Raw genomic sequence first — 55,547 nt, forward strand, 5'->3', positions numbered from 1 at the left:
GAGCCGCCGCACCCCCCAGCGTCCGCCGGGGCAGCGGGTCGATGGTCGGGAACGCCACGGTCGGGCTGCCGAGCGCGGGCGGGCCGCCGGGTGCGAGCGTCGGCTGCGCCGGGGCGAACATCGGCTGCGCCGGGGCGGGCGGGGGCCCGACGGGCGTCGGCGCGGCGGCCGGAACAGCCGGCTGGGCCACGGTCGGCGGGCCGAAGGGCGCGACATCCCGGTTCTCCCCGGGCACCTGCCAGCGGGCCGGCGTCGGGGCGGAGTTGCGCCACTGGTCGGTCAGCGTGGCCGTGCGGCCGGTGCCGACCGGCTCGCCGAGGCCCATCGGGGTGAGCGGCGTCTGCTCCGCCGGGGCGGACTGACGCGGCGGGGTCAGCGGGGCCGGAGCCGGCTCGCGACCACGCAGCGACGGCAGCACCACGGTCGAGCTGGGCAGCGTCACCTGGGCGACGGTGCCACCCTCCACGTTGCGCCGCAGCTCCACCCGGATTCCGTACCGGGCGGCGAGGCGGCTCACCACGGCCAGACCCATCAGCCGGAACGCGGCCACGTCCACCGTCGAAGGGGCGGCGAGGCGCCGGTTGAGCGAGTCGAGCTGCTCGTCGGTCAGGCCGAGACCCCGGTCCTCGACCTGGATCAGCACGTAGTCGCGGATCCGCCGGCCGTCCGCGACCACCACCGTGTTCGGCGGTGAGAAGCGGGTGGCGTTGTCGAGCAGCTCGGCGACCAGGCGGACGACATCGTTGACGGCGTGCGCGGCGACCGAGATGTCGGTGTCGACGGTGCCGAACTCGATGCGGTTGTACTGCTCGACCTCGGACTGCGAGGCCCGCAGGATGTCGATCAACAGGGCGTCGTCGCGACGCGGCACGGCCGAGTCGGCACCGGCGAGCACCAGCAGGTTCTCGTCGTTGCGGCGCATCCGGGTGGCCAGGTGGTCGAGCTCGAAGAGCTGGGCGAGGCGCTTGGGGTCCTCCTCGCCGCGTTCGATCGCGTCCAGCTCGCCGATCATCCGGTCGACCAGGGTCTGACTGCGGCGGGCCAGGTTGAGGAACATCGCCGAGACGCTGGTCCGCAGCGCGGCCTGCTCGGCGGCGACCCGGACCGCCTCCCGGTGGACGACGTTGAACGCCAGGGCGACCTGGCCCACCTCGTCGCGGTTGGTGAGCTTGATCGGGTCCCGGACCTGCCGGACGATCTCCTCCACGCCGCCGTCGCCGACGCTGCCGATGTTCTGGAGCCGGGCGACGGCGTCCGGCAGGTCGTGGTTGGCCACCGAGAGTGCGCCCTCACGCAGCCGGCGCAGCGAGTGGTTGAGCGACCGGGCCAGCACCACGGCCAGCGTGATGGCGACGATCAGGGTCAGCAGCACCAGCACGACCTCGATGATCGCCTGCTGGATGACGTTCGAGCGGGCCTCGTCGGTCTGGGTGAACAGGCGGTCCTGGAGCCGGATCTCGGCCCACCGCATCAGGTCGTTGACCGCGCCGATGGCGGCGGTGGCGTCGGCTGCGGAGACCAGCGGGGCCTGCCCGACCGACCGGGTCAGGTCGGCCGCCACCCGGTCGGCGAGCGTCACCGCGTCGCCGGAGACCGTGCTGTCGACCAAGGCCTGCTGGGTCGGGTCGGCGGCCAGCGAGAAGGAGAGCAGCGCCTCCTGCTGGCTGGTCAGAGTGGCCACGAACGAGGAGAACTGCTCCTCGTCGAGCCTGCCGGCGGAGAGCGCGGTGAAGGCCACCGCCTCCTCCTCGGCGACCGCCGCCTTGGCGTGGGCGAACGCGGCCACGGCCCGACGGGTGTCCGCCAGGCTTTCCTGGCCGGGGAGCTGGGCCAGCGTGTCGCCGTAGGAAACCAGGTCGGTGAGGATGACCCCGTAGCGCAGTGCGGCCTCGGCCACCGGCATCTGCTGGCGGTCCAGGACCTCCTGCCGGGTGCTGCTCAGCGTCGCCAGGTGGTCGTCAATGACCTTGAGGCGGTCCCGCACCGCGGTCGGGACGTCGCCGGCCCGGTCGCGCTCGGCGTTGTACTCCTCGATCCGGGCGTCCGTGCTGCGCACCCGCAGGTTGTACGAGTCGGCCCGTTGCCCCGGCGAGGCCAGGTAGCCGGCCGCGGCCATCCGTTCCTTGTGCAGGTCCTGCGTCAGCGCGGAGACGTCGATCGACAGCGCGGTCAGCGACCGAAGCTGGGTCGCATCGAGCGCGCCCGCGCCGGTCGAGATCAGCCGGACGGTGGCGAGCGCGATCACCGCCGCCACCGGCACCACCAGGATCAGCGCCAACTTCGAGCGGATCCGGGCGTCGCGCAGGCGGGGCAGCCAGCGACGCCGACTCCGCTCGTCCGACTCGCCACTATCGGGCAGGGTCGTAGGTCCGGTGCTCACGACATCGCCTCCGTCGTTTCTTCCACGCCTGAACCGCCGACCCGTTGCCGGTGCAGCGGACAGCGCCGCGCGCGGCACGGCCGCGATTTCATCAGAGATGATCGTGTTTGGGAAGCCGCGGTGAGGTAGGAAACGGTCGCACGGCACTCATCGCGTGATCCGGTCAACTAATACCTTCATTTTCTCAAGCCCCTGAACAGGGCATGTAACTCCAAGGTGGTCACGCGCTTATGCAAAGTAAGCGTTTACAAACATCAGGTAACTCCAGCATGTGGGACACCGATCCCGAAAGCTTCGGAGCATCCGCGCTTGACCACAGGGCCCGACATTGGCAAGGTTTTGCAGGCTTCGCGCACACCGTACGGCAGACCAATCCCGTTTCTCCACTGAGGACGGAACAAGCGGCGGTGACCGGGCAGCGCCCACGCCGCACCTGGAGGACTGAGTTGATCCCCATCCGCTCCGTGACCATCACGGCGCTCGCCTCGGCCGTCCTGGCCACCACGCTCACCGGTTGCCAGTTCGGCGCAGAGGAGCAGGACACGAGCCCCATCGTGATCGCGGTGGACCTGGAACTGTCCGGCCCGGCGGCGCCAGTCGGCAAGGCATACCAGCGCGCGCTGGATCTGAAAGTCGACCAACTGAACGCCTCGGGCGCCCTGGGCGCCCGGAAAGTCAAACTCAAAGTTAAGGACAATCGCTCGGATGCGAACGAGTCGCTACGCAACGTAAGCGACTTCGGCAATGATTCGCAGGTTAGCGCCATCATCATGGGCGGCTGCGACGCCTGCGCCGTCGGCGCCGTCGGCGCCATCAACGAGAAGAAGGTCCCCACCATCGCGCTCGCCCCGTCCGGCGCCGTCACCACCCCGGTGGCGGACCGACGGTACGTGTTCAAGCTGGCACCGAACGCGGCCGACAGCGCCGCCGCCCTCACCAGCGAGTTGGGCCGCCGCGGCATCCGCAAGGCCGCGGTGCTCAACAGCGAGGACAGCTACGGCCGCGAAGGGCTCGCCGCATTGAAGAGCGAGTTCAAGAAGGCCGGCATCCGGCTGGCCGGCGACCAGGCGATCAAGGCCACCGCCACCGACCTCAACGAGCCGGTCCGCGCCCTGGCCACGCGCGAGACGGACGCGCTGATCGTGTGGACCCCGCCGGAGCAGGCGATGCTGGCCGCCGCCAGCGCCCAGCAGGCCAAGTTCAAGGGTGCGCTCTTCTTCGACGCGACGGCGGCCAACGAGCTCTTCCTCGGCGCGTCCTCCCGGTCGGCCGAGCGGGCCACCCTGATCTTCACCCAGACCATGGTGATCGACGACGTCATCGCCACCACCCCGGCCAAGGCGGCCCGCCGCCAGTGGTTCCAGGACTACACGGCCCGGTTCGGCGGCTATAACGGCTTCTCGTCCTTCGCGGCGGACGCCGTCCAGCTCATCGTCGACGCCGAGCTGCGGGCCGGTGGGAAGACCGCCACGGTGGACCGGGACGGCCTCCGGGACGTCCTGGAGACGTCCCAGCTGGACGGGCTCTCCGGCCCGATCCGGATGACCCCGGACAACCACTCCGGACTGATGCCGCAGGCCCTGACGACCCTGGTCGCCCGGGGCGGTCGCTGGCGGCTCGCCAGCTGACGGATGAGGGGTGTCCGCCGTTGCCGGCTCTGTCAGGCCCGAACCCGGGCCGGCGACGGCGGCCACTCCGGCCGACCGGACGAACCCGGTCGGCCGGAGTGATCACCTGGTCGAGGTGGTCTCCCGGACCCACGGCAGGGCCAGGCGCTCCACGAAGACCAGCGCCGAGTAGAGCAGAATGCTGATCAGCGCCACCAGCATGATGGCTGCCCAGGCGGTGGCGGTGTCGCCGATGCCGGCGTACTGGGTGATCACGTAGCCGAGCCCGCTCTCCCCGGCCTGGAACTCGCCGATCACCGCGCCGATCGCGGCCAGCGGCATGGCGACCTTCAGGCCCACGAAGATCTGCGGCAGCGCTGCCGGGAACCGCACCTTGCGGAACGCCTGCCACCAGGACGCGTTCCACGACCGGACCAACTCGGCGAGATCCGCCGGGGTGGTGGTCAGGCCGGTCGCGGTGGAGAGCACGATCGGGAAGAAGCACAGCAGGAAGACCATGGTCAGGATGGGCTTCTGACCCCAGCCGAGGGCCACCACCAGCAGCGGCCCGAGAGTGATCTTCGGGACCGCGTTGACGGCGACGAGCAGCGGGGTGAACATCCGCTCCACGGTCCGCGAGGCGGCCAGCGAGAGCCCGAGCAGGACCCCTGCCGCGGCGGAGAGCACGAACCCGATCAGGATCTCCAGCAGGGTGGCGCCGGCGTGTTCAAGCATCTTGTCCGGCTTGTCGGTGAACGCCGACAGCACCGAACCGGGGGTGGGCAGCGCGGCGGGATGCACCAGCTCCAGCCGGGCGGTGATCCACCACACCGCGAACGCGACCAGCAGGCCCGCGAGGGGCAGCAGGGCCGTGCTCAGCCCGGCCCGCACGCCGGCGCCGAGGCCGGGACGCCCGGACCTGGGGGCGGGATCGACGGGCCGGGGCGTGACCGCCGACTCCGGTGACCGGAGGTCGGTCATCTTCTCCTCCTCTCCAACCGGCGCGATGGCCGGGGACGGAACGGGGGTACGCCCCGCCGGAAGGCCGGCGGGGCGTACCCCCGAGGACGGTCGAACCTTCTCAGGCCTTCGGCACCAGGCTGAAGTCGATGATCTGGTCGGGGGTGATGTTCAGCTTGAGCGAGCCGGCACCCTGGAGGATCGCAATGCTCTTGGCGACCCGGCCGCTGTCCAGCGTGCCGAGCTGGGTGCCCGAGTTGCTGGACCGGACGTACCCGGCCATGAGCTGGAGCTCGGCGGCGGCAGCAGCGGGGTTGCTGGCGTCAACGTTCTTCTTCAGGATGTCGGCCGACTCCTGCGGGTTGGTCAGGGCGTACTCCAGGCCCTTCATCAGGGCGCCGGAGAACCGCTTGACCATCTCGGGCTTCTCCTTGGCAATCTTGCTGGAGGTGATCAGCACGTTGCCGTAGAGGTCCTGCATCACGTTGCTGTACGGCAGCATGACGGCCTTCTTCTTGGTCACCGACTCGATGGTCGGCTGACCGACGACGAACTGGCCGATGCCGTCGACCTTGCCGCCGGCGAGCGTGCCCATCAGCTCCTGCGCCTGGCCGTTGACCCAGGTCACCTTGCTGGCGTCCACGCCGGCCAGCCGGGCGTACGTCGGGAAGAGGTTGCGGACCACGGAGCCGGGGGTGTCGGCGAGCGTCTTACCCTCCAGGTCCTTCGGGGAGGCGATGTTCTTGCCCTCGACGGTGGCGATGCCCGCCATCGTGCGCTGCTGGATGGCCGCCACGGCGACGAAGTCCTTGGCCTGGCCGTTGCCGAGCTGGAGCAGACCACCGGTGAGGTCGATCGGACCGAAGTCGGCCTGGCCGCCGACGATGGTCTGAATCACCGCGCCGGTGCCCTGGCCGGGCTTGATCTCGACGTCGAAGCCGGCGTCCTTGAAGAACCCCTTCTCCTTCGCCACCCAGGCGTAGGAGTCACGGCCGAAGTTGCCGAAAGAAGTGAGGTACGTCACTTTATCCAGCGCCTTGCCGTCACCGGCCTTGGCGTCGGACGAATCCGAGCCGCTGCAAGCGGACACCAGGGTGAGGGCGGTGGCCAGAGCAGCCGCGGCGACCGTGCGGGTCAGCCTGTTCATGTGCATCATGTCCTTTCCGACCAGGGACGATGTGCCACTGGGCGGGTCGTCGAGAGCGACGGCGTCGACAGAGGGGGGAGCCGACGCCACCGTCGTGGGGGGACTTCTCGCGGGCACAGCATAGGCAAGGGACCTGCCGGTGTAGCCAGGAGTGTCTGTTGCGGAACGGAAACGAACCAAACTCCACCCCGGAGCCCCACCCTCCGAGAACGGCCGGCTACCCTAGCTGCGGTCCTGATGGTCCACTCAGGGAGGGGCGGCGATGATTCGACTGTCCGAGGTGTCCCGTACCTTCGACGGCCGGTCCGGCCGGGTCGAGGCGCTGCGGGGCATCGACCTCGACGTCGCCCAGGGCGAGTTCGTCGCCGTGCTCGGCCGCTCGGGTTGCGGCAAGTCCACCCTGCTGCGGATGATCGCCGGCCTGCTGCCGGTCACCGCCGGGGAGATCACCGTAGCCGGCACGCCGATCACCCGCCCCCGCCGGGACATCGCCATGCTCTTCCAGCGCCCCGCCCTGCTGCCCTGGCGGTCGGTGCTGGACAACGTCCTGCTGCCGGTGGAGATCTTCGGCTGGAAGCGGGCGAAACACCGCGACCGGGCCCGGGAGCTGCTCGAACTGTCCGGGCTGGCCGGTTTCGAGAAGCGGCTGCCGCACGAGCTCTCCGGCGGCATGCAGCAGCGGGTGTCGCTGTGCCGGTCGCTCATCGGCGACCCCCGGGTGATGCTCATGGACGAGCCGTTCTCCGCCCTCGACGCGCTCACCCGTGAGGAACTCTCCGGCGAGCTCCAGCGGGTGCACCTCACCAGCGGAGCCACCATCGTCTTCGTCACCCACTCGATCGACGAGGCGGTGCTGCTCGCCGACCGGGTGGTCGTGCTCAGCCCCCGCCCCGGCCGGATCCGTGCGGTGGTCGAGGTGGACATCCCCCGTCCCCGCACCCTCGGCCGCAACGCCCACCTCGCCGACGTGGCCCGGGTCAGCGCCGAGCTGCACGAGCTGCTGATGGAGCGCGACGCCCCGATCGGATCCGCGCCGTCTCCGGTCGGCCCCGGGTTCCGTCCACAGCAGCCGACACGGGCCGGCGCGGAGGGACGATGACCATTCGGGTGGCCGTCTTCAGCGAGCCGCACCGCGGCGCCAGCTACGACGAGCAGCTGCGCTTCGCCCGGGCGATCGAGGCGGGCGGCTTCGACGGCTTCCTCCGGGCCGACCACTACCAGTCCATGGATGCCGGCCCGGGTCTACCGGGCCCCACCGACGCCTGGCTCACCCTCGCCGCGCTGGCCCGGGAGACCTCCCGGATCCGGCTCGGCACCCTGGTCACCTCGGCCACCTTCCGGCTGCCCGGCCCACTCGCGGTAATGGTCGCCCAGGTCGACCAGATGAGCGGCGGCCGGGTCGATCTGGGCATCGGCGCCGGCTGGTACGAGCGGGAGCACAGCTCGTACGGCATCCCCTTCCCTGCCGTCGGGGAACGCTTCGACCGCCTCGCCGAGCAGCTCGAAGTGATCACCGGGCTGTGGCGCACCCCGGTCGGCGAGACCTACAGCTTCACCGGCGACCACTACCGACTGTCGGACGCGCCCGCCCTGCCCAAGCCGGTGCAACAGCCCGGCCCCCCGGTGATCATCGGCGGACGCGGCCCCAAACGCACCCCCGAGCTGGCCGCCCGGTACGCCGACGAGTTCAACATGCCGTTCAAGAGCGTCGCCGAGACCGCCGCCGCGTACGAGCGGGTGGTCGACGCCTGCGACCGGCACGGCCGTACGCATTCGGGGCGGGCTCCGCTGGTGCTCTCCGCCGGAATCGTGGTGGCGATCGGGCGGACCGACGCCGAGGCGCACCGACGGGCCGCGCCGCTGCATGTCACGAGCGCGCTCCCGCCGGAGGACCCGGTGGTCGGCTCCCCCGCCCAACTCGTCGACCGGATCGGCGAATTCGCCGCGGTCGGAACCACCCGGATACACCTGCGCCTGATCGACCTCACCGACCTGGACCACCTGGACCTCATCGCCGCCGAGGTGCTTCCGCAGCTTCAGGACGACGACCGCTGACGGACGTCACGGAGCCGACCGGTGAGATCCGCTCACCGCGCCCAGGGCGCCGTCCCCACACGCTCACCGGTGTCGGGGATACGACGTACCCGGTCCGACTGGTCGAGCTGACGTAGCCGCAGGCCGGGCGCGTCGCCGCGCCGCGCCAAGGTGGCGATCGGGCGCACCGGGCCGTAACGTGCCCGACATGGCCTTTCGGACGTGGGGCAAACCGCTGCTCACCGCGCTCGGGGTGAGCGTGCTGGCCGGGGCCGGTCAGCTCGGCGTCGCATACGGATTCGGCATCGTCCGGCTCACCGGCGACTTCACCGACGCCACCGTCAACCGGTGGCCGGCCCAACTGGTGTGGGTGGGCTGGTTCGCGGCGTCCGCCGCCGTGGCCGGGGCCGTGGTGACCGATCATCTCGCCCGCGCCGGGGCCGCGGTGACCGATCGTCGCATCCACGCCCACGAGGTGGTGTCCACCACGACGGGGCGGCTCCGGGTGGCCGGCGCGGCGGCGCTGGGCGCGACCGTGGTCGCCCCGTTGTGCATGCAGCCGGCCCGGGCCACCGAGCTCAACGGCGTCGACCCGGTCTGGGCGGTCGGCATCTGCGCGATCCTCGGCGCGGTGGTCGGCGCCGGGGCGGCACTCGCCGTGCTGCTCCGTCCGCCGTTCGGCTGGAACATGGCGATGATGGCCAGCACGATCTGGCTGCTCGCCCTGGTCTCGTCCCTGCCGGCCCTGGTCGGCACCGGCACGCTGCCGACCGTACGGCTGGGGGTTTTCGAACCCGACTGGCTCGGCGTGGACACGGCGCAGCGGCTGGCCACACTGGTGTTGCCGCTGGTGGCCCTGCTCATCGGCGCGGCCTCGGGCGCGCTGGCTCGCCGACGCGGCCACCCGCCGCTGATCGGCGGCGCCTGTGGCGCTGCGGGGCCCGTACTGGTCGCCTTCGCCTACCTGACCGCGGGCCCCGGCAGCTCCGTCGACCGGTACCAGCTCGCACCGTATTACGCCGCCCTGATCGCGGTCGCCACCGGCACGCTCGGATCCACCGCCGCAGCGCTGCTCCGCTGGCCGCTCGTCGCTCGCGGCGGTGCCGCCGACCAGCGGGACGACCCGCCCGGGGTGCCCGGCGAGGACACGGGCGCTGAGACGGTCACGTCGGCGATCGAGCCCACCGACATCCTCCGGCCGTTGGCGACCGCTCCGACCACGACGGTGGCCGGCGCGGCGGGTGGCGACGACCCCGCCGGCCCGAGCGCCGCCACGGCCCGCCGGGTCCCCTCGACCGTCGGCGACCCGCTGCCGCACGACCCCACGGGCATCATTCGCGACCGCGCCGCGGCGGCCACTCCGGCCGAAAGCACCCCGACCGGGAGTACGCCGACCGGGGGCACCCCGGCGCACTGGGAGTGGCCGATCGCGGCCGGTACCGTCGGCAAGGCGGTCCCGCCTTCGCAGGCCACCGCGCCCCGGCCCGCCGACACGGCCGCCCCCGCCACCGCGCCGGCACCGCCGCCGGCCCTGCACGTAGTCAACGACGAGCCTTCCCCGACACACACCACCGTTCACGGCCCGGAGCTGGGGGAAACCGCCTTCCCGACCCCCGACGCCGACCCCGCTACCGAAGGCTCATCCCCGTCCGGGGACGCCTTCGGCCCGGGTGACGGGGGCGCGGCGGGCCTGGTCACGCCGGCGCCCCGGCCCAAGCGGACTCGGAAACCGAAGGGGTCCACCACCCCGGCGACACTGCCAGCGACCGCACCCACCGATGCCGCCGACATCGGTGACCCCGCCCGCGCGACGGGTCCGGATGCCACGGATGCCCGCGTCCCCGGCAGAGGCGCGAGCTTCACCACCGATGCGGGGGGCCCAGACACCGCCGCCGACGCGGCGAGGAGCGCGGAACCGGAAGTCACCGTGAGCCCGGCGGCCACCGGCCCGGGTGCGGCGGAGGCCGCCGCCAGCGGCACGAAAGCCAGCGCCGGCGTGGGGGGTGCGCCGGCAACCGGCGGCACGGCCGGCGGGCCGGCGGATGCGGAAACCCCGGGGAACGGGGGCCGACCCGACGCCCCGGCCGATGCCGAAAGCGCCGCCGCAGCGACCTCCACACCCCACCACCGGCCCCGACCGGCATTCTTCGAGGCACCCTCCATCGACGACGTCACACCGCCCAACCCACCGGCGCCGAGCTGGACGACCAACGCCACCCTCGACTGGTCACCCCCGCCCGTGGCGGACGGCGGGACGGCCCCCGTCGACCCGGCCCCACGCCCCCGGTCCCGGCGGCCCCTTCCCGACCTGGGCGGGGCGGCGAGCTGGGACGCATTCGCCAACTCCACCCGACGTGCCGGCCCCTCGACGACCGACCAGAATCCGGCCGCCCTGCCCGGATCGCCGCCGCCGTCCCTTCCCGCCCTGCCCGGATCTCTGCCGGCCCTCGGCCACCAGCCGGATGGGTCGGAACCCCGGGACCAGGGGGCGAGCAAGTATGCCCCGGCCGACGGCGGGCAGAGCGAGCACCGACAGGTCGACGACGGCCCGAGCGGGTACGGGCCGGGCGACGGCGACCCGAGCGGGTCCGGCCCGAACGACAGCGTGACGGCCACCGACACCCCGGAAACGCCCGGTGACGAGGCGGAAGACCCGGCCGCCAGCCGGTCCCGGCTCCGGCGTGCCCTGTTCCGGCGCAACCGGGCGCGGGCGGCCGACGACACGGACCCGACGTCCGAGCGGGACGACCGCCGGGAGCAGGAGCCGCTGCCGGCCCAGGATGAGGAGTACGTCGACTGGGTCACCGGGCTCGCCCGGCCCGTGCCCGACCAACACGGCGGATCGGATGACACCGGGGATCGCCCGCTGCCCACCTCCGGCCGCCACCACCGGGACTGACACCGGCCGGACCAGGGTCGACCCGGCGTCGCCGACGTAATGGGGTCACCCCCACCCGGATCCCGCCCCGATCCACCGACCGGCCTGCCCCGCCGGGCGCGGCGCCACTGCGCTGCTCGTCGCGGCGCCACTGCCGGCCGTCCGGCGCACGCCGGTGGGCCTCCCTACCCCCTGCGGGCCTCAGAGAAGGGCGTCGAGGGCGGCGAGGTCGGCGTCGGTGGGCTGCCACGTGCCGGCCTCGGCGTTGGCCCGCACCTGCTCCGGCGTGGTGGCACCGGCGATCACCGAGGTCACCGCCGGCCGGGCGGCCAGCCCGCCGATGGCCACCTGGAGCAGGGAGATTCCCCGCTCGGCCGCGTACGCCTCCAGCGCCTCGATGGTGTCCCACCGCGCGGCGGCCAGACGCTCGGTGTACCGGCCACCGCCGGCGAGCCGGCTACCGGCCGGCGGTGCCTCGTCGCGCTTGTACTTACCGGTGAGCAGCCCGTTGGCCAGCGGGAAGAACGGCAGCAGGCCCAGGCCGAACCGCTCGCAGGCGGGGATCACCTCCGCCTCGACGCCCCGCTCCAGCAGCGAGTGATGGTTCTGCGCGCTGATGAACCGGGCCCGACCGTTGAACGAGGCGACCCAGTCGGCGTCGGCGATCTGCCAGCCGGCGAAGTTGGAGTTGCCGAGGTAGCGGACCTTGCCGGCACGGACCAGATCGTCCAGGGCGGCGAGGGTCTCATCGATCGGGGTGCCCGGGTCGGGCTCGTGCATCTGGTACAGGTCGATGTGGTCGGTGCCGAGCCGGCGCAGCGACGCCTCCACAGCCCGGGCGATGTAGCGCCGGGAGCCTCGGGCACCGAGGTCAGGGCCGTTGAGCCCGTTCATGTCCATGCCGAACTTGGTGGCCACGACCACGTCGTCCCGGCGGCCCTTCAGCGTCTGGCCGAGCAGCTCCTCGGAGGCACCCTGCGGCTCGCCGTAGATGTCGGCGGTGTCGAAGAAGTTGATGCCCGCGTCGAGGGCGGCGTCGACCACCGCCCGGGTGCCGTCGATGTCGAGCTTGCGGCCGAAGTTGTTGCAGCCGACGCCGACCACGGACACCACGAGCCCGGAGTCGCCCAACCGGCGGTAGGTCATCTCAGTCACGGATCAACCCTATGCCCACCCCCGCACCTGGGCGGCCATGGGCCGCGGACCGGCACATGCAACCACCGGCCCGGCACTGCACAGGCCAGGCAGGTCACCACCGCAGGCCAGGCAAGGTCAGGCGCCGACACGAGCCGGCCGCGCCGGGGGTTCAGTCGAGCACCTCCGCGACCACCCCGTCCACCGCGCGGATCCGGTCGACCAGTTCGTCGGTGATCATTTGACGTCCCAGACCGGCTCCGGGGTCTCCACGACCTCGCCGTCGCCCCGGAACAGCAGGAACCGGTCGAAGGACCGGGTGAACCAGCGGTCGTGGGTCACCGCGACCACCGTCCCGGAGAATGCGGTGAGCCCCGCCTCAAGCGCCTCCGCGCTGGCCAGGTCCAGGTTGTCAGTGGGCTCGTCGAGCAGCAGCAGCGTCGCCCCGGAGAGTTCCAGCAGCAGCACCAGGAAGCGCGCCTGTTGGCCGCCGGAGAGGGTGCCGAAGCGCTGGTCGCCCTGCCCGGCCAGCTCGTACCGGCTGAGCACCCCCATCGCGGTGTGCCGGTCCATCCCAGCCCGGTGCTCGTCGCCCCGCCACAGGACGTCGACCAGCGTCCTGTCCGTCAGCTCCGGCCGGTCGTGGGTCTGGGAGAAGTGGCCGGGGCGGACCCGCGCGCCGAGCCGGATCATTCCGTCGTGCGCCACCGGGGTCAGCGCGGCGGCGTCGTCGACCGGCCCGTTGGCCGGGTCCGGGTCGGTGCCGCCCCGGGCCAGTAGCCGTAGGAAGTGGGACTTGCCGGTGCCGTTCGCGCCGAGCACCGCGAGCCGGTCGCCGTACCAGATCTCCAGGTCGAAGGGGTAGGTCAGGCCGTCGAGCTCAAGCTGCTCGGCGACCACCGCGCGTTTGGCGGTCCGCCCGCCGGCCAGCCGCATCCGAATGTCCTGGTCCTTCGGGGGTACGGGCGGCGGCCCGGCCTCTTCGAACTTGCGCAGCCGGGTCTGCGCGGCCTGGTACCGCGAGGCCAGCCCGTCGTTGTACGCGGCCTTCTGCTTGTACATCAGCATCAGCTCGCGCAGCTTCTGGTGCTCCTCGTCCCAGCGGCGGCGCAGCTCGTCGAGGCGGGCGTGCCGGGCCTGGCGGGCGGAGTGCCAGCTCTCGAAGCCGCCCGGGTGCACCCAGGCGCCGCCGCCCTCGACGGCGACCACCCGGTCGGCAGTCCGGGCCAGCAGCTCCCGGTCGTGCGAGACGTAGAGCACCGACTTGGGCGACTCCCGCAGCCGGGCCTCCAGCCAGCGCTTGCCGGGCACGTCGAGGAAGTTGTCCGGCTCGTCGAGCAGCAGCACCTCGTCGGCGCCGCGCAGCAGCAGCTCCAGGGCGAAGCGCTTCTGCTGGCCGCCGGAGAGGGTCCGCACCGGACGCTCCCGGGCGGCGTCCCAGGGCAGGTCGAGCACGATGGTCGAGACCGTGTCAAAGAGCACCTCGGCGTCGTACCCGCCGGTCTCGCCCCAGGCGCCGAGCGCGTCCGCGTACGCGAGCTGAGCCTTGCCCGCGGCGGTGCTGTACTTGCCGCGCGTCTCGGCCGCCCGCATGGCCGCCTCGGTGTCGACGAGCCGCCGCCCGGCGTCGCGCAGCCCGGGCGGGGCGAGCGACAGGGCCAGGTCGGCGAGGGTGGAGTCGTCGCCGATCATGCCGATGAACTGGCGCATCACCCCGAGGCCCCCGGAGCGGGAGACCGCGCCGGTACGCACCGGCAGGTCGCCGGCGACCTGCCGCAGCAGCGTCGTCTTGCCCGCGCCGTTCGGCCCGACCAGGGCGACCTTGGCACCCTCACCGACCCGGAACGACACCTCGGTGAAGAGTTCCCGACCGTCGGGCAGGATGTGCCCGACCCCCGCCACGTCCACGTATCCCACGCAGGCATCCTGCCGGAACGGGCGGGCCGGGCGACAGCCGATTTACCGGGTGACCCTCAGCACCCGGAAGCCCTTCTGGCTGGCGTGCCGCCGCACCTGCCACCCCTGCTCGCCCAGCCAGCGGTGCAGCGAGTCGCCCCCGAGGTGCCGGGCGACCACCAGCCAGGCCACCCCGTCCGGGGCGAGTCGGGGCAGCCAGCGCAGCAGCAGCTCGTGCAGGCCCTCCTTGCCTATCCGGATGGGCGGGTTGGACCAGAGCTGGGCGAAGGCCACCTCTGCCGGGACGTCGTCGGGGGCGACGACCCGGACCCGGTCGGCGGCACCGACGCGCTCCGCGTTGGCGGCGGTGAGCGCGCGGGCCCGCTCGTTGACGTCAACCGCCCAGACGGTGGCTGTCGGTGCGCTGCCGGCCAGCACGCAGGTGATCGGGCCGAAGCCGCAGCCGAGGTCGAGCAGGGGGCCGGCGATGTCGGGGGTGGGCAGGTCCGCTTTGCGCAGCAGCACCGCCGTTCCCTGGTCCAGGCGGTCGGCGGAGAAGACCCCACCGGCCGAGGTGAGGGTGTAGTCGCGCCCGGCGACGGTGAACTCGACCTCGCGGGGGCGGGCCTCGGTTCCGGGCGCGGCGGTGAAGTAGTGGTCGCCGGTCACGCCCGGCATTCTCGCACCGACGGGCGGGCGGCCGGTGGCCCGGTGGCGGATGCGACACCCGCGCCGCGTTTTACCGTTATTACCCCCTAAAAGGGGAATAGGCCCTAACCTGGGCTTCATGGCGTATGGGGACGAGTCCGATGAGGACACATTTGAGGGACACCAGCGGCCCGGATCGGCGCTGTCGCCGCTCGGCGCGGCCCTGCCCGCCCGCAGCCCCTCCCCGTCCCGCTTCCCCACGCCGTCCCTGCCCCGGCCCGCCCGGGCAGCGCTGCCCGCCCCCGCCCCGCCCCCGCCGAGGGTGGCCCCGCCCGCGGCCCCGCCCCGGTTCTCCCCGCCGCAGGCCCGGGCGCACGCGACCACCCAGCCGCTGAACCTGCCCCGATCCCGGCGCGCCCGAGGCAGCGGCGGGAGCCGCGGTCGGAGCCGCGGCCGGCTCTGGCAGGTGCTGTTGGGCGGCGCCGCGGTCCTGGTGCTGCTCACCCTCGTCGGGCTGGGCGGCGCCGCCCTGCTGGCCGACCGGAGCTCACAGCCGCAGGCGGCCCCCAGTCCGCCGGCCGCCGCCCCGTCGCCGTCACGAACCGAACGGCAGGACATCGACACCCGGGACACCGACCCGGCACCGCTGACGGCCAGGGAGGTCTTCCCCGGCAAAACGCTGAAGATCGGCGACGGTGACGATGAGCGGTACCCGGTGCTCAAGACCCAGTCGAGCGTGAGCTGCGCGGTCGCCGCCACCGGCAAGGTGGCCGACCTGCTCGCCAGCCTCGGCTGCAACCAGGTGGTCCGGGCCACCCTGCGCTCCCCCGACGAGGACCACCTGCTCACCGCCGGACTGTTCAACCTGACCGACCTGGCCACCGCGCAGCGCGTCCGGGACCGCCTCCGGGAACTGCTCGACCAGCGGCAGGGTCGGTTCCGGGGCATGCCGGCCGGGGACGACACCGAGGCACTCACCGACGCGCCGTCGCGGGTCGGCTGGCAGGTACGCGGCCACTACCTCGTGTACTGCCTGGTGGTCCGGGCCGACGGCGAGCCGATCAAGGCCGGCGACCCGAAGGTCCGCGATGTTCTCCTCGATGTGATCGAGCTGCACCTGGACAAGAAGGTGCTGGAGCGCCGAGCGACCGGCGGCTCGGCCGACCAGCCGACGTCCGAGCCCAGCCCCACCAGGACCGGCTGACCGCCCCCGACAGTCAGTCCCCGGTGGGAACGCGCAACCGGCGGGTCAGGTCGGCACGGCGGGCGTACTCGGCGGGGTCCACCGGGTAGCCGACGGCGATCAGGGTGAGCCCGTGCGCCGGGGCCACCGTCACCTCGCTGGACCGTTCCCGCCGGGTCAGCAGGCCACCCGGCCAGTCCACCGGGCGCCGGCCGTCCCCGGTCACCAGCATCGCGCCCACGAGGCTGCGCACCATCGCCTGGCAGAACGCATCGGCCTGGACGGTGGCGACCAGGACCCCGTCGGGGTCGCGCCGCCAGTCCAGCCGGGTCACCTCCCGCAGCGTGGTGGCGTTCTCCTTGCGCCGGCAGTACGCGGCGAAGTCACGCTCCCCCACCAGCCCCTTCGCGGCGGCGTTGAGCAGGTCCAGGTCCAGCCGCTTCGGCCAGGCCAGGACCTCGTGCCGGCGCAGCGGCTCGGCGCCGAACGGGGCATCGGTCACCCGGTACTCGTAGCGGCGGAAGGTCGCCGAGAACCGGGCGTCGAAGCCGGTTGGCACCTCGGTCATCGCCCGTACCCGCACGTCGGTGGGGAGCAGCCGGGCCAACCGACGCAGCAGCGTGCCCTCCCGGTCACGCCAGACGACGGTGGGCAGGTCGAGGTGGCAGACCTGGCCGGTGGCGTGCACCCCGGCATCGGTCCGCCCGGCCACGGTCAGCCCAGTCGCCACACCGGCCCCCAGGACCAGGTCCAGGTTCTGCACGAGCACGCCGGCCACGGTCCGCCGGGTCGGCTGGGCCGCCCAGCCCGAGAATCCGGTGCCGTCGTACGAGACGTCCAGCCGCAGCCGAATCCGCTCGTCCACCTCGTACCTCCTCCTGACGGGGTCGGGCCCGGCACCCCCGAAGGGATGCCGGGCCCGGCGATGCCTGAGATCAGGCCTTGGGCTCGGAAGCCTCGTCGCTGTCCTCGCGGGCGGTGTCGGTGTCACCGGACGCCGACACCGGCGGCTCGGCGTCCTGGTCGCCGGACTTCGCCTGCGGGGTCTCCTCCGCGGGGGCGAGCGCCTCGACCTTGTCCTGCTGCGCGGCCTTGCGACCGGCGGTCTTCCGGTTCGCCTTCGGCTCCGCGACCTGGAGCTCCTCGACCAGCTCGATGATCGCCATCGGAGCGTTGTCGCCCTTGCGCGGGCCGGTCTTCACGATCCGGGTATAGCCACCTGGGCGGTTGGCGTACCGGGGCGCGATCTGGTCGAACAGGGAGTAGACCACGTCCTTGTCCTTGACGACGCCCAGCACCCGCCGCCGCGCGGCGAGGTCGCCCCGCTTGGCCTTGGTGATGAGCTGCTCGGCCAGCGGACGCAACCGCCGGGCCTTCGTCTCGGTGGTCTTGATCTTGCCGTGCTGGAACAGCGCGGTGGCCAGATTGGCCAGCATCAGCCGCTCGTGCGCGGGGCTGCCGCCGAGGCGGGGGCCCTTGGTGGGCGTGGGCATGCTTGGTGCTCCTCAGGTGTGGCGGCAGCGCGGACTAGAGCTGCTCGGTCTCGCGGTAGTCGTCGGTGTCGTAGTCGGCCTCGCCGAAGGCGTCCACAACGTTCGCCGGGTCGAAGTTCGGAGCCGAGTCCTTCAGCCCGAGACCCATCCCGGCGAGCTTCATCTTGACCTCGTCGATCGACTTCTGACCGAAATTCCGGATGTCGAGGAGGTCGGCCTCGGTGCGCCCGATGAGCTCACCAACGGAGTTGATGCCCTCGCGCTTGAGGCAGTTGTAGGAGCGGACGGTGAGGTCCAGCTCCTCGATCGGCAGAGCCAGGTCCGCCGCCAGCTGAGCGTCCTGCGGGGACGGCCCGATGTCGATGCCCTCGGCGGTCTCGTCCAGCTCCCGGGCCAGCCCGAAGAGCTCCACCAGCGTCGAACCGGCGGAGGCCAGCGCGGTGCGCGGGCCCATCGACGGCTTGGTCTCGACGTCGATGATCAGCCGGTCGAAGTCGGTCCGCTGCTCGACCCGGGTCGCCTCGACGCGGTACGTCACCTTCAGCACCGGCGAGTAGATCGAGTCGACCGGGATCCGGCCGATCTCGGCGCCGGCCTGCTTGTTCTGCGCCGCGGTCACGTAGCCGCGACCCCGCTCGACGGTCAGCTCCATGTCGAGCCGGCCCTTGCCGTTGAGGGTGGCGAGCTTCAGGTCCGGGTTGTGCACCGAGACGCCGGCCGGGGGCTGGATATCACCCGCAGTCACGTCGCCCGGGCCCTGCTTGCGCAGGTACATGCTGACCGGCTCGTCGTGCTCGGAGCTGACGCACAGCTCCTTGATGTTCATGACGAGCTCGACCACGTCCTCCTTGACACCGGGGATCGTGGTGAACTCGTGCAACACGCCGTCGATCTTGATGGAGGTGATCGCCGCGCCCGGGATCGACGACAGCAGCGTGCGCCGAAGCGAGTTGCCCAGGGTGTAGCCGAAGCCCGGCTCCAGCGGCTCGATGGTGAACCGGGAACGGGTATCGTTGATCGACTCTTCGGACAGAGACGGTCGCTGGCTGATGAGCATGTCTTCTCTTCTCTTCCGGGACGCCCGCTATTTGACGTCCGCGACACAAACTGTTCCGGTGGCCCGCCCCGTAGGGCGGACCACCGCAACGAGCCCGACTACTTGGAGTAGAGCTCGACGATCAGCTGTTCCTGGACCTGGGTGTCGATCACCTGACGGGCCGGGAGCGAGTGCACGAGAACCTTCATCTGGCTCGGGATCGCCTCCAGCCATGCCGGGACCGACTTCGAGCCGGCCTGAGCCTGCGCCACGATGAACGGGGTGAGCTCCTTGCTCTTGCCCCGCACCTCGATGATGTCGTGCTCCTTGACCCGGTACGACGGGATGTCGACCTTCTTGCCGTTCACCGTGAAGTGACCGTGCTTGACCAGCTGACGGGCCATGTCCCGGGAGTGGGCGAAGCCCGCCCGGTAGACCACGTTGTCCAGCCGCGACTCGAGGATCTGCAGGAGGACCTCACCGGTCTTGGCCTGCTTGCCAACGGCTTCCTCGTAGTAACCGCGGAACTGCTTCTCCAGCACGCCGTACACGCGGCGGGCCTTCTGCTTCTCACGGAGCTGGAGCAGGTACTCCGTCTCCTTCGTGCGACCGCGGCCGTGCTGCCCGGGCGGGAACGGCCGGGACTCGAACGGGCACTTCGGTCCATCGCACTTGCTGCCCTTGAGGAACAGCTTCATCTTCTCCCGCCGGCAACGGCGGCAGTCAGCACCGGTATAACGAGCCATCTCTCTCTAACCTCTCAGACCCGGCGACGCTTCGGCGGACGGCACCCGTTGTGCGGCTGCGGCGTGACGTCGGAGATCTGACCGACCTCCAGCCCGACGGCCTGCAGCGAACGGATGGCGGTCTCCCGGCCGGAGCCGGGGCCCTTGACGAACACGTCGACCTTGCGCATGCCGTGCTCCATCGCCCGACGCGCCGCGGCCTCGGCGGCCAGCTGCGCGGCGAACGGGGTCGACTTGCGGGAGCCCTTGAAGCCCACCTGGCCCGCGGAGGCCCAGGAGATGACCGCACCGGTCGGGTCCGTGATGGACACGATGGTGTTGTTGAAGGTGCTCTTGATGTGCGCCTGCCCGTGGGCGACGTTCTTGCGTTCCTTGCGCCGGACCTTCTTGACGGCGGCTCCGGCACGAGCCTTCGGTGGCATAAGTCTGTGCGCTCCTAGTTACTTCTTGCCGGGCTTCTTCTTGCCCGCGACGGTCCGCTTCGGGCCCTTGCGGGTCCGCGCGTTGGTCCGGGTCCGCTGGCCACGCACTGGCAGGCCCCGGCGATGCCGGATACCCGCGTAGCAGCCAATCTCGACCTTGCGGCGGATGTCAGCGGCGACCTCGCGGCGCAGGTCGCCTTCAACCTTGTAGTTGCCCTCGATGTGGTTGCGGAGCTGGACCAGCTCCTCGTCCGTGAGGTCCCGAGCGCGCTTGTCCGGCGAGATGCCGGTGGCAGCGAGCGTCTCCAGGGCGCGGGTACGACCGACCCCGAAGATGTAAGTGAGCGCGATCTCCATCCGCTTTTCGCGGGGAAGATCCACGCCGGCTAGACGTGCCATGTGCGGGCGTACTCCTTGTGGTGTGCTGCGGAGGTCTGAACCCGCCCCACCCCGCTCCGGTCGCCGGCCCGGCGCCGAGGCGCCGGGAGGAACGACCGCTGCCCGAGCGGGCCCCGGCCTCCGACCGGGGGTCAACCACGCAGGGGTACGCGCTACGCGCACCGCTCGCGGGCTGGAACGAGCTTGATGATGTGTTGAGCTGGACCTGCGGCCCGGGCTGGTTCGGCCGGCCGTGAAAATCACGGTCGGTCGGACTGGTTCAGCCCTGGCGCTGCTTGTGGCGCGGGTCGCTACAGATGACCATGACCCGGCCGTGCCGACGGATCACCCGGCACTTGTTGCAGATCCTCTTGACGCTCGGCTTGACCTTCACGGTTGCCTTACTTCCCATCTGGCCCGGAGGCGCGACAACGCGCGACGCCGGACGTCGAAGACGGACACGGGGACTTACCCGGCCGCCGTCAGGTCGCTTACTTGTAGCGGTAGACGATGCGCCCGCGAGTCAGGTCGTACGGCGAAAGTTCGACGACGACCCGGTCCTCCGGCAGGATACGGATGTAGTGCTGCCGCATCTTGCCACTGATGTGAGCCAGCACCTTGTGACCGTTCGCGAGCTCCACCCGGAACATAGCGTTCGGCAGGGGCTCGACGACCCGACCCTCGATCTCGATGGCTCCGTCTTTTTTCGGCATGTCCTCCGCTGTCCTGACGTCGGTTACTCCGGACGGCCCACAACGTCTTACACGGGCCCACCGATCAAGATCAGAGTGCCCGCGCCAGCCGCGGCTCCGACTCCCACCGAAGCGCAGGATGGGCATGCCGGAGTGGACGCTGTGCGCCGATCAGCAAGTCTACGCTCGCCTACGGGTTGCCGCCAACCCGGGTACGAATCGGTGCGTCGAACCGGACCGATCCGGCCATGCTACGCCGCGGCGTCGGCCCCGCCCCGTCGACGTTCCGGCCCGTCGGCCGACAGCTCCCCCGTCCGCCCCCGACGCCCCTGGCCGGCCGAGGGCTCCCGGTCCGGGCGGTGCTCCTCCCCCGCCGGCGACTCCTCCTCCTGGCCGGGGCTCCCCTCCCCGGGCGGCAGCTCGAGTCGCTGGCGTTCCTCGGCGGCGGCAGCCAGCTTCCGCGCCCGCTTGCGGGCCCGCTTCGCGAGCCGCCGCTCCTGCTCCGCCGTCCACCGCCGCGGCTCCCCGGAGGTGAGGCCGCTGACCGTGCGCACCAGGAGCATGGCCCCCCACGGCCCGGCCACCCAGACGGGCCAGAAGTAGAGCAGATCGGTGGCGAGAATCGAGGTCGCCGCCCAGACGGTCACCACGATCGCGACCGCCCGCAGGTACGGAAGCCAGACCTCGGCCAGCCACCGGGCGGTCACCGACGACCGGGAACTTTCCACCGCCGCCGAGGCCGCCGCCGGGACGAGTTCCGACGCTGCCGGGGCGGCCGGCGCCGGCAGATCGGCCACCAGCGCGTCCAGCTCGCCGTACGTACGCGCCGTGTACGCCCGCTGCAACCGCTCGTCGTACTCGTGCAGATCGAGCCGGCCCTCGTCGACGGCGCTCCGCAGCCGGTCCGCCACTGTCTGCCGGTCCTCGTCGGCGGCCCGCATTACGTCGCGTCCCTCCATGCCCGCAAGCATGGCACCGTCCCACCACCACCGGCTCCTCGCACCGAGCCGGAGCCGGAGCCGAGCGGGAACCGACGACTACCCGCACTCGTCGCTCCAGAGCGGGCCTACGGCGGGCCGGAGCCATCCGCCGGTTGTCCGGGGGCCTCCGAGGCATCGGGAGGCCGCAACCCGGGCCTCAGGCGGGGCGGTGGGAGCCGCGAACGGGCCGCAGGACCGGATGCGGGCGGCCGGCGCGACGCGGCGGAGGGCTCAGCGGGTCGGCGAGTCCGCGGGCTGACGGGAGGTGACCAACTCGCCGAGTTTGGCCCGGCCGCCGTCCGGCGCGGTCAGCACCCAGACGCCGTCCGGGAGCAACGCCATCGTGTGCTCGACGTGCACCGCCATCGAGCGGTCCCGGGTCACCACGGTCCAGCCGTCGGCCAGCTCGACCGTCCGCGGCGAGCCCATCGTGATCATCGGCTCGATCGCCAGCGCCATGCCCGGCACCAGGCGCGGGCCCTTGCCGGGCCGACCGTGGTTGAGCACGTGCGGGTCCTGGTGCATCTCCGTGCCGATGCCGTGCCCGCCGTACCCGTCGACGATGCCGTACCGGCCACCCTTGCGCACGGCGGTCTCCACCGCGTGCGAGATGTCCGTGAGCCGGCCCTTGCCGCTGGCCGCACCGCGCGCCGCGGCGGTGATCCCGGCCCACATCGAGGCCTCGGCCACCTCCGCCATCCGCAGCAGCGCCGGGGCGACCTCCCCCACACCGACCGTGATCGCAGCGTCGCCGTGCCAGCCGTTCAGCACCGCCCCGCAGTCGATCGAGATCAGATCGCCCTCACGGAGCACCTGACCGGGCGACGGTATGGCGTGCACCACCTGCTCGTTGACCGAGGAGCAGATCGAGGCCGGAAAGCCGTGGTAGCCCTTGAACGAGGGGGCCGCCCCGGCCGCGCGGATCGTCGACTCGGCGATCGCGTCCAGCTCGGCGGTGCTCACCCCGGGGGCGACCGCCTCCCGCATCCGACGCAGCGCCTCGGCGACCACCAGCCCGGCGGCGCGCATCAACTCGATCTGGTCGGGGGTCTTCAGCTGGATGTCCAGCTGGGGACGACGCATGGAGCGGTACCTTTCGTCGCGCGGAACAGCGGGGTACGTGGGACGTACCCCGCTGTTCGCACTCTATCCGCCGGAGTCCCGGCAGTCGTCAGCCGCCGTACGAGCGCAGGGCGTCGATGGCGCGGACGGTGACGTCCTCCACCGGGCCGGTGGCGTCGATGCCCACCAGCTTGCCCTGGGCGCCGTAGAAGTCCACCAGCGGCGCGGTCTTCTCGGCGTACTCCCGCAGCCGGGCGGCGATGGTCTCCGGCTTGTCATCGTCACGCTGGAACAGCTCCGCGCCGCAGCGGTCGCAGATGCCCTCCCTGGTCGTCGCGTCGAACTCGACGTGCCAGATCTTGCCGCAGCCGCGACAGGTACGCCGGCCGGAGAGCCGCCGGATCACCTCGTCGTCGTCGACGACCAGTTCCAGCACCAGCTCCAACGCGGTGTCGAGGTCGGCCAGGAGCTTGTCCAACGCGGCAGCCTGCGGAGTGGTGCGCGGGAAGCCGTCGAGCAGGAAGCCCTCGCCCGCGTCCGGCTCGGCGAGCCGGTCCCGGACCATGTTGATGGTCACCTCGTCCGGAACCAGCTTGCCGGCGTCCATGTAGCGCTTGGCCTCAACGCCCAGCGGCGTGCCCTGGGAGACATTCGCCCGGAAGATGTCACCGGTCGAGATCTTCGGCACCGAGAGGTGAGCGGCGATGAACTCCGCCTGTGTGCCCTTGCCCGCACCCGGCGGGCCAACCAGAACGAGTCGCATCTACCGCAGGAACCCTTCGTAGTTCCGCTGCATGAGTTGGCTCTCGATCTGCTTCACGGTCTCCAGACCGACGCCGACCATGATGAGCACAGCGGTGCCGCCGAACGGGAAGTTCTGGAACTGCTGGTTGTTCAGCCAGATGAAGAAGAAGTTCGGCAGGACCGCCACGATGCCCAGGTAGAGCGCGCCAGGCAGGGTGATCCGGCTGAGGATGAAGTCGAGGTAGTCGGCGGTCGGCTTGCCGGGGCGGATGCCCGGCACGAAGCCGCCGTACTTCTTCATGTTGTCCGCGACCTCGGTCGGGTTGAACGTGATCGAGACGTAGAAGTACGTGAAGAAGATGATCAACATGAAGTAGAGCACGATGTGCGCCGGGCTCGACGGGTCGACCACATTGTTCTGGATCCAGGCCTGGGTCTTGCCCGGGTTGTTCTGGTCGAAGAACTGGAGCGCCAGCTGCGGCAGGTACAGCAGCGACGAGGCGAAGATGACCGGGATGACACCCGCCTGGTTGACCTTCAGCGGGATGTAGGTCGAGGTGCCGCCGTACATCCGCCGGCCGATCATCCGCTTGGCGTACTGCACCGGGATCCGGCGCTGCGCCTGCTCGATGAAGGTGACTGCGGTGATGACCACCAGGACCAGCGCGAGCACCAGGAAGAACTTGCCCCAGCCCTGCTGAGTCTTGATCTTCCAACCCTCGGCGGGCAGACGCGCCGCGATCGAGGTGAAGATCAGCACCGACATGCCGTTGCCGACGCCCCGGTCGGTGATCAGCTCGCCGAGCCACATCACCATGCCCGTGCCTGCGGTCATCGTCATGACCAGGATGCTCAGCGTCAGCCAGTTCGGGATGCCGGTGCCCTCGGGGACGATCGGGAACTGGTCGCACTTGTTCTGGAAGAGCTGCCCGGAGCGGGCCAGCGCCACGAACGCCGACGACTGGAGGATGCCCAGGCCGAGGGTGAGGTAGCGGGTGTACTGAGTGATCTTCGCCTGGCCGGCCTGACCCTCCTTGCGGAGCTGCTCCAACCGTGGGATGACCACGGTGAGCAGCTGCAGGATGATCGACGCGGTGATGTAGGGCATGATGCCCAGCGCGAAGACGGAGAGCTGGAGCAGCGCCCCGCCAGAGAAGAGGTCGAGCAGGTTCAGCACCCCAGTGTTCGCACCCTGGATGGTGTCGAGGCACTTCTGCACGTTGCCGTACGAGACGCCGGGGCTGGGCAGAGTCGCGCCGAGCCGGTAGACCGCGATGATGCCTACCGTGAACAGCAGCTTCTTGCGCAGGTCAGGCGTACGGAACGCACTGAGAAAGGCGGACAGCAACTTCTTCCTCCTGCGCGAGGCGGGCCGCCGGTAGTGGTCCCTGGCGGTCGGGGTGGGTGCCGGGCGAGTGCCCGATATCCATGCTGGGATGGGACTCTAACAGCCCGATCCCGGTCCGGGCAGGTGTGCCCGGCTACATAAACCGAATCCGATATTACCCGGTGCACACGTTCCCGGTAGACCACGGCGCCCGCCCAGTCATGGACAACTGAGCGGGCGCTGTGGTTCCTGCCCTACAGCTCGGTGACGGAGCCACCGGCAGCGGTGATCTTCTCCTTGGCCGACGCGCTGAAAGCCTGCGCCGACACCTGGAGGGAGACGCCGTTCAGGTCGCCGGTGCCGAGGACCTTGACCGGGTGGCCCTTGCGGACCGCCCCGGCCTCGACCAGCTCCAGCGGGCCGATCTGGCCGCCGTTCGGGAACAGTTCGGCGAGCTTGTCCAGGTTGACCACCTGGAAGACCACCTTGAACTTGTTCTTGAAGCCCTTCATCTTCGGCAGTCGCATGTGGATGGGCATCTGCCCGCCCTCGAACGCCGCCGAGATGTTCTTGCGGGCCTTGGAGCCCTTGGTACCGCGACCGGCGGTCTTGCCCTTGGAGCCCTCGCCGCGACCCACACGGGTCTTCGCGGTCTTGGCACCGGGCGCCGGGCGCAGGTGGTGGACCTTGATCGTCATTACTCGACCTCCTCGACCTTCACGAGGTGGTTGACCGCGAAGATCATGCCCCGGATCTCCGGCCGGTCTTCCTTGACCACCACGTCGTTGATCCGCTTGAGACCGAGCGAACGCAGCGACTCACGCTGGTTGTGCTTGGTCCCGATCACGGACCGGAGCTGGGTGACCTTCAGGCGAGCCATCAGGATGCCACCCCCGCCCGCGACGCCAGCATGGCGGCCGGCGCAACGTCCTCGACCGGCAGGCCACGGCGGGCCGCGACGGCCTCCGGGGACTCAAGCCCCTTCAGCGCCGCCACCGTGGCGTGCACGATGTTGATCGGGTTCGACGAGCCAAGGCTCTTGGAGAGCACGTCGTGGATACCCGCGCACTCCAGCACGGCACGCACCGGGCCACCGGCGATGACGCCCGTACCGGCCGAGGCCGGCTTGAGCAGCACCACACCTGCGGCGGCCTCACCCGTGATCGGGTGCGGGATCGAGTGACCGATCCGCGGCACCTTGAAGAAGTGCTTCTTGGCCTCCTCGACACCCTTGGCGATCGCCGCGGGCACCTCCTTGGCCTTTCCGTAGCCCACGCCGACGGTGCCGTCGCCGTCGCCAACGATCACCAGGGCGGTGAAGCTGAAGCGACGACCACCCTTCACGACCTTGGCGACCCGGTTGATCGCGACGACCCGCTCGAGGTGCGGGGTCTTCTCGACGGGCGCGTTTCCGCGGCCGCCCTCACGGCGGTTGTCGCGGCGACCACCCTCGTTGCCACCGGACCCGCCGCCACGGCGCTGTTGACCTGGCATCAGCAGCCTTCCTCTCTCTCGTGACGGGGTTTCTAGAACTCGAGCCCGGCTTCGCGGGCGGCATCGGCAAGCGCGGCGACCCGCCCCGCGTACCGGTTGCCACCGCGGTCGAAGACGACCTTCGAGACGCCGGCGGCCTTGGCACGCTCGGCGAGTAGGGCGCCCACCTTGCCTGCCAGGGCGCTCTTGTCGCCCTCGGTGCCGCGCAGCGAGCCGTCCAGGGTCGAGGCCGACGCCAGGGTGTGCCCCTTGGTGTCGTCCACGATCTGGGCGACCATGTGCCGCAGCGATCGGGTGACGACCAGGCGCGGACGCTCGGCGGTTCCGCTGACGTTCTTGCGGACCCGGAAGTGTCGACGCGCACGGCCGATGGCGCGCTTGGCGGCAACGCCGCGGCGGCGCTTGAGCAGCGTGGCGCTCACTTCTTACCTGCCTTTCCGGCCTTGCGGCGGATGATCTCGCCCTGGTACTTGACGCCCTTGCCCTTGTAGGGCTCCGGCGGGCGGATCTTCCGGATGTTGGCGGCGACCTCGCCGACCTGCTGCTTGTCGATGCCGGCCACGTGGAACACGGTCGGCTTCTCGACCGTGAAGGTGATGCCGTCCGGCGCGGGGACCAGCACCGGGTGCGAGAACCCGAGCGCGAACTCCAGGTCCTTGCCCTTGGCCGTGACCCGGTAACCGGTGCCGGCGATCTCCAGGCTCTTGCGGTAGCCCTCGGTCACACCGACGATCATGTTGGCGACCAAGGTACGGCTCAGGCCGTGCAGCTCCTTGGCCTTGCGCTCGTCGTTCGGCCGGTTAACGTGCAGCTGGCCGTCCTCGGCCCGCTCCGCGGTGATCGGCTCGGCGAGGGTATGTGCCAGCTCGCCCTTCGGGCCCTTGACCTTGACGGTCTGGCCGTCGATCGTGATGTCGACGCCGGCGGGCACCGGGATCAACTTACGTCCAATACGCGACATTTCTACCTGTCTCCCGTTACCAGACGAAGGCGAGGACTTCCCCGCCAACGCTCCGCTTGCGGGCCTGCCGGTCGGTGAGCAGCCCCTGGGACGTCGAAATGATCGCCACGCCCAGCCCGCCGAGCACCCGCGGGAGCCCGTCCGACTTGGCGTACACCCGGAGACCGGGCTTGGACACACGCTTGATGCCGGCCAGGCTCCGCTCGCGGCTCTGGCCGTACTTCAGCTCGACGACCAGTCGCTTGCCTACGGCGCCCTCTTCGGGCTCCTCGACCGACCAGGTGGCGATGTAACCCTCGGTCTTCAGGACCTCGGCGATGTTCGCCTTGATCTTGGAATAGGGCATCGTCACCTGGTCGTGGTACGCCTGGTTGGCGTTACGCAGACGCGTGAGCATGTCTGCGATCGGGTCGGTCATCGTCATGGATTTCGTCAGCCTTTCTCGCCGGGGTTCCCGGGGCGGTGAGCCCCGGGCCTACGGCGAAGAGCAATACGTGATCGGTGCAAGGGAGCCCCGGCCTGCAGCCGGAGCGCGGTCGCCCTTACCAGGATGCCTTGGACACGCCCGGCAGTTCACCGCGGTGGGCCATCTGCCGGATGCAGATCCGGCAGAGACCGAACTTGCGGTAGACCGCCTTGGGGCGCCCGCACCGCTGGCAGCGGGTGTACGCGCGAACCGAGAACTTCGGCTTCGCAGCCGCCTTGAGGATCAGCGCCTTCTTGGCCATTCTCAGTTCTCCTTGAACGGGAAGCCCAGGAGCTTGAGCAGCGCCCGGCCATCGTCGTCGGTCGTGGCGGTCGTGACCACCGTGATGTCCATGCCCCGCTGACGATCGATCTTGTCCTGGTCGATCTCGTGGAACACCGACTGCTCGGTCAGACCGAACGTGTAGTTGCCGTGCCCGTCGAGCTTGCGCCCGTCCAGACCGCGGAAGTCGCGGATACGTGGCAGCGCGATCGACAGCAGCCGGTCCAGGAACTCCCACATCCGGTCGCCGCGAAGGGTGACCTTCGCACCGATCGGCATGCCCTCGCGGAGCTTGAACTGCGCGATGGACTTGGTCGCCCGCCGCACCTGAGGCTTCTGGCCGGTGATGGTGGCCAGGTCGCGGACGGCGCCGTCGATCAGCTTCGCGTCCCGGGCGGCCTCGCCGACACCCATGTTGACGACGATCTTGACCAGCCGCGGCACCTGCATGGGGTTGCCGTAACTGCGCTGCTCCTGCAGCTTGGCCACGATCTCGTTGCGGTACCGCTCCTTGAGGCGCGGCATGGTCTTGGTTTCGGTAGCCGTGCTCATCACAGGTCCTTACCGGTGCTACGCGCGATGCGGACCTTCTGGCCGTTGTCGTCGAATCGGTACCCGACGCGGGTCGGGTTCCCCTCGGAGTCCAGGACCTGCACGTTGGAGACGTGGATCGGGGCTTCCTGGGTGACGATGCCACCGGTCTTGGCGCCACGCTGGGTGGTGCTGATACGGGTGTGCTTCTTTACCCGGTTCACGCCCTCGACCAGGATCTTGTCCTGCCGCGGGTAGGCCGTGATGACCTTGCCCTTGGCACCCTTGTCCCTACCGGCGATGATGACGACCGTGTCGCCCTTCTTGACCTTCACGGTCACAACACCTCCGGCGCGAGGGAAATGATCTTCATGAACCGCTTGTCCCGCAGCTCCCGACCCACCGGGCCGAAGATACGGGTACCGCGCGGGTCCCCGCCGTCCTTGATGATGACGGCGGCGTTCTCATCGAAACGAATGTACGAGCCGTCCGGCCGCCGACGCTCCTTGGCGGTGCGGACGATAACGGCCTTGACCACATCGCCCTTCTTCACACCGGCACCCGGGATCGCGTCCTTGACCGTGGCCACGATGACGTCGCCGATGCTCGCGTAGCGCCGACCGGAGCCACCGAGGACCCGGATGCACAGGATCTCCCGGGCACCCGTGTTGTCGGCGACGCGCAGTCGCGACTCCTGCTGAATCACGTCTATCTCCTATGTCTGCCGGTTCTCCGGCCGCTTGCCGCGGCCGGAGCCTGGCGGAACCTGCGCCCGGCTGAAGCCGGGCGAGATCGAGCCTTCGCTACTTGGCCTTTTCCAGGATCTCCACGATCCGCCAACGCTTGGTGGCGGACAGCGGCCGGGTCTCCATGATCGTGACCCGGTCGCCGATGCCGGCGGCGTTCTGCTCGTCGTGCACCTTCAGCTTGCGGGTACGGCGCATGATCTTGCCGTACAGCGCGTGCCTGACCCGGTCCTCGACCTCGACCACGACGGTCTTGTCCATTTTATCGCCGACCACGAGGCCCTCACGCACCTTCCGGCGGGCCCGCTCGTCGGCGGTGGTGGTGTTCTCGCTCATGATGCAGTCACCTCAGTCGGCGCGGCCGAGAGACCCAGCTCGCGCTCACGCATGATCGTGTAGATCCGGGCGATCTCCCGGCGGATGACCTGCAACCGCCGGTTGTTGTCCAGCTGCCCGGTTGCGCCCTGCACGCGGAGGTTGAACAGCTCCGCCTTGGCCTCGCGCAGCTTCGTGACCAGCTCCTCGTCGGAGTGCTCACGCAGCTCGGAGGCCTTAACGCCCGCTGCCATCAGGATTCACCCACTTCGCGCGTAACAATTCGGCACTTCATTGGGAGCTTGTGGATCGCGCGACGCATAGCCTCTCGCGCGATCTGCTCGTTGGGAAAGGACATCTCGAAGAGAATCCGTCCCGGCTTCACGTTGGCGACCCACCACTCGGGCGAGCCCTTGCCGGAACCCATCCGGGTCTCGGCCGGCTTCTTGGTCAGGGCCTGGTCGGGGAAGATCTGGATCCAGACCTTACCGCCACGCTTGATGTGGCGGGTCATCGCGATACGCGCCGACTCGATCTGCCGGTTGGTCACGTACGCCGGCTCTAGAGCCTGGATCCCGAACTCGCCGAACACCACGCGGTTGCCACCCTTGGACGCGCCACTGCGGTCCGGGTGGTGCGGCTTGCGGAAGCCCTTCGGGGGCTTGCGCGGCATCAGCATCTGTCAGCCCTCCTGCTGCGTTTCTGCCGGCTGAGTAGCGGCCGGAGCGGACGCGGTCGCGGCGAGAGCACCGGCGTCAACCGGCTCGCCGCTCGGCGTCTCGGCCTGCTGCGCGATGGTGGTCGCAGCAGCCCGGCCGGCCTCGGTGCCACCGGCGGTCGTACCGGACGAGCCGGACCGGCCGCGGCGCGGCCGCTCGGGGCGGTCGCCACGGTCACGGCGCGGACGCGACGGCGCCTCGGCCGGGGTCTCCCGACCCGGAACCGCGTCACCCTTGTAGATCCACACCTTCACGCCGATGCGGCCGAAGGTGGTACGGGCCTCGAAGAAGCCGTACTCGATGTTGGCCCGCAGCGTGTGCAGCGGAACCCGACCCTCGCGGTAGAACTCCGTCCGGCTCATCTCGGCGCCGCCGAGGCGACCCGAGACCTGAACCCGGATGCCCTTGCAGACCGGGTTCTTCATCGCCGACTGCATCGCCTTGCGCATCGCCCGACGGAAGCTGACCCGGCTGGAGAGCTGCTCGGCGACGCCCTGGGCAACCAGTTGCGCGTCCGACTCGGGGTTCTTCACCTCGATGATGTTCAGCTGCACCTGCTTACCGGTGAGCTTCTCCAACTCGCCGCGGATCCGGTCGGCCTCCGCACCCTTACGGCCGATGACAATGCCCGGCCGGGCGGTGTGGATGTCGACGCGGACCCGGTCCCGGGTGCGCTCGATGTCGACCTTGGAGATGCCGGCGCGCTCGAGCCCCTTGGACATCATTCGGCGAATCTTGACGTCCTCGCCGATGTAGTCCTTGTAGAGCTTGTCCGCGAACCAGCGGGACTTCCAGTCGGTCGAGATGCCGAGCCGGAACCCAGTGGGGTGAACCTTCTGACCCATTACTCGGCACCCTCCGTCTTGCTATCCGTCTCAGCGGTCTCTGCCTGCTGCGCCGGCGCGGCCTTCTTCGCCGCTGCCTTCTTCGGCGCGGCCGGCGCGACCGCCTCGACCGCCACGGTGATGTGGCACGTCCGCTTGCGGATCCGGTACGCCCGGCCCTGAGCCCGCGGCCGGAACCGCTTCATCGTCGGGCCCTCGTCCACGAACGCCTCGCTGACGAGCAGCGCATCGGGGTCCAGCCGCTCGTTGTTCTCCGCGTTGGCAATCGCGCTCGCGAGCACCTTGTACACCTGCTCGCTCGCAGCCTGCGGCGCGAACTGCAGCACCGTAAGCGCCTCCTTCGCGGGCAGGCCGCGGACGAGGTTGACCACCCGGCGCGCCTTCATCGGCGAGATGCGCACGTGCCGCGCAATCGCCCGCGCGCCCGGCAGCACCGGAGCGTCGCCCTTTCCTGGCATCGCTGTAACCCCTTGTTCCTCTATCCGTATGCCCGCGGCGTCAGCGCCGGCGGCTCTTCCGGTCGTCCTTCTCGTGACCCTTGAACGTGCGGGTCAGCGCGAACTCGCCGAGCTTGTGCCCGACCATCGCCTCGGTGACGAACACCGGGACGTGCTTGCGTCCGTCATGCACGGCGATCGTGTGACCGAGCATGTCGGGGATGATCGTCGAGCGCCGCGACCAGGTCTTGATTACGTTCTTCGAGCCCTTGTCGTTCTGCGTCTCCACCTTCTTGAGCAGGTGGTCGTCGACGAACGGGCCCTTCTTCAGGCTGCGAGGCATGTCTTATCTCCCTCAGCCGCGCTTACGCGTGGCGTAGCGGCGGCGAACGATCAGCCGGTCACTCGGCTGGCCCTTGCGACGGGTGCGGCCCTCGGGCTTACCCTGCGGGTTGACCGGGTGACGGCCACCGGAGGTCTTACCCTCACCACCACCGTGCGGGTGGTCGACCGGGTTCATGGCGACGCCACGGACGGTCGGGCGCCTGCCCTTCCACCGCATCCGGCCGGCCTTGCCCCAGTTGATGTTCGACTGGTCGGCGTTGCCGATCTCGCCGACGCTCGCGCGGCAGCGCACGTCGACCCGCCGGATCTCGCCGGACGGCAGACGGAGGGTGGCGTACGCGCCCTCCCGGCCGAGCAGCTGGACGCCGACGCCGGCCGAGCGGGCCATCTTGGCGCCGCCACCCGGACGAAGCTCCACGTTGTGGATCGTCGTACCGACCGGGATGTTACGCAGCGGCAGGTTGTTGCCCGGCTTGATGTCGGCACCCGGACCGGACTCGACGGCGTCGCCCTGCTTCAGGTCCTTCGGCGCGATGATGTATCGCTTCTCGCCGTCGGCGTAGTGCAGCAGCGCGATGCGCGCGGTGCGGTTCGGGTCGTACTCGATGTGGGCGACCTTCGCCGGGATACCGTCCTTGTCGACCCGCTTGAAGTCGATCAGACGGTACTGGCGCTTGTGACCACCACCGTGGTGCCGCGTGGTGATCCGGCCGTGGGCGTTACGCCCGCCCTTCTTCGGCAGCGGAGCCAGCAGCGACTTCTCAGGCGTCGACCGAGTGATCTCGGCGAAGTCGGCGACGCTGGAGCCACGACGGCCCGGCGTCGTCGGCTTGTATTTACGGATAGCCATTGTCTACACCCCTCAGCTGACCGGGCCGCCGAAGGCCTCGATACGGTCACCGTCAGCCAGCTTCACGATCGCCCGCTTGGTCGCCTTGCGCTGACCGAAGCCGGTCTTGGTGCGCTTGCGCTTACCCTGGCGGTTGAGCGTGTTGACCGTCAGGACGCGGACGTTGAAGATCTGCTGAATAGCGATCTTGATCTCGGTCTTGTTCGCGTCCGGGTGCACCAGGAAGGTGTACCAGTTCCGGTTCAGCTCGCTGTAGCTCTTCTCCGAGACGACCGGCGCGAAGATTACGTCACGCGGATCGGCGATCGTGCTCACTTGCCACCCTCCTCGGTGGTCTCGGCGGGCTCGGTCGCCCGGCCGACTACCGTCGGCAGCCCCAGGAACTCGTCCAGGGCGTCCTTGGTGAAGACCACGTCGTCGGCCACCAACACGTCGTACGTGTTGAGCTGGCCGGCCTCGATCAGGTGCACCCGCGGCTCGTTGCGCAGCGACACCCAGTTCAGCTCGTCGGTGCTGCTCAGCACGACCAGGGCCCGACGGGCCTCGGTCAGCTTGACCAGCGTGGCCAGGGCGGCCTTGGTCGACGGCTTCTCGCCCGAGACGAACGCCTCGACGACGTGCACCTGGCCGGCGCGGGCCCGGTCGGAGAGGGCCCCGCGCAGGGCGGCGACCTTCATCTTCTTCGGGGTGCGCTGGCTGTAGTCACGCGGCACCGGGCCGTGAACCACGCCGCCGCCGGCGAACTGCGGGGCGCGGATCGAGCCCTGACGGGCGCGACCGGTGCCCTTCTGCTTGTACGGCTTCCTGCCGCCGCCGGCGACCTCGCCGCGGGTCTTGACCTTGTGCGTGCCCTGCCGGGCCGCCGCGAGCTGGGCCACCACGACCTGGTGCATCAGCGCGAGGTTCGCCTGGACGTCGAAGATGTCGGCCGGCAGCTCGACCGAGCCGCTCTTGGCGCCTTCGACGTTGAGGACGTCAACGGTGGTCACTTGGCCACACCGCCCTTCTTCACCTTGATCTTGGCCGCGGTGCGGACCAGGACCAGCGCGCCCTTCGGGCCGGGAATGGCACCGCGGACGAGCAGGAGGTTGTTCTCGGTGTCGATCGCCTGGACGGTCAGGTTCTGGACGGTGTAGCGCACGCCACCCATCCGGCCCGCCATCCGGGTGCCCTTGAAGACGCGACCCGGGGTGGCGCAGGCGCCGATCGAGCCGGGCGAGCGGTGCTTGCGCTCGACACCGTGGCTGGCGCGCAGACCGTGGAAGCCGTGCCGCTTCATCGGGCCGGCGTAGCCCTTGCCCTTGGTCCTGCCGGTGACGTCGATGCTGACGCCGACCGGGAACTCCTCGACCGTGACCTCTTGGCCCAGCGAGTAGTCCGCAGCGTCCATGGTGCGCAGCTCGACGATGTGCCGGCGCGGTGCCACGTCCGCCTTCGCGTAGTGCCCGCTGACCGGCTTCTTCACCTTGCGCGGGTCAATCGTGCCGTACGCCAACTGGACTGCGGAGTAACCGTCCTTGTCGGCGTTACGAACCTGGCTGATGACGCAGGGGCCGGCCTGAACCACGGTTACCGGAACAACGCGGTTGTTGTCCCAGACCTGGGTCATTCCGAGCTTCGCGCCCAGGATCCCCTTGACTTGCCTGTCCATTTGTCCGGTCCCTACAGCTTGATCTCGATGTCGACGCCAGCCGGCAGGTCGAGGCGCATGAGCGAGTCGACCGTCTTCGGAGTCGGGTCGATGATGTCGATCAGCCGCTTGTGCGTGCGCATCTCGAAGTGCTCGCGCGAGTCCTTGTACTTGTGCGGCGAGCGGATAACGCAGAAACGGTTGATCTCCGTGGGCAGCGGCACCGGGCCCGCGACCTGCGCCCCGGTGCGCGTCACCGTCTCGACGATCTTCCGAGCCGAGGAGTCGACGACCTCGTGGTCATAGGCCTTGAGCCGGATGCGGATCTTCTGTCCCGCCATGGTGGCTTCTGTTCCTTCTCTCGATGCCGCTGTGTTGCGGGCGCCTGCGCCGGCTGGCACAGGCCCACTTTCGCCGACCCCCGCGGTCGGGCGTGTCGCGCCCTCGGACCAGGCTCCGCCCCGGGACTCCGGAGCTCTACTGACCGCGCGGTGGGTCAGGACGCCGATCGCGTCACCACGACCCGGACGCCGTGCGAGGGTGGTTGGCCACCAAGGGCATGCCAACCACCCTACGCGCGAAGGTTCAACGACCCGGAGGTCCAGCGCGAACGCCGGACGCGGGCGACGAACTGTCGGTACGCAACCTGACTAGTATGCCCCACTACCGGCGGCGACGCTAATCGGGGTTACCCAGCTCACTTGATGATCTTGGTGACGCGACCCGCGCCGACCGTACGGCCACCCTCCCGGATCGCGAACTTGAGGTTGTCCTCCATCGCGATGGGCTGGATCAGGTTGACGGTCATCGTGGTGTTGTCGCCCGGCATGACCATCTCGGTGCCCTCGGGCAGCGTGACGACGCCGGTGACGTCCGTGGTCCGGAAGTAGAACTGCGGACGGTAGTTCTGGAAGAACGGGGTGTGCCGGCCGCCCTCCTCCTTGGAGAGGATGTAGACCGTCGCCTCGAACTCGGTGTGCGGGGTGTTGGAACCCGGCTTCACCACGACCATGCCGCGCTCGACCTCGTCGCGCTTGGTGCCACGCAGCAGCAGGCCGACGTTCTCGCCCGCGCGGGCGTCGTCCAGGGTCTTCCGGAACATCTCGATCGCGGTGACCTTGGTCTTGAAGCCCTTCTCCTTGATACCGACGAGCTCGACATCCTCGTTCGGCAGGAGAACGCCGCGCTCGACTCGACCGGTGACGACGGTGCCACGACCGGTGATCGTGAAGACGTCCTCGACCGGCATCAGGAACGGCTTGTCGATCTCGCGATCCGGCTGCGGGATCGCGGTGTCGACCGCGGCCATCAGCTCCAGGAGTCGACCGGTCCACTCGGGGTCGCCCTCGAGGGCCCTCAGCGCCGAGACCCGCACGACCGGCAGGTCGTCACCCGGGTACTCCTGCGAGGAGAGCAGCTCGCGGACCTCGAGCTCGACGAGCTCCAGGAGCTCCTCGTCGTCGACCATGTCGCTCTTGTTGAGCGCCACGACGATGTACGGCACACCGACCTGACGGGCCAGCAGCACGTGCTCACGGGTCTGCGGCATGGGGCCGTCGGTCGCCGCGACCACCAGGATCGCGCCGTCCATCTGGGCGGCACCGGTGATCATGTTCTTGATGTAGTCGGCGTGCCCGGGGCAGTCGACGTGTGCGTAGTGCCGCGACTCAGTCTGGTACTCGACGTGTGAGATCGAGATCGTGATGCCGCGGGCCTTCTCCTCCGGCGCCTTGTCGATCTGGTCGAACGGCGTGTAGGGGTTCAGGTCCGGGTACTGGTCGTGCAGCACCTTGGTGATGGCCGCCGTCAGCGTCGTCTTACCGTGGTCGATGTGACCAATGGTGCCGATGTTGACGTGCGGCTTAGTCCGCTCGAACTTAGCCTTCGCCACTGGTGTCCTCCTGTGGACTTCTTGGTTCATTCGCCCCGGTGCGCCAGGTCGGCGCTTAGGACTCTGTCGACAGCTTTTCCGGCCTTACGGCCGGAATGCTTGGTGGGTTCTGCGGCGGTGAAGCCTACAGGCCCGGTCTCACGCAGTCCGATCGAGGTGGCCGCGGGCGAGATGCCCTCCCGCGACCAGCCTCGGACCATCGATCATCAGATGAGCGTCACTCACCCGTCGCCTTGGCGATGATCTCCTTCGCCACGCTCTGCGGAACCTCGGCGTAGGAGTCGAACTGCATGCTGTAGCTAGCCCGGCCCTGGGTCTTCGACCGCAGGTCGCCGACGTAGCCGAACATCTCCGACAACGGCACCAGGGCCTTCACGATGCGGGCGCCGCTGCGCTCCTCCATCGCCTGGATGATGCCGCGGCGGGAGTTGAGGTCGCCGATGACGTCACCCATGTTCTCCTCAGGAGTGGTGACCTCAACAGCCATCATCGGCTCAAGCAACGCCGGGTCGGCCTTGCGGGCCGCGTCCTTCATCACCATCGAGCCGGCGATCTTGAATGCCATTTCCGACGAGTCGACCTCGTGGTACTGGCCGTCCAGCAGGGTCAGCTTGACACCGACCAGCGGGAAGCCGGCGAGGATGCCGTACTGCATGGCGTCCTGCGCACCCGCGTCCACCGACGGGATGAACTCCCGGGGGATGCGGCCACCGCTGACGGCGTTCGCGAACTCGTAGGTCGGCGAGTCGTTCTCCAGCGGCAGCGGCTCGATGCTCACGATGACCCGCGCGTACTGGCCAGAACCACCGGTCTGCTTCTTGTGGGTGTACTCGACCTTGTCCACCTTGCGGCGGATGGTCTCGCGGTACGCCACCTGCGGCTTGCCGACGTTGGCCTCGACGTTGAACTCACGCCGCATCCGGTCGACCAGAATGTCCAGGTGCAGCTCGCCCATACCGGAGATGACCGTCTGACCGGTCTCCTCGTCCAGCCGGACGCGGAAGGTCGGGTCCTCCTCAGCCAGCCGCTGGATGGCCGTACCCAGCTTCTCCTGGTCGGACTTGGTCTTCGGCTCGATCGCCACCGAGATGACCGGCTCCGGGAAGGTCATCGACTCCAGGATCACCGGGTTCGCCGGGTCGGAGAGCGTGTCACCGGTGGTGGTCTGCTTGAGACCCTGCACCGCGATGATGTCGCCGGCCTGCGCCGACGGACGCTCTTCCCGCTTGTTGGCGTGCATCTGGTAGATCTTGCCGATCCGCTCCTTGCGGTCCTTGGTGGAGTTGACCACCTGGGAACCGGATTCGAGCGTGCCGGAGTAGACCCGGACGTAGGTGAGCTTGCCGAGGTGCTTGTCCGTCTGGATCTTGAAGGCCAGGCCCGCGAACGGCTCCGACTTCGACGGCAGCCGCTGCACGGGCGTCTCGCCGTCGGTCGCGGTGCCCTCGATCGCCGGAACGTCCAAGGGCGACGGCAGGAAGTCGACCACGGCGTCGAGCATCGGCTGGACGCCCTTGTTCTTGAACGCCGAGCCGCAGAGCACCGGGTTGGCCTTGCCTGCGATGGTGGCGCGCCGAATCGCGGCCTTGATCTCCTCGACGGAGATCTCCTCGCCTTCCAGGTACTTCTCCATCACCGCGTCGTCGACGTCGGCCAGGGTCTCCATCAGCGTCTCGCGCCACTCGGCCGCGGAGTCGGCCAGCCCGGCCGGGATCTCCTCGATCGTGTAGTCGTCACCCTTCTGGGTCTCCCCACGCCAGGTGAGGGCGCGCATGCCGATCAGGTCGACGACACCGATGTGGTCGACCTCGAGCCCGATCGGGATCTGGAGCACCAGCGGGGTGGCGTTGAGCCGGTCGATCATCATCTGCACACAGCGGAAGAAGTCGGCGCCGGTCCGGTCGAGCTTGTTGACGAAGCACATCCGCGGGACGTTGTACTTGTCGGCCTGCCGCCAGACGTTCTCCGTCTGCGGCTCCACGCCGGCAACACCGTCGTAGACCGCGACCGCACCGTCCAGTACCCGCAGCGACCGCTCGACCTCGACCGTGAAGTCGACGTGGCCGGGCGTGTCGATGATCTGGATCGTGTGGCCCTTCCACTCACACTTGGTAGCAGCGGAGGTGATGGTGATACCACGCTCCTGCTCCTGCTCCATCCAGTCCATGACGGCACCGCCGTCGTGGACCTCACCGATCTTGTACGTGATGCCGGTGTAGAAGAGGATCCGCTCGGTGGTGGTGGTCTTACCGGCATCGATGTGCGCCATGATGCCGATGTTGCGTACGTTGGCGAGCGCGTCTGCGGCGGCCACTTCAATCCCTACTTATCGTCGTCTCGACACAACTGGTGGCGGTTCCGGCGCCCCGAGAGGCGCCGGAACCAGGTGTGTTACCAGCGGTAGTGCGCGAAGGCCTTGTTCGACTCGGCCATCTTGTGCGTGTCCTCGCGGCGCTTCACGGCGGCACCCAGACCGTTGCTCGCGTCCAGCAGCTCGTTCATCAGCCGCTCGATCATGGTCTTCTCGCGCCGGGCCTTGGAGTAGGTCACCAGCCAGCGCAGCCCAAGGGTGGTCGCGCGGGTCGGGCGAACCTCGACCGGCACCTGGTAGGTGGCGCCACCTACCCGGCGGCTACGAACCTCGAGGGTCGGCTTGACGTTGTCCATCGCCCGCTTGAGGGTGACGACCGGGTCGGTGCCGGACTTCTCGCGGCAGCCCTCCAGGGCGGCGTACACAATACGCTCGGCGAGCTGACGCTTGCCGCGCATAAGGATCTTGTTCACCAACTGGGTGACCAACGGCGAGTTGTACACCGGGTCAGCGACCAGCGGCTTCCGCGGAGCGGGTCCCTTACGCGGCATCTCAGCTCTTCTCCTTCTTCGCGCCGTAACGGCTGCGCGCCTGCTTGCGGTTGCGGACACCCTGGGTGTCCAGCGAACCGCGAACGATCTTGTAACGCACGCCGGGGAGGTCCTTCACCCGGCCGCCGCGGACGAGCACGATCGAGTGCTCCTGCAGGTTGTGACCCACGCCCGGGATGTAGGCGGTCACCTCGATCTGGCTGCTGAGCTTGACACGCGCGACCTTGCGGAGCGCCGAGTTCGGCTTCTTGGGGGTGGTGGTGTACACGCGGGTGCACACCCCGCGCCGCTGAGGACTGCCCTTCAGCGCCGGGGTCTTCGTCTTGGTCGTCTTGGCCTTGCGGCCCTTTCGGACCAGCTGCTGGATCGTGGGCACCGGGTTTCTCCGCTCCCTTCGGCCGCCATTCGCGGCCGCGCCGTCTGCTCGTAGCCGGCCTGATGACCGGCTCTACTACATTCCGGCCAGGGCCGCCTCGCAGAGGCCCCGGCACCCGCGGTCGGGCGTGTCGCCCGATTCGCGGTCCCGATGCCGTCGCTTGCGCGCGCACCGGATTTCTGTCACCGGCACGCGATCGCGCGCCGGGTCTTTGGCTCTGCCGTGTCGCCGCGTGATCACCGGATTACCCGGGCCACCGCACGCACGAGTTGCCCGGGCAGGCCCAGGCACAAGGGGAAAGAGTACCTATCACAGCCGCACAGGTCAAAACGGAGAGGTCCCGGAGATCAGCGTCGCGTTCCGCCGGCCCAACCGTCGTGCCTGCCCATCCGCGATGAGCACCTACGGCACCAAGTGTAACGGCTCCCGTCGGCTACGCCCCGTCGCCCCCGGAGGACCCGAGCGGCCCGCGCCGCCGGTGGCCGCGCCGCGTCAGCCGAGGCCGAGGAGGAGCGCCAGCCCCAGACCCAGCAGGCTGAGCACCAACCCCGCCGCCCCGCAGCTGATCCCGGCCACCGCCAGGCCCCGACCGGTGAAGCGCACCGCGGGCGGCGGCGCGGGTCGGCGGATCTGTCGCGTGCCGAGCAGGCCGGTAACCACACCCGCCGCCCCGGCCAGCACCCCGAGGACGGCGAACACACCGGCGGCCCAGGCCCCCTGCGAGCCCGCAGTCGCGCCCAGACAGATCACCAGGAACGAGATCAGGACCGAGGCGATCCCGGCCACCAGGGAGCCGACCGCGAGCCCGGAGGTGACCGGGGGAACATCGAGGTGCACCACGCCGAACGGGGTGCCCGGCACCGGGTCGACCCGCTTCGGCGGCCGGGGAGCCTCCTTCGGCGGCGGGGGCATGCGTCCCCAGCCGGCGCCCGGGCTGCCCCAGGCACCGCCCCCGGGCGGACCCGGGTGCCCCGCCGGTCCCGGCCCGGGATACGCCCCGGCCGGCTGCCCGGACGAGGGAGCGTGCATCGGATATGCCCCGGACGAGGGAGCAGGCCTCGGATATGCCCCGGACGGCTGCCCGGACGAGACCGGACCGGCCCCCGGCCACGGGGCGGTGCGGGGCCCGGTATCCGCGTCGGCAGCCGGTCTGGCCCACGGGCTCTGCCCCGACGGTGCCGGGAACCCGGCCGGGTCCGGGAACCCGGCGGACTGCTCCGCCGGATCGCCCGAGGGCCGCGGCGATTCCGTCACGAGGGCCTCCTGTCGCGGGTCGGTGTCCACCGCCGCGCGACGGACACCGGCCAGGCTACCGCCGCCACCCAGCCCCCCGCGGGTGGGCGGGGGACCCATCCCCCGGGACGGGTCAGTCCATGTTCGGCGCGTAGTCGTGCCCGAACGGCTCCCCGGCCAGCCGGACCAGGCCGATCACCACCGCCACCACCACGGTCGTCGCGACCAGGACCAGCCCCGTCCAGGCCAGCCGCTCCCCCCGTCGCAGCCAGTCGCCGCCGGTGAGGAAACCCCCCGAGGCGTACGCCTGCCGGCGGGCCTGCCGGGCCAGCACGAGGGCAAGCGTGGCCGGCACCACCCCGCCGACGAAGATCCCGGTGAGCGCGCCCATCAGACCGAGGGCGAAGACCGCGCGGGCCTTGCTGGACCGGACCGGGTCGGGGTCGAGCGGATGGCGCGGTCCCCACTGCGCGACGGGCACCTGCCCGGGTGCGGTCGTCATGCCCACCATCATGCCCGCCGCCGGGCCGACCGCGGGAGCCGAGGAGACAACCGGGTCACCGCAACGATGGTCGCCCTGACGCGACGAGGCCCCCGGCAACTGCCGGGGGCCTCGTCGTTGTCACTGCTTAGCGGTACGACCCGAAGTCGAAGTCGTCCAGCGGCACGGCCTGCCCGCTGGCCGGCCCGAAGCCGTAGTCGGTCTCCGGGTACCCGGTCATCGAGTAGACCTTGGCCTTGGCCTCCTCGGTCGGCTCGACCCGGACGTTGCGGTACTTGCTGATGCCCGTACCGGCCGGGATGAGCTTACCGATGATCACGTTCTCCTTGAGGCCGACCAGCGAGTCGCTGCGCGAGTTGATCGCCGCGTCGGTCAGCACCCGGGTGGTCTCCTGGAAGGAGGCCGCCGAGAGCCAGGAGTCCGTGGCCAGCGAGGCCTTGGTGATACCCATCAGCACCGGGCGACCGGCGGCCGGCTCGCCGCCCTCGGAGACGAGTCGGCGGTTCTCCGACTCGAACAGTGCCCGGTCGACCAGCACGCCCGGCAGGAACTCGGTCGAGCCGGAGTCGATGACCGTCACCCGCTTCAGCATCTGGCGGATGATGATCTCGATGTGCTTGTCGTGGATGAGCACACCCTGCGAGCGGTAGACCTGCTGGACCTCCTGGGTCAGGTGGACCTGGACCGCGCGCGGGCCGAGGATGCGCAGGAGCTCGTGCGGGTCGATGGTGCCCTCGGTGAGCTTCTCGCCGACCTCGACGTGGTCGCCGTCGTGGGCCCGCAGTCGGACTCGCTTGGAGATCTTGTCGTAGACGATCTCCTCGCTGCCGTCGTCCGGCACCACGATGATCTTCCGCGACCGCTCGCCGTCCTCGATCCGGATCCGGCCGGGGGTGTCGGCGATCGGCGCCTTGCCCTTCGGGACCCGGGCCTCGAAGATCTCCTGGACGCGGGGCAGACCCTGGGTGATGTCCTCACCCGCGACGCCACCGGTGTGGAACGTACGCATCGTCAGCTGCGTACCGGGCTCACCGATCGACTGGGCGGCGATGATGCCGACCGCCTCGCCGACGTCCACGGTCTTGCCGGTCGGCAGCGAGCGGCCGTAGCACGCCCCGCAGACACCCAGCTTCGACTCGCAGGTGAGCACGCTGCGCACCCGCACCGTCTCCACCCCGGTCGCGACGATCCGGTCGACCCCGATGGAGTTGATGTCCTGGCCGCGCTCGGCCACGACGGTGCCGTCCGCTCCCTTGATGTCGTCCGCCAAGGTACGGGCGTGCACGCTGGTCTCGGCGTGCTCGTGGACGTACAGCTTGCCGTCGCGCCGCTCGCCGATCTGCATCGGGATGGCCCGGTCGGTGCCGCAGTCCTCCTCGCGGATGATGACGTCCTGCGACACGTCGACCAGACGACGGGTCAGGTAACCCGAGTCGGCGGTCCGCAGCGCGGTGTCGGCGAGACCCTTACGGGCACCGTGCGTGGAGATGAAGTACTCCAGCACGGACAGACCCTCCCGGTAGCTGGCCTTGATCGGCCGGGGGATGATCTCGCCCTTCGGGTTGGCCACCAGACCACGGATCGCGGCGATCTGCCGGAGCTGGAGCAGGTTACCGCGGGCACCCGAGTGGATCATCTTCCACAGCGGGTTCTCCTGCGGCAGCGCGGTGTCCATCTCCTTGGCGACCTCGTTGGTCGCCTTGGTCCAGATCTCGATGAGCTCGCCGCGACGCTCCTCGGCGGTCATCAGGCCACGCTGGTACTGCTTGTCGATCCGGTCGGCTTCCTTCTCGTACTTCTCCAGGATCTCCCGCTTGCGCGGCGGAGCGATGACGTCCTCCATGCCGATCGTCACGCCGGACCAGGTGGCCCAGTGGAAACCGGCCTCCTTGAGGCCATCCAGGGTGGCCGCGAGGGCCACCTTCGGGAAGCGCTCGGCGAGGTCGTTGACGATCGCGGAGAGCTGACCCTTGCGGATCTCGTAGTTCACAAAGCGGTAGCCCTGCGGCAGCGTCTCGTTGAACAGCACCCGGCCCAGGGTGGTCTCGACGGTGAGTGCGTCACCCTCGACCCAGCCCTCCGGCGCGGCCCACGGCTCGGTGCCGGCGCCGTTGTCGACCCCGACCAGCCCACGCAGGCGAATCTTCACCGGCGCCTGCAGGTGCAGCCCGCTGGCGTCGAAGGCCATCCGGGCCTCGGCGTCCGAGCTGAACGCCTGGCCTTCGCCCTTCTCACCGATCCGCTGGTGGGTGAGGTGGTACAGGCCGATGACCATGTCCTGGGTCGGCATGGTGACCGGCTTGCCGTCGGCCGGCTTGAGGATGTTGTTCGACGACAGCATCAGGATCCGCGCCTCGGCCTGGGCCTCGGCGGAGAGCGGCACGTGCACCGCCATCTGGTCACCGTCGAAGTCGGCGTTGAACGCGGTGCAGACCAGCGGGTGGATCTGGATGGCCTTGCCCTCGACCAACTGCGGCTCGAAGGCCTGGATGCCCAGCCGGTGCAGGGTCGGCGCGCGGTTCAGCAGCACCGGGTGCTCGCCGATGACCTCTTCCAGCACGTCCCACACGACGGGCCGCTGCCGCTCGACCATCCGCTTGGCGGACTTGATGTTCTGCGCGTGGTTGAGGTCCACGAGCCGCTTCATCACGAACGGCTTGAACAGCTCAAGCGCCATCTGCTTGGGCAGGCCGCACTGGTGCAGCTTCAGCTTCGGGCCGACCACGATGACCGAACGGCCGGAGTAGTCGACGCGCTTGCCCAGCAGGTTCTGCCGGAACCGGCCCTGCTTGCCCTTGAGCATGTCGGAGAGCGACTTGAGCGGGCGGTTGCCCGGACCGGTGACCGGCCGGCCGCGGCGGCCGTTGTCGAAGAGCGCGTCGACGGCCTCCTGGAGCATCCGCTTCTCGTTGTTGACGATGATCTCGGGCGCACCGAGGTCGATCAGCCGCTTGAGGCGGTTGTTCCGGTTGATCACGCGGCGGTACAGGTCGTTCAGGTCGGAGGTCGCGAAGCGGCCACCGTCGAGCTGCACCATCGGGCGCAGGTCCGGCGGGATGACCGGGACGCAGTCCAGCACCATGCCGAGCGGCGAGTTGCGGGTGTTCAGGAACGCCGCGACGACCTTGAGCCGCTTGAGCGCGCGGATCTTGCGCTGGCCCTTGCCGGAGCGGATGGTCTCGCGCAGGCTCTCGGCCTCGGCGCCGAGATCCATGTTCTGCACCAACGCCTTGATCGCCTCGGCGCCCATGCTGCCGGTGAAGTACTCGCCGAACCGGTCGCGCAGTTCCCGGTAGAGCAGCTCGTCGGTGACCAGCTGCTTCGGGTCAAGCTTGCGGAAGGTGTCGAGCACCTCGTCCAGGCGGTCGATCTCGCGCTGGGCCCGGTCGCGGATCTGGCGCATCTCGCGCTCTCCGCCCTCCTTGACCTTGCGCCGTACGTCCGCCTTCGCGCCCTCGGCCTCCAGCTCGGCCAGGTCGGCCTCGAGCTTGGCAGCCCGCTTCTCGATCTCCGAGTCGCGGCTGTTCTCGGACTGCCGCTTCTCGGCCAGGATCTCGTTCTCGATGGTCGAGAGGTCACGGTGACGCGACTCGGTGTCCACGCTCGTGATCACGTACGAGGCGAAGTAGATGATCTTTTCGAGGTCCTTCGGGGCCAAGTCCAGCAGGTAGCCCAGCCGGCTCGGCACGCCCTTGAAGTACCAGATGTGGGTAACCGGAGCGGCCAGCTCGATGTGGCCCATCCGCTCCCGGCGGACCTTGGAGCGGGTCACCTCGACGCCGCAGCGCTCGCAGATGATGCCCTTGAAACGGACTCGCTTGTACTTACCGCAGTAGCACTCCCAGTCCCGCTGCGGACCGAAGATCTTCTCGCAGAAGAGCCCGTCCTTTTCCGGCTTGAGCGTGCGGTAGTTGATCGTCTCAGGCTTCTTGACCTCGCCGTGGGACCACTGACGGATGTCGTCGGCGGTGGCGAGACCGATGCGCAGCTCGTCGAAGAAGTTGACGTCGAGCACTATGTCCCCTATGTCGTCGTCTGTACTGCTTAGCTATTGGGTGGGGTGGGGGGGGGGGGGGGCGCCCGCCCCCCCCCCCCCCCCCCCCGCCCACCTCAGACCTCTTCGACCGAGCTCGGCTCGCGCCGGGACAGGTCGATGCCCAGCTCCTCCGCTGCCCGGAACACCTCGTCGTCGGTCTCGCGCATCTCCAGGGCCACACCGTCGCTGGAGAGCACCTCAACGTTGAGGCACAGCGACTGCAGCTCCTTGAGCAACACCTTGAACGACTCCGGAATGCCCGGCTCCGGGATGTTCTCGCCCTTGACGATCGCCTCGTAGACCTTGACCCGGCCCAGGACGTCGTCGGACTTGATCGTCAGCAGCTCCTGCAGGGCGTATGCGGCGCCGTACGCCTGCATCGCCCAGCACTCCATCTCGCCGAAGCGCTGGCCACCGAACTGGGCCTTACCACCCAGCGGCTGCTGCGTGATCATGGAGTACGGGCCGGTCGACCGAGCGTGGATCTTGTCGTCGACCAGGTGGTTGAGCTTCAGGATGTAGATGTAGCCGACCGCGATCGGGTCCGGCAGCGGCTCGCCGGAGCGACCGTCGAAGAGCCGCGCCTTGCCGGAGGAACCGATCATCTGCTTGCCGTCCCGGTTGGGCAGGGTCGACGAGAGCAGACCGGAAATCTCCTCCTCGCGGGCACCGTCGAAGACCGGGGTGGCCACGTTGGTGTCCGGCGCGGACTCGTGCGCCTCGATGGAGCGCAGCTGGCGCTTCCAGTCGGCGTCGTCGCCCGCCACGCTCCAACCGGTCTTGGCCACCCACCCGAGGTGGGTCTCCAGGACCTGGCCGATGTTCATCCGGGACGGCACACCCAGCGGGTTGAGCACGATGTCGACGGGGGTCCCGTCCTCCAGGAACGGCATGTCCTCGATCGGCAGGATCTTGGAGATGACGCCCTTGTTACCGTGCCGGCCGGCGAGCTTGTCGCCGTCCTGGATCTTCCGCTTCTGGGCCACGTAGACCCGGACCAGCTCGTTGACACCCGGAGGCAGCTCGTCGCCGTCCTCGCGGGAGAAGGTACGCACACCGATGACCGTGCCGGTCTCGCCGTGCGGCACCTTCAGCGAGGTGTCCCGGACCTCGCGCGCCTTCTCACCGAAGATCGCGCGGAGCAGCCGCTCCTCCGGGGTCAGCTCGGTCTCGCCCTTCGGCGTGACCTTGCCGACCAGGATGTCGCCGGGGACGACCTCGGCACCGATCCGGATGATCCCGCGCTCGTCGAGGTCGGCGAGCATCTCCTCGCTGACGTTCGGGATGTCGCGGGTGATCTCCTCCGGGCCGAGCTTGGTGTCCCGGGCGTCGACCTCGTGCTCCTCGATGTGGATCGAGGTGAGCACGTCCTGCTGCACGAGGCGCTGCGACAGGATGATCGCGTCCTCGTAGTTGTGGCCTTCCCAACACATGAACGCCACGAGCAGGTTGCGCCCGAGCGCCATCTCGCCCTCGTCGGTGCAGGGACCGTCGGCGATGACCTGGCCGGCCTCGGCACGGTCGCCCTCGAAGACCACCGGCTTCTGGTTGACGCAGGAGCCGGAGTTGGAGCGGCGGAACTTGTGCAGCAGATACGTCCGGCGGTGGCCGTCGTCCTGGTGGATGGTGATGTAGTCGGCGCAGAGGTCCTCGATGACACCGCCGACCTCGGCCACGACCACGTCGCCGGCGTCGACCGCGGCACGGTATTCCATGCCGGTGCCGACCAGCGGCGCCTCCGCCTTGACCAGCGGCACCGCCTGGCGCTGCATGTTCGCGCCCATCAGTGCCCGGTTGGCGTCGTCGTGCTCGAGGAACGGGATCATCGCGGTCGCGACGGAGGTCACCTGCCGCGGCGAGACGTCCATGTAGTCGACGGCGCCGGGGAGCACGTCCTCGGTCTCACCGCCCTTACGACGACACAGGACCCGCTCCTCGGCGAAGGTGCCGTCCGACCTCAGCGCCGCGTTGGCCTGCGCCTTGACGAACCGGTCCTCCTCGTCCGCGGTCAGGTAGTCGACCTGGTCGGTGACCCGACCGTCGACGACCTTCCGGTACGGCGTCTCGATGAAGCCGAACGGGTTGACCCGGGCGAAGGTGGAGAGCGCGCCGATCAGGCCGATGTTCGGGCCTTCCGGCGTCTCGATCGGGCACATCCGGCCGTAGTGGGACGGGTGTACGTCGCGGACCTCGAAGCCGGCCCGCTCCCGGGACAGACCACCCGGGCCGAGCGCGTTCAGCCGGCGCCGGTGGGTCAGGCCCGCCAGCGGGTTGGTCTGGTCCATGAACTGGGACAGCTGGGACGTACCGAAGAACTCCTTGATCGCCGCCACCACCGGGCGGATGTTGATCAGGGTCTGCGGCGTGATCGCCTCGACGTCCTGGGTGGTCATCCGCTCGCGGACGACGCGCTCCATCCGGGACAGGCCGACCCGAACCTGGTTCTGGATCAGCTCGCCACCCGTACGGATACGCCGGTTGCCGAAGTGGTCGATGTCGTCGGCCTCGTAGCCCTCCTCACCGGCGTGCAGCCGGCAGAGGTACTCCACGGTGGCGACGATGTCGTCCTCGGTGAGCGTGCCGGTGGTGATCGGCACAGCCACTTCGAGCTTCTTGTTGAACTTGTACCGACCGACCTTGGCCAGGTCGTACCGCTTCGGGTTGAAGAAGAGGTTGTCCAACAGCGTCTGGGCGTTCTCGCGGGTCGGCGGCTCGCCAGGGCGGAGCTTGCGGTAGATGTCCAACAGCGCCTCGTCCTGGCCGGCGATGTGGTCCTTCTCGAGCGTGGTCATCATCATCTCGGACCAGCCGAACTTCTCGCGGATGCGCTCCGCGGACCAGCCGATGGCCTTGAGAAGGACGGTGACGGCCTGGCGGCGCTTGCGGTCTACGCGGACGCCGACCGTGTCGCGCTTGTCGACATCGAACTCCAGCCAGGCACCCCGGCTCGGGATGAGCTTGACGCTGGAGAGGTCGCGGTCGGAGGTCTTGTCCGGCTCCTTGGAGAAGTACACGCCCGGGGACCGGACGAGCTGGCTGACCACCACGCGCTCGGTGCCGTTGATGATGAAGGTGCCCTTGGGCGTCATCATCGGGAAGTCACCCATGAACACCGTCTGGCTCTTGATCTCGCCGGTGGTGTTGTTGGTGAACTCCGCGGTGACGAACAGCGGGGCGCAGTAGGTCAGGTCCTTCTCCTTGCACTCCTCGATCGAGGCCTTGACCTCGTCGAAGCGCGGTGCCGAGAAGGAGAGCGACATGGTGCCGGAGAAGTCCTCAATAGGACTGATCTCCTCGAGGATCTCCGCGAGACCCGAGCGTGCGTGCGGGTCGTCCGCCGACCGGCCCTGCCAACCCTCGTTGCCGACGAGCCAGTCGAAGGACTCGTTCTGAATGGCGAGGAGGTTGGGGACCTCGAGATGTTCGGTGATCCTGCCGAAAGAAACTCGGCGGGGAGCGAAAGCGCTCGACGTACGACTGGTCTTCGCAGGGCGGGAAGCTGCCAAGATGCGTCCTTCCGAGGACCGGTGCTGCAGAACGGCTGGTACGCGTGCACTCCAAAGACCCCACCAGAAATATCCGCAACCGGACATTTCCGCGCAGGGGTCAAGACGGAAGGCAGCGCAAACTAGCAGTGTAGCCGAGAGGCTAACCGCTGTCCAGCCCACCCCGCAGGTCGTCGCGGAACGTGCCCTCGGGGCCCCCGGATCGGGGGCCTACTCGGGCCGCTCGGAACGCGGCTAACCCACGGAACCGCTCAGGCGCGGCGGCCACTGGTGACGCCGCTGCCATTACCCAAGAGGTGGCCGTTGCAAGCGCGGAAGGTCTTGCTGGTGTCAGCGTGCCTGGCAGCCCGGGGCCGCGTCAAGGGCCGGTCTCGTCCACGACAGGTGTTTCCCAGCCATGGGAGACCCACCGGCACGGCCGCCCGGCCGGGCGAAAGGTGTCCCCGCCCTGCTTACGCCGTTGCCGCGCGTTCCAGAACGAACACGGCGGGCGACGATCCAAAAATTGGATCGTCGCCCGCTGCGCAGGAACCGCCCGGCTCGAGCGAGCCGGTTGCGCACCCGGTTTCACCTCAATTACTTGAGGGTGACCTTGGCGCCTTCGCCCTCGAGCTTGGCCTTGGCCTTCTCGGCGGTCTCCTTGTTGACCTTCTCCAGGATGGCCTTCGGCGCGGCCTCGACCGCGTCCTTGGCCTCCTTGAGACCCAGGCCGGTCAGCTCACGCACGACCTTGATGACCTGGATCTTCTTGCCACCATCGGCCTCGAGGACGACGTCGAACTCGTCCTTCTCCTCCTCGACCGCGGCGGCCTGGCCACCCGGGCCGGCCGGGCCGGCAAGGGCGACCGGCGCCGCTGCGGTGACCTCGAAGGTCTCCTCGAACTGCTTCACGAACTCGGAGAGCTCGATCAGCGTCATCTCCTTGAACGCGTCGAGCAGCTCGCCGGTGCTGAGCTTCGCCATATCTGGCGTCCTTTCCTAATGTTTGACTAAGAACGTGGGTGCGCCGGGAGGGCCTCAGGCCGCCTCGGCGCCCTCCTTCTCGCGCTTGTCCTGCAGGGCTGCCGCCAGACGGGCGGTCTTCGACAGCGGGGCCTGGAACAGGGCCGCGGCCTTGCTCAGGTTGCCCTTCATCGCGCCGGCCAGCTTGGCCAGCAGCACCTCGCGGGACTCCAGGTCGGCGAGCTTCGTGACCTCGGCCGCGGTGATGGCCCTGCCCTCGAAGACGCCGCCCTTGATGACGAGCTTCGGGTTGGCCTTCGCGAAGTCGCGAAGACCCTTCGCCGCCTCGACGACGTCGCCCGAAACGAAAGTCAGCGCGGTAGGACCGGTGAACAGCTCGTCGAGCCCGGAGATTCCCGCGTCGGCCGCGGCACGCTTCGCCAGCGTGTTCTTCGCGACCGTGTAGGTGGTCTCCTTGCCGAGCGAGCGCCGCAGCTGGGTGAGCTGGGAAACCGTCAGACCACGGTACTCGGTCAGCACCGTAGCGCCCGCGTTGCGGAAGCTGTCGGTCAGCTCACCAACGGCCGTGGCCTTGTCGGCCCGGATCGGCTTGTCCGCCATGTCCCTCCTCTCTCGTTGCTCCAGGCTGGTCCACCGGGAAGCCAGTGGGCTTCCGCGGTACCGGAGGTGGACCACCACAACGAGAAAAGCCCCGGCGCAGGGCGCGCGGGGCGAGGGCCGGCTGGTTTCGCCGCAGTCGGCGGACCACGGAATAGCAGCCGAGTTTCGCTTGCCGCCCTGCGCGGGTCGCCCGTTGAAGCGGGACCTTCGACCGTGCCGGAGCACGGTGACCAGCGGTCTCTGGGTGGTACTTCGCCGTAAGGTTACGCGACCCGCCCCGTGACCACCAAATCGCCTCCGGGTGTGCCCGGTCACTGCCCGGACGTTATCCCACCGCAGGGCCGCGAGCCTGCCACCGCCGACAGACGGACGAGGGCCCCGCCACAAGTCGTGGCGGGGCCCCGTCGAGGCAACCGTGCTCAGCCCTCGGCCGAGCCCTCCTGGAGGTTCTTCACCAGGTTCGGGTCGATCGGCACGCCCGGGCCCATCGTGGTGGCGAGGGTGACCTTCCTGAGGTACTTACCCTTCGCCGCCGACGGCTTCGCCCGCAGCACCTCGTCGAGGACCGCCGCGTAGTTGTCCACCAGCTGGGTCTCGGAGAACGAGGCCTTGCCGATGATCAGGTGGAGATTGGAGTGCTTGTCCACCCGGAAGGTGATCTTGCCGCCCTTGATTTCCGAGACAGCCTTGGTGACGTCCATGGTCACCGTGCCGGTCTTCGGGTTCGGCATGAGACCGCGCGGGCCCAGGATCCGCGCGATCCGGCCGATCTTGGCCATCTGGTCCGGCGTGGCGATCGCCGCGTCGAAGTCGAGCCAACCGCCCTGGATCCGGGCGACGAGCTCGTCGGTGCCCACCTCGTCCGCACCGGCGGCCACGGCTTCCTCGGCCTTCGCGCCGGCGGCGAAGACGATCACGCGGGCGGTCTTACCGGTGCCGTGCGGCAGGTTGACCACGCCGCGGACCATCTGGTCCGCCTTACGGGGGTCGACGCCGAGGCGCATGGCGACCTCGACCGTGGCGTCGAACTTGGCGTTGGTGGTGTCCTTGGCGATCTTGACAGCCTCGGCGGGGGTGTAGAGCTTCGACCGGTCGATGACCTCGGCGGCCTTGCGGTAGGTCTTGCTGCGCTGCATTTCGGGTTACTCCTGTGGTCTCTGGCGGGCCGCGGCGACCGCGGGCCCTCCCACTAACTGATCGGGAAGCGGTGAGGCGAGGTCACTCGCCGACAGTGATGCCCATCGACCGGGCGGTGCCGGCGATGATCTTCTCAGCCTGCTCGATGTCGTTGGCGTTGAGATCGGCCATCTTCTTCTCGGCGATCTCCCGCAGCTGCACGCGGGTGACGGAGCCGACCTTCTGGCTCTGCGGCACGCCGGAACCCTTCTCGACGCCGGCGGCCTTGATCAGCAGCCGGGCGGCGGGCGGGGTCTTCAGCACGAAGGTGAAGGAACGGTCCTCATACACGCTGATCTCGGCGGGGACGATATCGCCCCGCTGGGACTCGGTCTGCGCGTTGTAGGTCTTGCAGAACTCCATGATGTTCACGCCGTGCTGGCCGAGCGCAGGGCCGACCGGCGGGGCCGGCGTGGCCTGACCCGCCTTCAGCTGAAGCGTGAAAGTCTTGACGAGCTTCTTCTTCTTCGGAGGCATGTCTCTTCCTGGGGCTTGGCGCTGGTAAAGGTGCCGGCCGAGGGCGCGCACGGTCAGCGCGATACGACAGCCGACGTTCTAGGGTAGCGCAACGCCGTACCGCCCCCTACGCCGAGGTCGACGGAGGGGGCGGAAACGGAAAACGCCGGCGGTGGGCAGTGCCCGCCGCCGGCGACCGGAACGTCAGATCTTGGTGACCTGGTTGAAGTTCAGCTCGACCGGGGTCTCCCGGCCGAAGATCGACACCAGCACCTTGAGCTTCTGCTGGTCGGGGTTGATCTCGCTGATCGTCGCCGGCAGCGAGGCGAACGCGCCGTCGGTGACGGTGACCGAGTCACCGACCTCGAAGTCCAGGACCCTGATCTCGGGCTTGGACTTCTTCTGCTCGGTCTCGAGCGCCGGAGCCAGCCACTTGAGCACCTCGTCGAGGCTCAGCGGCGCCGGACGGTCGGCCCGGTCGGTCGCCCCCACGAAGCCGGTGACCCCGGGGGTGTTCCGCACGCAGGAGTACGACTCGGCGGTCAGCTCCATCCGGACCAGGATGTAACCCGGGAAGACCTTGGCCTGGATCTGGGACCGCTTGCCGTTCTTGACCTCGATCTCTTCCCGGGTCGGCACCTCGACCTGGTAGATGTACTCCTCCATGTCGAGGGACGTGATCCGGGTCTCGAGGTTGGTCTTGACCTTGTTCTCGTAACCGGCGTACGAGTGCACCACGTACCAGTCGCCCGGCGCGTAGCGCAGCTTCTGGCGCAGCTCCGCGACCGGGTCGTACTCCTCCTCCGGGGCGGGCTCGCTGGCGGGAAAGTCCGGCTCGCTGGCGGCCTCGACCGACTCCTCGTTGGCCGCCGTCGCCACCGCGGACTTCTCGTCCGTGGTCTCGGCGGTCTCGTCGTACTCAGGCACGCTCGCTCACTTCCGTCACTATCGGCTTGAGTCAGCCGGTCAGCTGGGGTTGCCGAAGACCCACAGCACGCCCTTCGCGAAGGCGTAGTCCAAGCCGGCCACGATCGTCAGCATCACCGCGACGAAGGTGACCACCACGGCGGTGTAGGTCAGCAGCTCCTTGCGGGTAGGCCAGATGACCTTACGCAGCTCGGCCACGACCTCGCGGAAGAACCGCGTGATGCGGGTGAACAACCCCACCCGGTCGGTGTCCTTGCGGGTCTTGCGCTCGTCGGCCGACTCAGCCCGGGCGCGTGCCCGGGTGGCCGTGCCACCGCGGGAGACCGGCTCGTCCGCGTCGGTGGCGTCGTCGGCGGCAACGTCGTCAACGACGTCGTCGTCAAGACGGTCGTCGCCGGCGTCCTCGCTGCGCGGCTTGTCTTCGGCCACTTCGCCCTCCGTCGCGGGAATCGGGTCACACGCCGGTGCGGCGTGCGCGGCGCTGGTCACGCCGGCCGGGCCAATCCGTCCCGCGACGGGCCGCGGCCGGCGGATCAACGGGCGGGCCCGATACCTCGGAACCACCCCGCCGATGCCACCACCACGGGCCGGACGCCGCCGGTTGGCGGCGCGACCCACGGGAACGGTCAGGCCTGAGGCGCAGGGGTGACAGGACTTGAACCTGCAGCCTGCGGTTTTGGAGACCGCTGCTCTGCCAATTGAGCTACACCCCTGTGCGGCAACGCTCCCCCGACCCGGCCATGACGCACCGGGCAAGGTCACTTGCCCCACGGCGGACCAGTGTACGGGTAGCGACGCCACTTTCCCAACCGGTCCATTCCCGTGCGTGGCGTAATCCCCTCAGCGGGGCGTCCGGATCACCGCCCGGGCCTGCGAGAGCACCTTCTCGCCCCGGCACGTCGCGGTGATGTCGATCCTGGTCAGGCCCTCCCCCGGGGTGTCCTTCACCTTGGCAGACACCTCGATCTCGGTGCCGGTGTCGTCGTCCGGGACGACCACCGGACGGGTGAACCGGACCCCGTAGTCGACCACCGCGTCGGGCGCGCCGGCCCACTCGGCCACGGCGCGGCCGACCAGAGCCATCGTGAACATCCCGTGCGCAATCACCCCGGGCAGGCCGACGCCGGTGGCGAACCGATCGCTCCAGTGGATCGGGTTGAGGTCGCCCGAGGCACCCGCGTAGCGGACCAGATCGGCCCGGGTGACCCGGAAGGTCTTGGTGGGCAGTTCCATCTGTCAGGCCTCCCCGCGTACGACGAGCTTGGACCAGACGGCGACCACCGGCTCGCCGGCGGCGGTGGTGACGTCGGTGCGGGTGGTCAGGAAGTCGTGCCCGCCCCGGCTGCTGATGTCCTCGATGGTGTTCACGCAGACCAGCTCGTCACCGGCCACCACGGGGCGGGTGTAGGCGAACCGCTGGTCGCCGTGGACCACCCGGCTGTAGTCGATGCCGATCGCCGGATCGTCGATGATCTGCTGGCTGGTGGCCATCGTGAGCACCACGGGGAAGGTCGGCGGGGCGACCACGTCAGCGTGGCCGAGCGTCCGGGCGGCCTCCGGGTCGTGGTGGGCCGGTTCGGTGGCGCCGATCGCCGTGGCGAACTCGCGGATTTTCTCTCGGCCCACCTGGTAGGGGGCGGTCGGCGGATAGATCCGGCCGACGAAGGACTGGTCCAAGGGCATGCCCGAGAACCTACACGGAAAGCACGAAAGCCGAACCGGGGCGGATGAGCGGCGTGAGCCGCGCATCCGTTTCCGGATCGGCTTTCAGGTGTCGTGCGACCGGCTCACGCCGGCGGTGAATCAGCGGGTCTCGCGGTGGGCCGTGTGCCGGCCGTCCCGGGGGCAGAACTTCTTCAGCTCGATGCGGTCCGGGTCGTTACGACGGTTCTTGCGCGTAATGTAGTTGCGCTCCTTGCACTCCACACACGCCAAAGTGATCTTCGGCCGGACATCGGTAGCCTTCGCCACGGCGGAGTGCCTTCCTCGCTAACGGTCAACTAACAACAACGCCCAGCCTACGTGCTGGGAACGCAGACATGCAAAGTGGGCGCCCAAGGCGCCCGTCCCACCCCGACCGCCGGAAGAGAGAAAGCCCGGAGGAGGAGAGTAGCGGTGGCCGGACTTGAACCGGCGACACAGCGATTATGAGCCGCTTGCTCTACCATCTGAGCTACACCGCCGTGGCGGGTCCAGCCGGACCCTTTGAGCCCCCTTACGGAATCGAACCGTAGACCTTCTCCTTACCATGGAGACGCTCTGCCGACTGAGCTAAGGGGGCCTGCGCGATCACCAGGTGGCCGCGCAGAGGTAAGAATACACGGCCCGGTCCCCGAGGTGAAATCGGATCCCCCCGTCGTTGTGTCCCCCCGCGTCCGCCCAGTTCAGCGAGGATTACCGGCGACGTCGGGGACGACTCGCAGCCGGCGGGCGTCCGGGCTGACGGGCACCTCGGACTCCAACTGGGCCCCGAACCAGGCCTCGAGCCGCTCGTACGGCAGCGGACGGCTGAACAGGAATCCCTGGCCGATCTCGCAGCCGATGTCCTGGAGCAGCTCCAGGGTCAGCTCGCTCTCCACGCCCTCGGCCACCACCGCCAGGCCGAACTGCTGGGAGAGGGTCACCACGGCGTTGACGATGGCCAGGTCGCC

At 69.5% G+C, this 55,547-nt stretch carries 62 protein-coding genes and 3 tRNA genes (2 of these 65 running past the window's edge); 5 read left to right on the plus strand and 60 right to left on the minus strand.

The features are described from left to right. Nucleotides 1-2,380, minus strand: the 5' portion of a protein-coding gene (locus tag SNR22_RS11440; protein WP_320066497.1) for a nitrate- and nitrite sensing domain-containing protein. Its footprint begins 722 nt before the window's first position; only the first 2,380 of its 3,102 coding nucleotides appear in the window; the start codon lies at nucleotides 2,378-2,380; its stop codon lies off the left edge, out of view. 446 nt (nucleotides 2,381-2,826) lie between these two features. Between SNR22_RS11440 and SNR22_RS11445 the strand changes: the two genes are divergently transcribed. Next, a complete protein-coding gene (locus SNR22_RS11445) occupies nucleotides 2,827-4,008 on the plus strand; it encodes an ABC transporter substrate-binding protein (protein ID WP_320066498.1) in 1,182 nt (393 codons plus the stop codon). A 102-nt stretch (nucleotides 4,009-4,110) separates the two neighbouring features. Here the strand turns inward: SNR22_RS11445 and SNR22_RS11450 are convergent, their stop codons facing one another. Next, nucleotides 4,111-4,968, minus strand: a complete 858-nt coding sequence (locus SNR22_RS11450) for an ABC transporter permease (RefSeq protein ID WP_320066499.1) — start codon at nucleotides 4,966-4,968, stop codon at nucleotides 4,111-4,113. 100 nt (nucleotides 4,969-5,068) lie between these two features. Continuing rightward, entirely contained in the window at nucleotides 5,069-6,094 is a 1,026-nt protein-coding gene (locus SNR22_RS11455) for an ABC transporter substrate-binding protein (RefSeq protein WP_320066500.1), read from the minus strand. 262 nt (nucleotides 6,095-6,356) lie between these two features. Between SNR22_RS11455 and SNR22_RS11460 the strand changes: the two genes are divergently transcribed. From SNR22_RS11460 to SNR22_RS11470, 3 genes are all read left to right on the plus strand, one after another. Beyond that, nucleotides 6,357-7,193 carry an ABC transporter ATP-binding protein gene (locus SNR22_RS11460; RefSeq protein ID WP_320066501.1) on the plus strand — a complete coding sequence of 279 codons (837 nt, stop codon included), beginning with the start codon at nucleotides 6,357-6,359 and terminating at the stop codon, nucleotides 7,191-7,193. Between the two features lie 2 nt (nucleotides 7,194-7,195). Next, nucleotides 7,196-8,149 (plus strand): LLM class F420-dependent oxidoreductase, encoded by a 954-nt coding sequence (locus SNR22_RS11465; protein WP_320066601.1) that lies wholly within the window; start codon nucleotides 7,196-7,198, stop codon nucleotides 8,147-8,149. Nucleotides 8,150-8,336: 187 nt separating this feature from the next. Further along, nucleotides 8,337-11,027, plus strand: coding sequence for a hypothetical protein (locus SNR22_RS11470; protein WP_320066502.1), 2,691 nt, complete (start codon nucleotides 8,337-8,339; stop codon nucleotides 11,025-11,027). 180 nt (nucleotides 11,028-11,207) lie between these two features. On the opposite strand, the gene SNR22_RS11475 is transcribed toward SNR22_RS11470, so the two are convergent. From SNR22_RS11475 to SNR22_RS11485, 3 genes are all read right to left on the minus strand, one after another. Continuing rightward, a complete protein-coding gene (locus SNR22_RS11475; protein WP_320066602.1) occupies nucleotides 11,208-12,152 on the minus strand; it encodes an aldo/keto reductase in 945 nt (314 codons plus the stop codon). A 225-nt stretch (nucleotides 12,153-12,377) separates the two neighbouring features. After that, entirely contained in the window at nucleotides 12,378-14,057 is a 1,680-nt protein-coding gene (locus SNR22_RS11480; RefSeq protein WP_320066503.1) for an ABC-F family ATP-binding cassette domain-containing protein, read from the minus strand. A 42-nt stretch (nucleotides 14,058-14,099) separates the two neighbouring features. After that, complete coding sequence (locus SNR22_RS11485) at nucleotides 14,100-14,705, minus strand: class I SAM-dependent methyltransferase (protein ID WP_320066504.1); 606 nt, start codon at nucleotides 14,703-14,705, stop codon at nucleotides 14,100-14,102. A 118-nt stretch (nucleotides 14,706-14,823) separates the two neighbouring features. On the opposite strand from SNR22_RS11485, the gene SNR22_RS11490 reads away from it, so the two are divergent. Then, nucleotides 14,824-15,888, plus strand: a complete 1,065-nt coding sequence (locus SNR22_RS11490) for a hypothetical protein (protein WP_320066505.1) — start codon at nucleotides 14,824-14,826, stop codon at nucleotides 15,886-15,888. A gap of 13 nt (nucleotides 15,889-15,901) precedes the next feature. Here the strand turns inward: SNR22_RS11490 and truA are convergent, their stop codons facing one another. The 54 genes from truA to SNR22_RS11760 all read right to left on the minus strand — a co-directional run. Further along, the gene (gene truA / locus SNR22_RS11495; RefSeq protein ID WP_320066506.1) at nucleotides 15,902-16,732 is read right to left on the minus strand and encodes a tRNA pseudouridine(38-40) synthase TruA; all 831 of its coding nucleotides are present in this window, start codon (nucleotides 16,730-16,732) and stop codon (nucleotides 15,902-15,904) included. 70 nt (nucleotides 16,733-16,802) lie between these two features. Then, nucleotides 16,803-17,360 (minus strand): 50S ribosomal protein L17, encoded by a 558-nt coding sequence (gene rplQ, locus SNR22_RS11500; RefSeq protein ID WP_320066507.1) that lies wholly within the window; start codon nucleotides 17,358-17,360, stop codon nucleotides 16,803-16,805. Between the two features lie 34 nt (nucleotides 17,361-17,394). After that, nucleotides 17,395-18,417 (minus strand): DNA-directed RNA polymerase subunit alpha, encoded by a 1,023-nt coding sequence (locus SNR22_RS11505; protein ID WP_320066508.1) that lies wholly within the window; start codon nucleotides 18,415-18,417, stop codon nucleotides 17,395-17,397. A 98-nt stretch (nucleotides 18,418-18,515) separates the two neighbouring features. Further along, complete coding sequence (rpsD, locus tag SNR22_RS11510; RefSeq protein WP_320066509.1) at nucleotides 18,516-19,142, minus strand: 30S ribosomal protein S4; 627 nt, start codon at nucleotides 19,140-19,142, stop codon at nucleotides 18,516-18,518. A 14-nt stretch (nucleotides 19,143-19,156) separates the two neighbouring features. Next, entirely contained in the window at nucleotides 19,157-19,564 is a 408-nt protein-coding gene (gene rpsK / locus SNR22_RS11515) for a 30S ribosomal protein S11 (protein ID WP_007073011.1), read from the minus strand. A gap of 18 nt (nucleotides 19,565-19,582) precedes the next feature. Beyond that, nucleotides 19,583-19,963 carry a 30S ribosomal protein S13 gene (gene rpsM / locus SNR22_RS11520; protein WP_117665114.1) on the minus strand — a complete coding sequence of 127 codons (381 nt, stop codon included), beginning with the start codon at nucleotides 19,961-19,963 and terminating at the stop codon, nucleotides 19,583-19,585. 259 nt (nucleotides 19,964-20,222) lie between these two features. Next, the gene (rpmJ, locus tag SNR22_RS11525) at nucleotides 20,223-20,336 is read right to left on the minus strand and encodes a 50S ribosomal protein L36 (RefSeq protein WP_043965539.1); all 114 of its coding nucleotides are present in this window, start codon (nucleotides 20,334-20,336) and stop codon (nucleotides 20,223-20,225) included. A gap of 97 nt (nucleotides 20,337-20,433) precedes the next feature. Then, complete coding sequence (gene infA, locus SNR22_RS11530; protein WP_320066510.1) at nucleotides 20,434-20,655, minus strand: translation initiation factor IF-1; 222 nt, start codon at nucleotides 20,653-20,655, stop codon at nucleotides 20,434-20,436. Nucleotides 20,656-20,885: 230 nt separating this feature from the next. Continuing rightward, on the minus strand, nucleotides 20,886-21,593 hold the full coding sequence (locus SNR22_RS11535; protein ID WP_413775618.1) for a DUF1707 SHOCT-like domain-containing protein: 708 nt from the start codon (nucleotides 21,591-21,593) through the stop codon (nucleotides 20,886-20,888). A gap of 252 nt (nucleotides 21,594-21,845) precedes the next feature. Continuing rightward, nucleotides 21,846-22,697 (minus strand): type I methionyl aminopeptidase, encoded by an 852-nt coding sequence (gene map, locus SNR22_RS11540; protein WP_320066511.1) that lies wholly within the window; start codon nucleotides 22,695-22,697, stop codon nucleotides 21,846-21,848. Nucleotides 22,698-22,785: 88 nt separating this feature from the next. Beyond that, nucleotides 22,786-23,439, minus strand: coding sequence for an adenylate kinase (locus SNR22_RS11545; RefSeq protein ID WP_320066512.1), 654 nt, complete (start codon nucleotides 23,437-23,439; stop codon nucleotides 22,786-22,788). Next, entirely contained in the window at nucleotides 23,440-24,768 is a 1,329-nt protein-coding gene (gene secY / locus SNR22_RS11550) for a preprotein translocase subunit SecY (protein ID WP_320066513.1), read from the minus strand. 233 nt (nucleotides 24,769-25,001) lie between these two features. After that, nucleotides 25,002-25,445 (minus strand): 50S ribosomal protein L15, encoded by a 444-nt coding sequence (gene rplO, locus SNR22_RS11555; RefSeq protein ID WP_320066514.1) that lies wholly within the window; start codon nucleotides 25,443-25,445, stop codon nucleotides 25,002-25,004. Further along, nucleotides 25,445-25,627 carry a 50S ribosomal protein L30 gene (gene rpmD / locus SNR22_RS11560; protein ID WP_161685884.1) on the minus strand — a complete coding sequence of 61 codons (183 nt, stop codon included), beginning with the start codon at nucleotides 25,625-25,627 and terminating at the stop codon, nucleotides 25,445-25,447. Before rpmD ends, rplO begins: the two co-directional genes overlap by 1 nt. Beyond that, nucleotides 25,627-26,241, minus strand: coding sequence for a 30S ribosomal protein S5 (gene rpsE, locus SNR22_RS11565; RefSeq protein WP_320066515.1), 615 nt, complete (start codon nucleotides 26,239-26,241; stop codon nucleotides 25,627-25,629). The genes rpmD and rpsE overlap by 1 nt, the downstream gene beginning before the upstream one ends. A gap of 32 nt (nucleotides 26,242-26,273) precedes the next feature. Then, nucleotides 26,274-26,651: a 50S ribosomal protein L18 gene (gene rplR / locus SNR22_RS11570; protein WP_413775623.1), complete on the minus strand. Its 378-nt coding sequence runs from the start codon at nucleotides 26,649-26,651 to the stop codon at nucleotides 26,274-26,276. An 8-nt stretch (nucleotides 26,652-26,659) separates the two neighbouring features. Next, a complete protein-coding gene (gene rplF / locus SNR22_RS11575; RefSeq protein WP_320066517.1) occupies nucleotides 26,660-27,202 on the minus strand; it encodes a 50S ribosomal protein L6 in 543 nt (180 codons plus the stop codon). 16 nt (nucleotides 27,203-27,218) lie between these two features. Continuing rightward, nucleotides 27,219-27,626 carry a 30S ribosomal protein S8 gene (gene rpsH / locus SNR22_RS11580; RefSeq protein WP_320066518.1) on the minus strand — a complete coding sequence of 136 codons (408 nt, stop codon included), beginning with the start codon at nucleotides 27,624-27,626 and terminating at the stop codon, nucleotides 27,219-27,221. Nucleotides 27,627-27,744: 118 nt separating this feature from the next. After that, nucleotides 27,745-27,930 carry a type Z 30S ribosomal protein S14 gene (locus SNR22_RS11585; RefSeq protein ID WP_320066519.1) on the minus strand — a complete coding sequence of 62 codons (186 nt, stop codon included), beginning with the start codon at nucleotides 27,928-27,930 and terminating at the stop codon, nucleotides 27,745-27,747. 2 nt (nucleotides 27,931-27,932) lie between these two features. Next, the gene (gene rplE / locus SNR22_RS11590; protein WP_320066520.1) at nucleotides 27,933-28,502 is read right to left on the minus strand and encodes a 50S ribosomal protein L5; all 570 of its coding nucleotides are present in this window, start codon (nucleotides 28,500-28,502) and stop codon (nucleotides 27,933-27,935) included. Then, nucleotides 28,502-28,822, minus strand: coding sequence for a 50S ribosomal protein L24 (gene rplX, locus SNR22_RS11595; RefSeq protein WP_320066521.1), 321 nt, complete (start codon nucleotides 28,820-28,822; stop codon nucleotides 28,502-28,504). The genes rplE and rplX overlap by 1 nt, the downstream gene beginning before the upstream one ends. Next, entirely contained in the window at nucleotides 28,819-29,187 is a 369-nt protein-coding gene (gene rplN / locus SNR22_RS11600) for a 50S ribosomal protein L14 (protein WP_023358185.1), read from the minus strand. The genes rplX and rplN overlap by 4 nt, the downstream gene beginning before the upstream one ends. A gap of 97 nt (nucleotides 29,188-29,284) precedes the next feature. Further along, complete coding sequence (gene rpsQ / locus SNR22_RS11605) at nucleotides 29,285-29,563, minus strand: 30S ribosomal protein S17 (RefSeq protein ID WP_320066522.1); 279 nt, start codon at nucleotides 29,561-29,563, stop codon at nucleotides 29,285-29,287. Then, the gene (gene rpmC / locus SNR22_RS11610; RefSeq protein WP_320066523.1) at nucleotides 29,560-29,796 is read right to left on the minus strand and encodes a 50S ribosomal protein L29; all 237 of its coding nucleotides are present in this window, start codon (nucleotides 29,794-29,796) and stop codon (nucleotides 29,560-29,562) included. Before rpmC ends, rpsQ begins: the two co-directional genes overlap by 4 nt. Next, complete coding sequence (rplP, locus tag SNR22_RS11615; RefSeq protein WP_320066524.1) at nucleotides 29,796-30,221, minus strand: 50S ribosomal protein L16; 426 nt, start codon at nucleotides 30,219-30,221, stop codon at nucleotides 29,796-29,798. The genes rpmC and rplP overlap by 1 nt, the downstream gene beginning before the upstream one ends. Nucleotides 30,222-30,224: 3 nt before the next feature. Next, nucleotides 30,225-31,106 (minus strand): 30S ribosomal protein S3, encoded by an 882-nt coding sequence (rpsC, locus tag SNR22_RS11620; protein ID WP_320066525.1) that lies wholly within the window; start codon nucleotides 31,104-31,106, stop codon nucleotides 30,225-30,227. Beyond that, nucleotides 31,106-31,564: a 50S ribosomal protein L22 gene (rplV, locus tag SNR22_RS11625; protein WP_320066526.1), complete on the minus strand. Its 459-nt coding sequence runs from the start codon at nucleotides 31,562-31,564 to the stop codon at nucleotides 31,106-31,108. Before rplV ends, rpsC begins: the two co-directional genes overlap by 1 nt. A gap of 40 nt (nucleotides 31,565-31,604) precedes the next feature. Continuing rightward, nucleotides 31,605-31,886: a 30S ribosomal protein S19 gene (gene rpsS / locus SNR22_RS11630; RefSeq protein WP_091627706.1), complete on the minus strand. Its 282-nt coding sequence runs from the start codon at nucleotides 31,884-31,886 to the stop codon at nucleotides 31,605-31,607. A gap of 12 nt (nucleotides 31,887-31,898) precedes the next feature. Further along, the gene (gene rplB / locus SNR22_RS11635) at nucleotides 31,899-32,738 is read right to left on the minus strand and encodes a 50S ribosomal protein L2 (protein ID WP_320066527.1); all 840 of its coding nucleotides are present in this window, start codon (nucleotides 32,736-32,738) and stop codon (nucleotides 31,899-31,901) included. A 12-nt stretch (nucleotides 32,739-32,750) separates the two neighbouring features. Beyond that, entirely contained in the window at nucleotides 32,751-33,053 is a 303-nt protein-coding gene (gene rplW / locus SNR22_RS11640; RefSeq protein WP_320066528.1) for a 50S ribosomal protein L23, read from the minus strand. Beyond that, on the minus strand, nucleotides 33,050-33,727 hold the full coding sequence (gene rplD, locus SNR22_RS11645; RefSeq protein ID WP_320066529.1) for a 50S ribosomal protein L4: 678 nt from the start codon (nucleotides 33,725-33,727) through the stop codon (nucleotides 33,050-33,052). The genes rplW and rplD overlap by 4 nt, the downstream gene beginning before the upstream one ends. Next, on the minus strand, nucleotides 33,724-34,389 hold the full coding sequence (rplC, locus tag SNR22_RS11650) for a 50S ribosomal protein L3 (protein WP_320066530.1): 666 nt from the start codon (nucleotides 34,387-34,389) through the stop codon (nucleotides 33,724-33,726). Before rplC ends, rplD begins: the two co-directional genes overlap by 4 nt. An 11-nt stretch (nucleotides 34,390-34,400) precedes the next feature. Further along, complete coding sequence (gene rpsJ, locus SNR22_RS11655; RefSeq protein ID WP_007073037.1) at nucleotides 34,401-34,709, minus strand: 30S ribosomal protein S10; 309 nt, start codon at nucleotides 34,707-34,709, stop codon at nucleotides 34,401-34,403. A 356-nt stretch (nucleotides 34,710-35,065) separates the two neighbouring features. Further along, nucleotides 35,066-36,259 (minus strand): elongation factor Tu, encoded by a 1,194-nt coding sequence (tuf, locus tag SNR22_RS11660; RefSeq protein ID WP_320066532.1) that lies wholly within the window; start codon nucleotides 36,257-36,259, stop codon nucleotides 35,066-35,068. A gap of 217 nt (nucleotides 36,260-36,476) precedes the next feature. Next, the gene (gene fusA / locus SNR22_RS11665; protein WP_320066533.1) at nucleotides 36,477-38,573 is read right to left on the minus strand and encodes an elongation factor G; all 2,097 of its coding nucleotides are present in this window, start codon (nucleotides 38,571-38,573) and stop codon (nucleotides 36,477-36,479) included. 77 nt (nucleotides 38,574-38,650) lie between these two features. After that, complete coding sequence (gene rpsG / locus SNR22_RS11670; RefSeq protein ID WP_320066534.1) at nucleotides 38,651-39,121, minus strand: 30S ribosomal protein S7; 471 nt, start codon at nucleotides 39,119-39,121, stop codon at nucleotides 38,651-38,653. A gap of 1 nt (nucleotide 39,122) precedes the next feature. Further along, on the minus strand, nucleotides 39,123-39,497 hold the full coding sequence (gene rpsL / locus SNR22_RS11675; RefSeq protein WP_320066535.1) for a 30S ribosomal protein S12: 375 nt from the start codon (nucleotides 39,495-39,497) through the stop codon (nucleotides 39,123-39,125). Between the two features lie 492 nt (nucleotides 39,498-39,989). Beyond that, nucleotides 39,990-40,358: a hypothetical protein gene (locus SNR22_RS11680; protein ID WP_320066604.1), complete on the minus strand. Its 369-nt coding sequence runs from the start codon at nucleotides 40,356-40,358 to the stop codon at nucleotides 39,990-39,992. Between the two features lie 505 nt (nucleotides 40,359-40,863). Then, on the minus strand, nucleotides 40,864-41,232 hold the full coding sequence (locus tag SNR22_RS11685) for a hypothetical protein (RefSeq protein ID WP_320066536.1): 369 nt from the start codon (nucleotides 41,230-41,232) through the stop codon (nucleotides 40,864-40,866). 127 nt (nucleotides 41,233-41,359) lie between these two features. Then, entirely contained in the window at nucleotides 41,360-45,247 is a 3,888-nt protein-coding gene (locus SNR22_RS11690) for a DNA-directed RNA polymerase subunit beta' (RefSeq protein WP_320066537.1), read from the minus strand. 95 nt (nucleotides 45,248-45,342) lie between these two features. Further along, the gene (rpoB, locus tag SNR22_RS11695) at nucleotides 45,343-48,774 is read right to left on the minus strand and encodes a DNA-directed RNA polymerase subunit beta (protein WP_320066538.1); all 3,432 of its coding nucleotides are present in this window, start codon (nucleotides 48,772-48,774) and stop codon (nucleotides 45,343-45,345) included. Between the two features lie 576 nt (nucleotides 48,775-49,350). Then, nucleotides 49,351-49,737 (minus strand): 50S ribosomal protein L7/L12, encoded by a 387-nt coding sequence (rplL, locus tag SNR22_RS11700; RefSeq protein ID WP_320066539.1) that lies wholly within the window; start codon nucleotides 49,735-49,737, stop codon nucleotides 49,351-49,353. 54 nt (nucleotides 49,738-49,791) lie between these two features. Continuing rightward, a complete protein-coding gene (gene rplJ, locus SNR22_RS11705) occupies nucleotides 49,792-50,337 on the minus strand; it encodes a 50S ribosomal protein L10 (RefSeq protein ID WP_320066540.1) in 546 nt (181 codons plus the stop codon). 419 nt (nucleotides 50,338-50,756) lie between these two features. Then, complete coding sequence (gene rplA, locus SNR22_RS11710) at nucleotides 50,757-51,473, minus strand: 50S ribosomal protein L1 (protein ID WP_320066541.1); 717 nt, start codon at nucleotides 51,471-51,473, stop codon at nucleotides 50,757-50,759. A gap of 82 nt (nucleotides 51,474-51,555) precedes the next feature. After that, a complete protein-coding gene (gene rplK, locus SNR22_RS11715) occupies nucleotides 51,556-51,990 on the minus strand; it encodes a 50S ribosomal protein L11 (RefSeq protein ID WP_320066605.1) in 435 nt (144 codons plus the stop codon). Between the two features lie 183 nt (nucleotides 51,991-52,173). After that, nucleotides 52,174-52,896, minus strand: coding sequence for a transcription termination/antitermination protein NusG (nusG, locus tag SNR22_RS11720; RefSeq protein WP_320066542.1), 723 nt, complete (start codon nucleotides 52,894-52,896; stop codon nucleotides 52,174-52,176). 39 nt (nucleotides 52,897-52,935) lie between these two features. Continuing rightward, nucleotides 52,936-53,325, minus strand: coding sequence for a preprotein translocase subunit SecE (gene secE / locus SNR22_RS11725; protein WP_320066543.1), 390 nt, complete (start codon nucleotides 53,323-53,325; stop codon nucleotides 52,936-52,938). Between the two features lie 211 nt (nucleotides 53,326-53,536). Continuing rightward, nucleotides 53,537-53,609: transfer RNA gene (locus SNR22_RS11730), tRNA-Trp, on the minus strand. 127 nt (nucleotides 53,610-53,736) lie between these two features. Then, entirely contained in the window at nucleotides 53,737-54,129 is a 393-nt protein-coding gene (locus SNR22_RS11735) for a MaoC family dehydratase (RefSeq protein WP_320066544.1), read from the minus strand. Between the two features lie 3 nt (nucleotides 54,130-54,132). Beyond that, a complete protein-coding gene (locus SNR22_RS11740; protein WP_320066545.1) occupies nucleotides 54,133-54,579 on the minus strand; it encodes a MaoC family dehydratase N-terminal domain-containing protein in 447 nt (148 codons plus the stop codon). 120 nt (nucleotides 54,580-54,699) lie between these two features. After that, nucleotides 54,700-54,867, minus strand: coding sequence for a 50S ribosomal protein L33 (gene rpmG, locus SNR22_RS11745; protein WP_092378713.1), 168 nt, complete (start codon nucleotides 54,865-54,867; stop codon nucleotides 54,700-54,702). Nucleotides 54,868-55,006: 139 nt separating this feature from the next. Then, a tRNA-Met gene (locus SNR22_RS11750) sits at nucleotides 55,007-55,079 on the minus strand. Between the two features lie 25 nt (nucleotides 55,080-55,104). Next, nucleotides 55,105-55,177 (minus strand) — tRNA-Thr (locus tag SNR22_RS11755). A 103-nt stretch (nucleotides 55,178-55,280) separates the two neighbouring features. After that, nucleotides 55,281-55,547, minus strand: the end of a protein-coding gene (locus SNR22_RS11760) for a bifunctional diguanylate cyclase/phosphodiesterase (RefSeq protein ID WP_320066546.1). The gene runs 2,286 nt beyond the window's last position; only the last 267 of its 2,553 coding nucleotides appear in the window; the start codon falls outside the window, past its right edge — the gene reads right to left on this strand; the stop codon is at nucleotides 55,281-55,283.

Source organism: Micromonospora sp. RTGN7 (assembly GCF_033804645.1).
Lineage (GTDB): Bacteria > Actinomycetota > Actinomycetes > Mycobacteriales > Micromonosporaceae > Micromonospora.

Bases quoted from the DNA above. Each gene is read 5' to 3' on its own strand.
- SNR22_RS11450 (WP_320066499.1), bottom strand. From the start codon at position 4,968: ATGACCGACCTCCGGTCACCGGAGTCGGCGGTCACGCCCCGGCCCGTC.
- SNR22_RS11455 (WP_320066500.1), bottom strand. From the start codon at position 6,094: ATGAACAGGCTGACCCGCACGGTCGCCGCGGCTGCTCTGGCCACCGCC.
- SNR22_RS11460 (WP_320066501.1), top strand. From the start codon at position 6,357: ATGATTCGACTGTCCGAGGTGTCCCGTACCTTCGACGGCCGGTCCGGC.
- SNR22_RS11470 (WP_320066502.1), top strand. From the start codon at position 8,337: ATGGCCTTTCGGACGTGGGGCAAACCGCTGCTCACCGCGCTCGGGGTG.
- SNR22_RS11475 (WP_320066602.1), bottom strand. From the start codon at position 12,152: ATGACCTACCGCCGGTTGGGCGACTCCGGGCTCGTGGTGTCCGTGGTC.
- SNR22_RS11490 (WP_320066505.1), top strand. From the start codon at position 14,824: ATGGCGTATGGGGACGAGTCCGATGAGGACACATTTGAGGGACACCAG.
- rplQ (WP_320066507.1), bottom strand. From the start codon at position 17,360: ATGCCCACGCCCACCAAGGGCCCCCGCCTCGGCGGCAGCCCCGCGCAC.
- SNR22_RS11505 (WP_320066508.1), bottom strand. From the start codon at position 18,417: ATGCTCATCAGCCAGCGACCGTCTCTGTCCGAAGAGTCGATCAACGAT.
- rpsD (WP_320066509.1), bottom strand. From the start codon at position 19,142: ATGGCTCGTTATACCGGTGCTGACTGCCGCCGTTGCCGGCGGGAGAAG.
- rpsK (WP_007073011.1), bottom strand. From the start codon at position 19,564: ATGCCACCGAAGGCTCGTGCCGGAGCCGCCGTCAAGAAGGTCCGGCGC.
- rpsM (WP_117665114.1), bottom strand. From the start codon at position 19,963: ATGGCACGTCTAGCCGGCGTGGATCTTCCCCGCGAAAAGCGGATGGAG.
- infA (WP_320066510.1), bottom strand. From the start codon at position 20,655: ATGCCGAAAAAAGACGGAGCCATCGAGATCGAGGGTCGGGTCGTCGAG.
- SNR22_RS11535 (WP_413775618.1), bottom strand. From the start codon at position 21,593: ATGGAGGGACGCGACGTAATGCGGGCCGCCGACGAGGACCGGCAGACA.
- map (WP_320066511.1), bottom strand. From the start codon at position 22,697: ATGCGTCGTCCCCAGCTGGACATCCAGCTGAAGACCCCCGACCAGATC.
- SNR22_RS11545 (WP_320066512.1), bottom strand. From the start codon at position 23,439: ATGCGACTCGTTCTGGTTGGCCCGCCGGGTGCGGGCAAGGGCACACAG.
- rplO (WP_320066514.1), bottom strand. From the start codon at position 25,445: ATGACGATCAAGGTCCACCACCTGCGCCCGGCGCCCGGTGCCAAGACC.
- rpmD (WP_161685884.1), bottom strand. From the start codon at position 25,627: ATGGCTCGCCTGAAGGTCACCCAGCTCCGGTCCGTGATCGGGACCAAG.
- rpsE (WP_320066515.1), bottom strand. From the start codon at position 26,241: ATGCCAGGTCAACAGCGCCGTGGCGGCGGGTCCGGTGGCAACGAGGGT.
- rplF (WP_320066517.1), bottom strand. From the start codon at position 27,202: ATGTCGCGTATTGGACGTAAGTTGATCCCGGTGCCCGCCGGCGTCGAC.
- rpsH (WP_320066518.1), bottom strand. From the start codon at position 27,626: ATGACGATGACCGACCCGATCGCAGACATGCTCACGCGTCTGCGTAAC.
- SNR22_RS11585 (WP_320066519.1), bottom strand. From the start codon at position 27,930: ATGGCCAAGAAGGCGCTGATCCTCAAGGCGGCTGCGAAGCCGAAGTTC.
- rplE (WP_320066520.1), bottom strand. From the start codon at position 28,502: ATGAGCACGGCTACCGAAACCAAGACCATGCCGCGCCTCAAGGAGCGG.
- rpsQ (WP_320066522.1), bottom strand. From the start codon at position 29,563: ATGAGCGAGAACACCACCACCGCCGACGAGCGGGCCCGCCGGAAGGTG.
- rpmC (WP_320066523.1), bottom strand. From the start codon at position 29,796: ATGGCAGCGGGCGTTAAGGCCTCCGAGCTGCGTGAGCACTCCGACGAG.
- rplP (WP_320066524.1), bottom strand. From the start codon at position 30,221: ATGCTGATGCCGCGCAAGCCCCCGAAGGGCTTCCGCAAGCCGCACCAC.
- rpsC (WP_320066525.1), bottom strand. From the start codon at position 31,106: ATGGGTCAGAAGGTTCACCCCACTGGGTTCCGGCTCGGCATCTCGACC.
- rplV (WP_320066526.1), bottom strand. From the start codon at position 31,564: ATGCCAGGAAAGGGCGACGCTCCGGTGCTGCCGGGCGCGCGGGCGATT.
- rpsS (WP_091627706.1), bottom strand. From the start codon at position 31,886: ATGCCTCGCAGCCTGAAGAAGGGCCCGTTCGTCGACGACCACCTGCTC.
- rplB (WP_320066527.1), bottom strand. From the start codon at position 32,738: ATGGCTATCCGTAAATACAAGCCGACGACGCCGGGCCGTCGTGGCTCC.
- rplC (WP_320066530.1), bottom strand. From the start codon at position 34,389: ATGGACAGGCAAGTCAAGGGGATCCTGGGCGCGAAGCTCGGAATGACC.
- rpsJ (WP_007073037.1), bottom strand. From the start codon at position 34,709: ATGGCGGGACAGAAGATCCGCATCCGGCTCAAGGCCTATGACCACGAG.
- rpsG (WP_320066534.1), bottom strand. From the start codon at position 39,121: ATGCCGCGTAAGGGACCCGCTCCGCGGAAGCCGCTGGTCGCTGACCCG.
- SNR22_RS11685 (WP_320066536.1), bottom strand. From the start codon at position 41,232: ATGACGACCGCACCCGGGCAGGTGCCCGTCGCGCAGTGGGGACCGCGC.
- rplL (WP_320066539.1), bottom strand. From the start codon at position 49,737: ATGGCGAAGCTCAGCACCGGCGAGCTGCTCGACGCGTTCAAGGAGATG.
- rplJ (WP_320066540.1), bottom strand. From the start codon at position 50,337: ATGGCGGACAAGCCGATCCGGGCCGACAAGGCCACGGCCGTTGGTGAG.
- rplA (WP_320066541.1), bottom strand. From the start codon at position 51,473: ATGCAGCGCAGCAAGACCTACCGCAAGGCCGCCGAGGTCATCGACCGG.
- rplK (WP_320066605.1), bottom strand. From the start codon at position 51,990: ATGCCTCCGAAGAAGAAGAAGCTCGTCAAGACTTTCACGCTTCAGCTG.
- SNR22_RS11735 (WP_320066544.1), bottom strand. From the start codon at position 54,129: ATGGAACTGCCCACCAAGACCTTCCGGGTCACCCGGGCCGATCTGGTC.
- SNR22_RS11740 (WP_320066545.1), bottom strand. From the start codon at position 54,579: ATGCCCTTGGACCAGTCCTTCGTCGGCCGGATCTATCCGCCGACCGCC.